The sequence below is a fragment of the Streptomyces sp. NBC_00078 genome (assembly GCF_026343335.1).
Lineage (GTDB): Bacteria > Actinomycetota > Actinomycetes > Streptomycetales > Streptomycetaceae > Streptomyces.
In genome coordinates, this window is record NZ_JAPELX010000001.1 from 5931944 (window position 1) to 5988717 (window position 56774).

Genomic DNA, 56774 nt, shown 5'->3' on the forward strand with positions numbered 1-56774 from the left:
CCCAGCGGCAGCAGCAGCCGCCACCACAGCCGGCGCCGCGGCGGCTTCGCCGTACGCACCACGCCCAGCGGCTCGATGACGACCCCGCGCAGCGCGAACAGCGTCACCAGGACGGCCGCGGCCGGTACGGCGACGCCGACGAGGGCGACGAGCGCGGGCGACGGGTTGAGGTCGCTCGGGAACACGCTGATGTCCCGTACCTCCAGCAGGGCCGCCAGCTGACGTCCGGTGAAGAAGAAGACGGTGCCGAGGACGAGCCCGAGCAGCGCCCCGGCGAGCGCCTCGCCGCCCGCGATCCGGCGGGCCATCCTGCCGTCCGCGCCGACCAGCCGCAGCGCCGCGAGCCGACGGTCGCGCTGTTCGCCGCCGAAACGGACGGCCGCGGCGATGAACACGCTGACGGGCAGGAGCAGCACTACGAAGATGATCGTGATGAGCAGGATCAGGATCGGGTCCAGCGCGTCCTCCTGGTTCCCGGAAGAGGGCCCGAAGTAGTTGATGCGCTCCACGCGGCCACCGGTCAGATGGTCCTCCAGGCCCGATGCGCCCGCGTAGTAGGTGAGTTCGGCGGGACCGATCAGCCCCGAGTCGTCGATGGTGCCGACGGCGCGGTAGGGGATGCGCTCGCGCAGCAGCCTGCCGTAGTCCGACGCGAGCAGCTTCTTCAGCGCGGGCGAGACGACCATCTCGCCCTTCGCCGGGAACTTTCCGATGCCCGGGGGCATCGGCGCCCGCGCCCCCTCCCGCTCCAGGAGCCGGCCGCGTACGTCCGCGCCGTGGAACGTCGTGTCGGTGGCGCCGACGATCAGCGTGTCGTCCGCCTTGGGCAGCACCTTCCCGCTGTACGTGAAGTCGCTGCGGGCGTTTGAGCGGTGGTTGCGCTCGGACAGTGCGCTCGGTATCGCCGTCGTCAGCAGCAGCAGTGCCACGCCGAGCCCGACGCCGACGGCCGTCAGCAGGGCCCGGGTCCAGCCCTCACGTCCGCCGGCGAAGGCGAACCGCAGTCCCATGGCCAGATCGTCGGCCCACTGCCGTGCCTTCATGCCGCCCGCTCCATGTCCCGGGACTTCCCGTCCCGGACGACGATCTCGCGGTCCGAGTACGCGGCCACCCGTGCCTCGTGCGTGACGAGGACGACGGCGGCGTTGGTGGACCGGGCGGCGTCGGTGAGCAGATCCATCACGCGCTCGCCGTTGAGCGAGTCGAGCGCGCCGGTCGGCTCGTCCGCGAACAGCATCCGGGGGCTGGTGACCAGGGCCCGGGCGACGGCGACGCGCTGCCCCTGGCCGCCGGATACCTCACCGGGCCGCTTCTTCCTCAGGCCGTCGACCTCAAGGCGCTCCATCCACGTCAGCGCGGTCCGCTCGGCCTCCTTGCGGGGGGTGCCGTTCAGCCTGAGCGGCAGTGCGACGTTCTCCACGCACGTCAGCTCCGGCACGAGCTGCCCGAACTGGAACACGAACCCGAACTCGGAGCGTCGCAGCGCACTGCGCTGGGCGTCGCTCATGGTCGCCATCTCGTGCCCGTTGTACGTGATCGAGCCCGAGTCGGGCGTCACGATCCCGGCGAGACAGTGCAGCAGGGTCGACTTGCCGGAACCCGAGGGGCCCATCACGGCGACGACCTCGCCGGGGTGGATGGAGAACTCGGCACCGTCGAGTGCGACGGTCGGCCCGTAGGCCTTGCGCAGCTCGTCAGCGACGAGCAGAGAACCTGCGGGAGTCATCGGGTCACCACTTCCGCGAGCTTGTCGAGGCGCGCGGCGGTCAGTTCCAGCCAGCGCAGATCGGCTTCGAGGTGGAACAGGGCGTGGTCGCAGATCAGCTGGTCGGCCAGGTCCCCCTTCCGCTTCCGGTCGGTCAGGATCCGCATCATGCGCAGGTGCTCGGAGCGCTGCGTGTCGAGGATGTCGGCCGCGTCTCGGTGGGTGAGCAGCGCGAGGACGACCTTGGTGTACAGCGTGGACTGCAGATAAGGCTCGGGCGTTTCCGGTGTCGCGAGCCAGCGCTCCACGTCGGTGATCCCCGCGCCGGTGATGGCGTACCGCTTGCGCTCGGGACCGCCCCCTGCCTCGATTCCGTCGACCTCGACGAGACCGTTCTTCAGCAGGCGGGACATGGTCGAGTAGACCTGGCCGTAGTGCAGCGGCCGGTCGTGACCGAACTTGTCGTCGAAGGCCCGCTTGAGGTCGTAGCCGTGGCGGGGCCCGGACTCCAGGAGCCCTAGGAGAGTGTGACCGATGGACATGCCGAGCACTCTACGCACGGTGTATACGCCTTGCGTATACGTGGAGTGTGTAGATGACGGCGGGGAGGGTGAACCCGCAGCTGGGGGGCGATTGTCACGGTTCTGCTACACGCCCTCAGGTCTCCGGATCCGCCGACGGACGCCCGCGGCGCGGAATCGGGCCGGCGCCTCCAGGCAGCCGCCCCGACTCGTTCAGTGCCCGCCGCAACAGGAACTCGATCTGCGCGTTGGCCGACCGCAGCTCGTCACCGGCCCACCGCGCCAGGGCGTCGTACACCAGGGGGTCGAGCCGCAGCAGCACCTGCTTGCGCTGCTGCGGCCGACGCCTCGCCGAGGAGCTCTCGGAGGGTTCCGTCACTGGTACAAGGCCCCGGTGTTGAGGACGGGCTGCGGTGCGCGGTCCCCGCACAGCACCACCATGAGATTGGACACCATCGCCGCCTTCCGCTCCTCGTCCAGCTCCACGATGTCCCTCCCCCACTGCCTAATGGGCGTGGGAGGTGCCCCCACGGAGATCCGCGCGAGCGCCGCCTCGACCATGCCCACCGCACCGTCCACGATCTGCCGCCGGGCCGCGACGATCGCCCCCGCCTGCTGCCGCTGGAGCATCGCCGAGGCGATCTCGGGAGCGTACGCGAGGTGTGTGAAGCGCGACTCGATGATCTGCACACCGGCGGCCTCCACGCGCGCGTGCAGCTCGATGGCCAGCTTCTCGGTGATCTCCTCCGCGTTGCCGCGCAGCGAGAGCCCGCCCTCGTCGTGGGAGTCGTAGGGGTACTCGATGGCGATGTGCCGTACCGCGGCCTCCGTCTGGGTGGCGACGAAATCCAGGTAGTTGTCCACCTCGAACGTGGCCTGCGCGGTGTCCCGCACCTTCCAGACCACGACCGCGGCGAGCTCGATCGGGTTGCCGTAGGCGTCGTTGACCTTGAGGACGGCGGTCTCGTGGTTGCGAACGCGAGTGGAGATCTTCGTGCGCGAGGTGAACGGGTTCACCCAGCGCAGCCCGTCCTGGCGGATCGTTCCGCGGTAGCGGCCGAAGAGCTGGACGACCCGGGCCTCGCCCGGTGCCACGGTGTTGAGTCCGCGCAGCGAGATCACCGCGGCGACGAGGACGACGACACCGCCGACGGCGAAGGCGGGGTTCACCGACGCGGCCACGAACAGGGCGACCGCGGCCAGCAGGCCGAGCAGCCCGAGCAGCAGCGCGAGCGCGCCGCCGATGCTGTGCGCGGCCGTCTCCCGCACGCGTGGCGTGGGCATCTCGGGTATGTCGGCGGCGGGTGTGGAGTCGTGTGCGGACATGGGTGGCCCCCGTTCTCGTGGTGCGCTCACGCGGTGTTTCCGCCTAGCACTAATCTAGCTAAGTGATATCATTTTACCCCGCTGGGCAACCTTGAACCGCCCTCGCCCGTCGGTTCCTTTGGGACGCGTGCTGATTCTCACGTCCGCAAAACGCCGGATCGACGGACCTTTGCCACATGTCCCGGTGTTAGCTTTCTGAGCTGACTTGAGCGGCGAACCTGTGTGACGTGTGAGCACACATGAACGAAGCGGAGCGGATCGGACCCATGGGACGAGCGGAAGACAGACGAGCGCGACAGCGCGGTGGCCGCCGCGCGGCGCCCACGCGCTCGTCCACGGCATCCATATCCACCGCGTCGGCGGAGGAGCCGGTCACGGTCGTCGGCGGCCGGGCCGCGGCGCGCCGGGCGGCCCAGGGCAAGGGCAGGGCCAAGGGCAAGGCCAAGGCGGGCAAGGACGGCAGGAGCTTCATACGCCGGCTGTTCACCTGGAAGAAGATCGTCGGAACCTTCTTCGGGGTGTGCCTGCTCAGCATGGGTGCGTTCATCGCGCTGTACATGATGATCGGCATACCCAAGGGCAACGCCGACGCCGAGCTGCAGAGCAACGTCTACAAGTACAGCGACGGCTCGCTGCTGACCCGTGACGGTCAGCGCAACCGCGAGATCGTGGACCTGGCCAATGTGCCCAAGCCCGTCCAGAAGACGTTCGTCGCCGCCGAGAACAAGACCTTCTACAAGGACAACGGCGTCGACCTCAAGGGCACCGCCCGCGGTCTGCTCAACACGCTGTCCGGCAAGGGCGCGCAGGGCGGTTCGACGATCACCCAGCAGTACGTCAAGAACTACTACCTGACGCAGAACCAGACCGTCACGCGCAAGCTGAAGGAACTGGTCATCTCGCTGAAGCTGGACCGCACGAAGTCCAAGGACTACATCCTCGCCGGCTACATCAACACCAGCTACTACGGCCGCGGCGCCTACGGCATCCAGGCCGCGGCGCAGGCCTACTACGGCAAAGACGCCCAGAAGCTCACGGTCGCGCAGGGCGCCTACCTCGCCGCGCTGCTGCAGGCACCGAACCAGTACGACCTGGCGATCGCGACCGACACCGGCAAGAAGCTGGTGCAGGCCCGCTGGAACTACGTCCTGGACAACATGGTCGGGCAGGGCTGGCTGGACAAGACGAAGCGCGAGGGCATGACGTTCCCGAAGCTCAAGGCGCCCAAGGCCGCGCCCGGCATGGGCGGCCAGACCGGCTATCTCGTGGACGCGGCCAACAACCAGCTGGCCAAGCAGCTGGTCGCCCAGGGCACCTCCGACAACATCAACGACGCCCTGAACCTGGTCAAGGCCGGCGGCTGGACCATCACGCTCAACATCGACAAGAAGAAGCAGGCGGAGCTGGAGAAGGCCGCCAAGTCGCAGCTGACCAGCAAGCTCGACCCGAAGAAGCGCTCGGTCGACGCGGACGTCCAGGCCGGTGCCGCGTCCGTGAACCCGAAGACGGGCGCCGTCGTCGCGATGTACGGCGGCAAGAGTTACTACCAGCACTTCCGCAACAACGCGACCCGCACGGACTACCAGCCCGCCTCGACGTTCAAGCCGGTGATCCTCGCCGCCGCCCTGGACGAGGACGCCAAGACACAGAGCGGCAAGCCGATCACGGCGAACACGGTCTACGACGGCACCAGCAAGCGCCAGGTCCTGGACAACGGCACCAAGGTCGGGTTCGCCCCGGAGAACGAGGACGACCAGAACTACGGCAACATCACCGTCCAGACGGCCATGAACAAGTCCGTCAACTCCGTCTTCGCACAGATGGGCGTCGACGTCGGCATGGACAAGGTGCTCAAGGTCGCGAGCCAGATGGGCATGGACACCGCCAACCTCAGGTCCGTACCCGCGCAGACCCTCGGCACCATGGGCGCGAGCCCGCTGCAGATGGCCGGCGTGTACGCGACCCTCGACAACCACGGCAGGCAGGTCACGCCGACCATCATCAAGTCGGTGGAGAACAGCAGGCGTTCGGTCACCCTGCCGAACCCGATCGGCGGCCAGGTCGTCAGCCCTGAGGCCGCCGACTCGGTCACCTCCGTGCTGACCGGCGTGGTCGACGACGGTACGGCCAAGGTGTCGGTGCGGGACAGTTCCCACCGCGACGGCCGCAAGGTCGCCGGCAAGACGGGTACGTCCGACGAGAACCGCTCGGCCTGGTTCACCGGCTACACACCCGACCTGGTCACCTCGGTCGGCCTGTTCGGCGAGTCCAAGAAGAACGGCGCGCAGGTCTCGATGTACAAGGCGGGCGGCTTCGACCGCGTCAACGGCGGTGGCTTCCCGGCGCAGATCTGGGCGACGTACACCTTCGGCGTCTCCGCCACGGGCCTCACGTTCGACCTGAACACCACGCAGGGTGCGGCGGTGCAGCCGACGTACACGCCGACGCCCAGCCCGACGCCCAGCCCGACGCCGTCGCAGACACCGACGAGCGCGTCACCGTCGCAGACTCCGTCCAAGTCGCCCTCGCAGACTCCGTCCCAGAGCCCGTCCCAGACGCCCACACAGAGTCCTACGGGGCCGACGCCGACGCCCACGGACGGACAGGGCCCGGTCGATCCGCTCAACCCGAACGACCGGCAGTAACCCGAACAACCAGCGGCAGAGCGACAAGAGGGGGCGCCCGGCAAGATGCCGGGCGCCCTTCGCGTCTTCGAAACGGCGGTTCAGCCCTGCGGAGCGCTCCTGCCGAGCTCGAACCAGACCACTTTCCCGGTGCTCAGCCGCGTCGCCCCCCACCGCCGGGCCAGCTTGTTCACCAGGTACAGGCCGCGTCCGCCCTCGTCGGTGGCCCGCGCCTGCCTCAGCCGCGGCAGCTGCGGCACGTCGTCGCCGACCTCGCACCGCAGCACGTCGGTGCGCAGCAGACGCAGCGTGACCGGCCGGGTCGCGTACCGCACCGCGTTGGTCACGACCTCGCTGACGAGCAGCTCCACGGAGTCGCTCATGTCCTCCATGCCCCACCGGGACAGCGCGCGCCGGGCGAGTCGGCGGGCCCGGCCGGGCGCCGCGTCCTCCGGCTCCAGGAACCAGTACGCCACGTCGCTCGGCGCGATCCCGTCGAAGCGGGCGGCGAGCAGCGCGATGTCGTCGTCCCGGTCGCCCGGACCGAGCATGTCGAGGACCTCGTCGCACAGGGCTTCGAGTGGCGGCGGATGGTCGGGGCCGGTCAGCTGCGCGGTCGCGGCGAGCTTCTCGCGCAGCTGCTCTATCCCGGTCCACACGTCCCGCAGACGGGACTCCACCAGCCCGTCGGTGTAGAGGAGCAGGGTCGCCCCGGCCGGCGCGTCGAGCTCGACGGCCTCGAAGTCGACGCCGCCCACACCGATCGGCGCCCCCGGCGGCACCCGCAGCACCTCGGCGCGGCCGCCCAGGTGCAGCAGGACCGGCGGCGGATGGCCGGCGTTGGCGATGGTGATGCGGTGCGAGACCGGGTCGTAGACGGCGTACAGGCAGGTCGCCATACGGTCGGTGCCCAGGCGCTGCGCCTGTTCGTCGAGGTGGTGCAGCACCTCCTGCGGGGGCAGGTCCAGGCCGGCCAGGGTCTGGGCGGTGGTGCGCAGCTGGCCCATGATGGCCGCCGACGTCATGGAGTGGCCCATCACGTCGCCGACGACGAGGGCCACGCGGCTGCCCGGCAGCGGGATGGCGTCGTACCAGTCGCCGCCCACCCGCGCGGTCTCGGCGGCGGGCAGATAACGGGACGCGAGGCGTACGCCCGTGGGGCGCGGCAGCGTCTCGGGCAGCATGGTGCGCTGCAGCTCGTCGGCGATGTACGCCTCGCGGCCATACAGCACCGCCTTGTCGATGCCGAGCGCGCTGTGTGTGGCGAGCTGGGCGGCGACCAGGAGGTCGTCGGCCTCGAAGGCGATGCGCTCGGGGCGGCGCAGGAAGAGCGCGGCGCCGATCACACGGCGCCGGCCGCGCAGCGGGGCGAGGATCGCGCGCTGACCGCCCGGTACGGCGAACTCTCCACCCTCGCCCAGAAGTTCGGGCAGGGCGGCGCGGGCGGCGGGCGCGTCGGTGAAGACCGGGCGTACCCCGCGCAGCACGTCGGCCAGGGCGCTGCCCGGCCGCACCTCGCACAGTTCGGCGCCGACCGTGTCCAGCTCCGAGACCTCGTGCGGCTCCGGCTGCAGGGCCGGCGAGAACCCGCCCTCGGTGTCCCGCTCCGGCGGAATCCGGTCGGTGCGCCTCAGGCGCAGCAGCAGCGGGCCGGTGGGGCGCTCGTCGCCGACGGGCAGCGGGTCGCGCAGATAGACGAGGATCGCGTCGGAGAACGTCGGCACGGTCGCCCGGCACAGCCCCATGACGATCTCGTCGAGGTCGATGCCGCGGGCGATCCGCCGCGTCGCGGCGCCCACGAAGCGCAACCGGTCGCCGTCCCGTCGCATGGGCGCGGGCCGCCCCGGAAGCAGTCCCTGCCCGGTACGCCGCTCCTGGCCGCCGGCGTCCTGCGTCCGGTCCTGCTGGGTCCCGGGCTGGTCCGGGATGGACTCGGGCACGGGCCGCGGGCGATGGGCGCCCGGTTCCACGGCGGCGGGCTGCGAGTGCTCGGGGCCGCTGATGTCGGAGGAGGGCGAGGCCGGATCCTTTCCCTTGCTGCACGGCGTGGCCGTACCCGGCGTCGACGGTGTCTCCCCGGTGCGACCCTGTGCCGGTAAGGCGGCTGCGGGGGCGGAGGGCGCCGGCGTCGGGGTGTGCAGGAGCGCCCCGCGGGGGTCCGCGGGGGCGGCGCCCGGCTGTGGGCGCTCGAAGGACATGGGGTGCTCCGTCACGCGTGTCGAATCCGTCCGTCCGGGGCTGCGCCTCGGGTGCGCAGTTCGTCCCGCAGGAATCCCGATACCCGGAATACGTGTCCCCGGAACGGAATTCCCGCGTGGTCAGAGGCTGCTTCTGTGCCGTCGGCGACCCGTCTGCGGCTCGCAGCGCTGCCGCACTCGTAACCCTCGCTCACGTCCTGCCGCCCCTCGGTGACGATCGGTCAAGCCCAGCGCGTGCTCCGGGAGTTGCTACTGCGCGCCCACCCGTCACCCGGCCACCGCCCCTCAACGACGGTGCTGCGCACCGGCCCCTGAACACTTGCGGAGGACGATCCTACGGTTGTGGACCGGGGGCGCATCAAGGGTCTCATGAGGACACGTGCGCGGGCGTACGGTCCCAGTCCTCCGGCAAAGACGGTACAGCCCAGGACGGATCCGGGCGCCAGTGCTGCCAGCCGTCCGAGAACGGCGGGCCCCAGGCGCGGATCACCTCCACCGCGGCCCGCCCCGCCTCCCGCACCCGTTCGGCGACCGTGGCGTCCACCAGTCCGTCCCGCTGGGCCTGCGCGAACTCGTCCTCGTCCCGCCAGTGCCAACTGCGGTCCGGGTGCACCGAGATGTCCAGGAAGTGATCCTCGGAGTCGACCCCGCCCTCCCACCGCACCAGCGGCGACTCAAGATTCACGTACCAGTTCTTGAACCGCCAGCCCGGCTCCCAGAACAGCCACACCGACCAGGGCTCGCCGGGCCGGGCAAGCTTCAGCACGCCCGTGCCGAACCAGCGGTCGAACTGGACCGTGCGGGGCTTGGTGTAGCGGGTTTCGAGCGGTTCCACGTGCACAGGCGTACCGTCGGCCAGCACCGGCTTCACACACTCGGTGCCCGGCGCCAGCCAGACGGCGAGCACTTCGGCGTCGTCGCGGACGACGGTGACGGGGCGGGCGATGTGGCAGCGTTTGCCGCCGTTCTCCCGGTACCGCCACAGGATCTGGGTCCCGGCGGCCCAGAAGCCCGTCGATCCGCCCGCTTCCACTTCCGCTCTCACCGCTCCACCGTCCGCCATGAAGAGATATTAGGTGCCACAGGCATACGACGCCGCAGTGCGCGTCACGGTTCACGGCGGGCGCGGCGAAAGGTTACGGATGCGTCATCCGCAGGACATCCAGCGCCTCGTCGAGCTGCTCCAGTGTGAGGTCGCCGCGCTCCACGTACCCGCCGTCCAGGACGACTTGGCGGATCGTCCTCCGTTCGGCGAGCGCCTTCTTGGCGACCTTGGCGGCCTCCTCGTACCCGATGTACTTGTTGAGCGGGGTGACCACGGAGGGCGAGGACTCGGCGTACTCGCGCGCCCGCTCCCGGTTCGCGGTGATCCCGTCCACGGTCCGGTCGGCGAGCAGCCGGGAGACGTTCGCCAGCAGCCGGACGGACTCCAGCACGTTCCTGGCGATGACCGGCAGCATCACGTTGAGCTCGAAGTTGCCGGCGGCGCCCGCGGTGGCCACCGTCGCGTCGTTCCCGACGACCTGGGCGGCGACCATGAGCACGGCCTCGGGGATGACGGGGTTGACCTTGCCGGGCATGATCGAGGACCCGGGCTGCAGGTCGGGGAGAGCGATCTCGGCGAGGCCGGTCCGCGGCCCGGAAGCCATCCAGCGCAGATCGTTGGCAATCTTGGTCAGCCCCACCGCGATGGTCCTGAGCTGCCCGCTCGTCTCGACGATCCCGTCCCGCGCGCCCTGCGCCTCGAAGTGGTCGCGGGCCTCGGTGAGCGGCAGCCCGGTGACCCGGGCGACCTCCTCGATGACCGCCGCGGAGAACCCGGGCGGCGTGTTGATGCCGGTGCCGACCGCCGTCCCCCCGAGGGGCAGCTCGGCGAGGCGGGGGAGGGAGGCGTACAGCCGCTCGACGCCGTACCGGATCTGGGCCGCGTACCCCCCGAACTCCTGCCCCAGCGTCACGGGCGTGGCATCCATCAGATGAGTCCGCCCGGACTTCACGACATCACCGAACTCCTCCGCCTTGCGCTGAAGCGAGCCGGCGAGATGCTCCAGAGCCGGGATGAGATCCCGCGTCACGGCGGCCGTGGCGGCGATGTGGATGGAGGAGGGGAAGACGTCGTTGGACGACTGGGACGCGTTCACATGGTCATTGGGGTGTACGTCCCTGCCGAGCCGCTCCGTGGCGAGGGTGGCGACGACCTCGTTGGTGTTCATGTTCGACGAGGTGCCGGAACCGGTCTGGAAGACGTCGATGGGGAACTGCTCGTCCCAGTCCCCCCGGGCGACCTCCCCGGCCGCCTCCTGGATCGCCTCGGCGATGTCCTTGTCGAGCACGCCGAGCCGTGCGTTCACCTTCGCGGCGGCGCCCTTGATGCGGGCGAGGGCCTCGATGTGGGCGCGCTCGATGCGCTGGCCGGAGACGGGGAAGTTCTCGACGGCACGCTGGGTCTGGGCCCGCCACTTGGCGTCGGCGGGGACACGGACCTCGCCCATGGAGTCGTGCTCGATGCGGTAGTCGGTCATGCCCGTATAGCGATCGGGAGGGTGGGGATGTTCCGGCCCGCACTCCGATCGGCCCCTGTGACGCACATCTCGCGTCCACTGCCCGGATCCGGCGCCCTCCGGGCCACCGGCCCTTCGAGGACCGGGCCGTCGAGGCCGAACGGGCGGCGGGGGCAGATCCGTCCCCCCGCCGCGCCGGGCGCCCTACGCCAGCCCGGGGCCCCGTACCGGAATCGACGTGAACGTCGGAGCCGGAGCAGGATTCTGGAAGAAGTCGTTGCCCTTGTCGTCGACCACGACGAACGCCGGGAAGTCCTCGACCTCGATCTTCCAGACGGCCTCCATGCCGAGCTCCTCGTACTCGACGACCTCGACCTTCTTGATGCAGTCCTGGGCGAGCCGGGCGGCCGGCCCGCCGATGGAGCCGAGGTAGAAGCCGCCGTGCGCGTCACACGCGTCCGTGACCTGCTTGCTCCGGTTGCCCTTGGCGAGCATCACCCTGGAGCCGCCGGCGGCCTGGAACTGCTCGACGTAGGAGTCCATGCGCCCGGCCGTGGTCGGCCCGAAGGAACCGGACGCGTAACCCTCGGGGGTCTTCGCCGGGCCGGCGTAGTACACCGGGTGGTCCTTCAGGTACTGCGGCATCTCCTCGCCCGCGTCCAGCCGCTCCTTGATCTTGGCGTGCGCGATGTCGCGGGCCACGACCAGCGGGCCGGTGAGCGAAAGCCGGGTCTTCACCGGGTACTTGGTCAGCTCGGCGAGGATGTCGTCCATCGGCTGGTTGAGGTCGATCCTGACGACGTCACCCGCCTCGTCGAGGTGCTCGTCCGTGGTCTCCGGCAGGAAGCGCGCAGGGTCCGTCTCCAGCTGCTCCAGGAAGACGCCTTCCGCGGTGATCTTCGCGACGGCCTGGCGGTCGGCGGAGCAGGACACCGCGATGGCGACCGGGCAGGACGCGCCGTGCCGCGGAAGGCGCACGACGCGCACGTCGTGGCAGAAGTACTTGCCGCCGAACTGCGCGCCGATCCCGATCTTCTGCGTCAGCTCGAAGACCTTCTCCTCCAGCTCCTTGTCCCGGAAGCCGTGACCGAGTTCGGAGCCCTCGGCGGGAATCTCGTCCAGGTAGTGCGCGGAGGCGTACTTGGCGGTCTTCAGCGCGTACTCGGCGGACGTACCGCCGACGACGATCGCCAGGTGGTACGGCGGGCAGGCGGCCGTACCCAGCGAACGGATCTTCTCCTCCAGGAACTTCATCATGGAGGCCTCGTTCAGGACGGCCTTCGTCTCCTGGTACAGGAACGACTTGTTGGCGGAGCCGCCGCCCTTCGCCATGAACAGGAACTTGTAGGCGCCGCCGTCGGTGGCGTACAGCTCGATCTGGGCCGGCAGGTTGGAGCCGGTGTTCTTCTCGTCCCACATGGTCAGCGGGGCCATCTGCGAGTAGCGCAGGTTGAGGTTCAGGTACGCGTCGTAGATCCCGCGGCTCAGTGCCGCCTCGTCGCCGCCGTCCGTGAGCACGTTCTGTCCGCGCTTGCCCATGACGATCGCCGTGCCGGTGTCCTGGCACATGGGGAGCACGCCGGCGGCCGCGATGTTGGCGTTCTTCAGCAGGTCCAGGGCCACGAACTTGTCGTTGCCCGACGCCTCGGGGTCGTCGATGATGCGCCGCAGCTGGGCGAGGTGGGCCGGGCGCAGGTAGTGCTGGATGTCGTGGATGGCCTCCTCGGCGAGCTTGCGCAGCGCCTCCGGCTCCACCTTGAGGAACGTCCGCCCGTCGGCCTCGAAGGTGGAGACACCCTCGGAGGTCACCAGCCGGTAGGGGGTGGTGTCCTCTCCCATGGGGAGCAGATCGGTGTACGCGAACTCAGGCATCGCAGCCCATTCCTCACTCGACAGACGACGGCCCGCCGACGTTGGCGGGCGCTCACCAGCGTAGAACCTGCCACCGGCAGGGAGCTTGTGAGGTAAGGCTCAGTTCGAGATCAGTATGGGTTTTCCACAGGTCCGGAATAGGGCTAGTCGCGATCTATCGCGTTTCGGTACGCTGCTGCCGTGGACCTTCACAAGCACACCGAACCCGCGCCCGCGGTGGCCGACCTGCGCGCCTCGGACGCCGACCGCGACCGCATCGCCGACCTCCTGCGCGACGCCCTCGCCGAGGGGCGCCTGACAGCCGACGAGCACGCCGAGCGTGTGGAGGGTGTGCTCGCCGCCAAGACGGTCGGCGAGCTGGAGGTCTTCATACGGGACCTGCCCGCCGCCCACCGGCACCGCGCGGCCCCCGGCTTCGCCGCGGCCCCGAACCGGCCCACGGTGGGGGCGATCCCGGCGGACCCCGACGACAATGTGGTGGCGGTGTTCAGCAGCGCCGCCCGCAAGGGCCGCTGGCGCGCGGGCCGCCGTATCCACGCGTACGCGGTCTTCGGCACCGTGGAGATAGACCTCAGCGAGGCGCTCTTCGAGTACCAGCAGGTCGTGATCAAGGCCATCTCCGTGTTCGGCAACGTCGAGGTCCGAGTCCCGGAGAACGTGTCGCTGCGCGGCACCGGCGGCGGCGTACTGGGCAACTTCGAGGTGGACACCCTCGACTCGACGGATCCGGACGCCCCGGTCGTCTACGTCGACGGATGGGCCGTCCTCGGCAATGTCGAGGCGCGGCCGAAGCGCGGCAAGCTCGTCGCCGACATCCTCGATCGTGTCCAGCACAAGGTCGACAGGAGTTTGCGCAAGCATCTGGATCGTTGACGGTTGTGAATCCGGCCGTGTTTCCGGGGAACCGGTCCACCCCGGCCGGGGTGGGAGGCGTGCCTGAGCACCCGAAACCCAGCGGTTGGGAACTCAGTGCATAGGCACGCGCACAGCGGGTAGGCCTTGCTGCATCGTCGCTCGCTCGCGAAGCCGTCGTCAGGAGTAGACCGTGCTGCAACCGCCGCATTCGTCCCTGCAGGTAGCTGCCGTTTTGGCCCAGCGGGTGCCAGTGCGGGACAGGGACCAAGACGCTCCATGGCACACCGAGGCGGTGTGCCGGCGCGACGAGGCCGGCCTGTTCTTCGCCCCCTCCAAGGAACCCACTGCCGCCCGGCTCTCCCGCGAGGAGGCCGCCAAGCGAGTCTGTGCCCGCTGCCCGGTCATGGTCGAGTGCCGAGAGCACGCGCTGCTGCAACCCGAGCCCTACGGCGTCTGGGGCGGCCTCACCGCCGCCGAGCGCCGCGTCGTCCTGGCCCGGCGCCGCCGCCGCGAGATGGAACTGAAGAAGACGGCGCGGGCGGATCAGATAGCGGCCGCCGGCTGACCGGCCCACCGCACGCGAAAGGGGCGCCCCCTAGAAACCGCCCGCACCAGGGGGCGCCCCTTTTCCGCACGCTCAGTGGCTCTGCCGCACGCCGGAGCCGGAGCTATTTGGCGCGATCGAAATCAATCGCGCTGTAGGCGCGCAGCTTGCTGAGCCGGTGCTCGGAGTCGATCCTGCGCACCGTCCCCGACTTCGACCGCATCACGATCGAGTCGGTCGTCGCGGTCTCCGAGCGGTACCGCACACCCCGCAGCAGCTCGCCGTCGGTGATCCCGGTCGCCACGAAGAACACGTTCTCCCCGGACACGAGGTCGTCGGTCGTCAGCACCCGGCCGAGGTCGTGCCCGGCGTCGATGGCCCGCGCCCGCTCCTCGTCGTCCTTCGGCCACAGCTTGCCCTGGATCGTCCCGCCCAGGCACTTCACCGCACAGGCGGAGATGATTCCCTCGGGCGTACCGCCGATGCCGAGCAGCATGTCGACGCCGGTGCCCTCGCGGAGCGCGTAGATCGAACCGGCGACATCGCCGTCGGAGATCAGCTTGATGCGTGCGCCGGCCTCCCGGATCTCCTTGATGATCCCCTCGTGCCGAGGCCGGTCCAGGATCACCACGGTGACGTCCTCCGGCGTGGAGCGCTTCGCCTTGGCGACCCGGCGGATGTTCACGGACACCGGCGCGTCGATGTCGACGAAGTCGGCGGCCTCGGGGCCGGTGACCAGCTTGTCCATGTAGAAGACGGCGGACGGGTCGAACATCGACCCGCGGTCGGCGGCGGCCAGCACCGCGATGGCGTTCGGCATGCCCTTGGCGGTCAGCGTCGTGCCGTCGATCGGATCGACGGCGATGTCGCACTCAGGGCCGGTCCCGTCACCGACGCGCTCGCCGTTGAAGAGCATCGGGGCCTCGTCCTTCTCGCCCTCGCCGATGACGACCACGCCGTTCATCGACACGGTGGAGACGAGGGAGCGCATGGCGCGCACCGCGGCACCGTCGGCGCCGTTCTTGTCGCCCCGCCCGACCCAGCGGCCCGCGGCCATCGCGGCTGCTTCGGTCACCCGGACGAGCTCCAGGGCAAGGTTGCGGTCAGGGGCTTCGCGGGGAACTTCGAGTTCGGACGGCAACTGATGATGCTCGGTCATCGAGGCGCACCTTTCTGATACGACGACGGCCGGATGAGGGTTCGACCAACGACTCTATCGTCAGTCCGACAAAATGAGCAGGGGACCCCACGGATGAGCGGACCGGGCACCTGCGACGATAGGGGGCGTGGCAGGTTCGAACGGCAAGCAGAAGACGGTCCGGGACATGATCCTCTCCCTGGGCCTCATCGGGATCGCGGCGGCGCTCATCTACGTCTTCATTCCGCACGGGGACTCGGCTCCGGATATCAAGCCGGTCGACTACCGCGTCGAGCTGCTCACGGCACGCCGCGCCGCGGCCTACCCGGTGGCCGCCCCCGAGGGCCTGTCCAAGGACTGGAAGGCGACCTCGGTCCGCTTCCAGGGCGACAACTTCGACGCCTGGCACCTGGGCTTCCACACTCCCGACGCCCAGTACGTGCAGATCGAGCAGTCGACTCAGCGGCCGTCGGAGTTCATCGACGACGCCAGCCAGGGCGCATCGGCGACCAAGGCCACCCAGCGGATCGACGGCAGGACGTGGACGCGTTACACCGGCGGCCGATACGACGCCCTCGTGCTCACGGGGAAGGGCTCGACGACCGTGGTCGCGGGCACGGGCTCGTTCCGGCAGCTGACGGAGATGGCGCAGGCGCTGAAGGCGTCGTAGGCGTATGTGCGTGACGAAGGCCCCCGGCGCGGTCGCCGGGGGCCTTCGTCGTGCGCGGTGGCCGCTCAGACCGTGGTGACGACCTCGTCGTACGCCAGGCGCGGGGAGCGCGGGAACCAGGCGTCCTCGCCCGGCTTGCCGATGTTGACGACCATCAGCGGGGTGTGGTCGTCGTCCAGGAACTCCTTCTGGACGCCCGCGAAGTCGAGACCGGTCATCGGGCCGGCGGCGAGGCCCGCGGCACGGACGCCGATGATGAAGTAGGCGGCCTGCAGCGCGGCGTTCAGGCCGGCGGCACCCTCACGGGCCGGGCGCTCGGAGAAGAAGACGTCCTTGGCGGCCGGGAAGTGCGGGAAGAGGGTCGGCAGCTCCTCGTGGAACTCGTTGTCCGCGGAGAGGATCGCGACCAGCGGGGCGGTGGCTGTCTTGGGCTGGTTGCCCTCGGCCATGTGCTGCACCAGGCGCTCGCGGGCCTCGGCGGAGCGGACCAGGGTGACGCGCAGCGGCGACTGGTTGAAGGCGGTCGGGCCGTACTTGACGAGGTCGTAGATCGCCTGGATCTGCTCGTCCGTCACCGGCTCGTCGGTGAAGGTGTTGGCGGTACGGGCCTCGCGGAACAGCAGGTCCTGGGCGGCGGGGTCGAGAACGAGAGACATGCGTGAACTTCCTCGGGGTGGCATCCGGGCTACAACCGGACCGCGGTCCGGAAAGGCTGACGACACCGAATGTACGCGAAGAAAGGTGAAAGTTAAAGCTTCAACGAAATTCAGGGTGTGGTGATCCGCCTCACAACAGATCACCTTCGGTAGGGCTACTCGCCGGGCTCTTCCCCGGCCGCTTCCTCCCCGGCCGCTTCCTCCCCGGCCAGCGCCGCGTCCAGCCGTGCCCGCGCCCCGTCCAGCCAGCGCCGGCACACCTTGGCCAGCTCCTCGCCCCGCTCCCAGAGCGCGAGGGACTCCTCAAGCGTCGTGCCGCCCGCCTCCAGCCGGCGTACGACCTCGATCAGCTCGTCCCGGGCCTGCTCGTAGCCGAGCGTCTCTTCCGCCACCTTGCTGGTCATCCGCCCACCCTATGCGTCGACTCGTACGGAGAACTCGCCCTCGGAGACCCGCGCCCGCAGCGTCTCGTCCGCATCGACCTCGGCCGGGTCGCGGACGACATGCCCGTCGGTCTTCTGCAGCACGGCGTACCCGCGCTTCAGGGTGGCGGCGGGGGAGAGAGCCACCACGCGCGCGTGCGTGTGCGTCAGCTCGGAGTCGGCGCGGTCGAGGAGGTGCCGGAGCGTGCGCCGGGAGCGGTCGAGCAGCGAGGCGACGTGATCGGCCCGCTCGTCGATCATCCGGTGCGGATCCTCCATCGAGGGCCGCGCGAGGGCATGCGCGAGCCCGCGCTCCTCGCGCTCGACGACGGCCTCGACGCACCGCCGGGCCCGGTCGCGCAGCAACCGCACCCGCTCGTACTCCTCACCCACGTCCGGTACGACCTTCTTGGCGGCGTCGGTGGGGGTGGAGGCGCGCAGGTCGGCCACGTAGTCCAGGAGAGGGGTGTCGGGCTCGTGCCCGATGGCGGAGACGACCGGCGTACGGCACTCGGCGACGGCGCGGACGAGCTGCTCGTCGGAGAACGGCAGCAGATCCTCCACGCTGCCGCCGCCGCGCGCGACGATGATCACGTCCACGTCCCCGAGCCCGTCGAGTTCCTTCACCGCCTGCACCACCTGAGGGACGGCGTGCACGCCCTGCACGGCGACGTTGCGCACCTCGAAGCGGACGGCGGGCCAGCGGTGCCGGGCGTTTTCGAGGACGTCCCGCTCGGCGGCGGAGGCGCGGCCGCAGACGAGCCCGATGAGCTGCGGAAGAAAGGGCAATGCCTTCTTCCGCTCCGCTGCGAACAATCCCTCGGCGGCCAGTGTCTTCTTCAACTGCTCCAGCCGGGCGAGGAGTTCACCGACGCCCACGGGCCTTATCTCGGCCGCCCGCAGCGACAACTGCCCACGCGGCGCATACCACTCGGGCTTGGCGAGCACGACGACCCGCGCGCCCTCGCTGACGACATCGGCGACCGCGTCGAACACCTGCCGGTAGCAGGTGACGCTGATGGAGATGTCGTACGAGGGATCACGCAACGTCAGAAACACCACGCCGGCACCGGGCCGCCGCGAGAGCTGAGTGATCTGCCCCTCGACCCAGACGGCACCGAGCCGGTCGATCCATCCCCCGATGAGCCGCGACACCTCACCGACGGGCAGCGGAGCTTCCGCGGACGTGTTGAGAGCCATGCCGCGAGCGTATAGGCCGGCACCGACACTTCGGCCCGTCAGGCGTTCGAAGCGGGGCCGTCCCGGACAGGGGCGGCGGTGGCGCGCTCCGCCGTGCAGGTCCCGGACATCATGCCTCCGTCAGCGCCTCGCCCGTCGTGTCCCGCCCCACTCCTCCCGCTCCATGACCAGTCTCCCCATGGGCGCGATCTTCGACGCGCCGGACGCGGCCTTACGATGGTTCGCATGACTGCTTCGCCTGGCCGCCGTGTCCTGCTCGCCGCTCCCCGTGGCTACTGCGCGGGTGTGGACCGCGCCGTGATCGCCGTCGAGCAAGCCCTGGAGCAGTACGGGGCTCCGATCTACGTCCGGCACGAGATCGTGCACAACAAGTACGTCGTGCAGACCCTGGAGAAGAAGGGCGCCATTTTCGTCGAGCGGACGGAGGAGGTTCCCGAGGGGAACATCGTCATGTTCTCCGCGCACGGAGTCGCTCCCGTCGTCCACGAGGAGGCCGCACGGGGCAAGCTCGCCACGATCGACGCGACCTGCCCGCTCGTCACCAAGGTCCACAAGGAAGCCGTCCGCTTCGCGGGCGAGGACTACGACATCCTCCTGATCGGGCACGAGGGCCACGAGGAGGTCATCGGCACCTCCGGCGAGGCCCCCGAGCACATCCAGCTCGTCGACGGACCCGAGGACGTCGCCAAGGTGGAGGTCCGCGACCCCTCCAAGGTCGTGTGGCTGTCCCAGACCACCCTCTCCGTCGACGAGACGATGGAGACCGTCGACGCGCTGCAGGAGAAGTTCCCGCAGCTGATCTCGCCGCCCAGCGACGACATCTGCTATGCCACGCAGAACCGCCAGCTCGCGGTGAAGCAGATGGGCGCCGAGGCGGAACTCGTGATCGTGGTCGGCTCCCGCAACTCCTCGAACTCCAAGCGCCTGGTCGAGGTCGCCAAGCTCGCCGGTTCCCGCGAGGCCTACCTCGTGGACTTCGCCGACGAGATCGACGAGGCCTGGCTGGAGGGCGTGTCCACGGTCGGCGTCACCTCCGGTGCCTCCGTCCCCGAGGTCCTGGTCGAGCAGGTCCTGGAGTGGCTCGGGCAGCGCGGCTTCGAGGACGTGGAGATCGTCAAGGCGGCCGAGGAGTCCATCACCTTCTCGCTGCCCAAGGAGCTGCGCCGCGATCTGCGCGACGAGGCGGCGTCCCTGATCGCGGAGCGAACGGGCACCTCACAGGAGTGACTGTCAGTCGTACGCCGTAACGTAGGGCCATGCAGATCTTCGGCATTGACATCGGTGGATCCGGGATCAAGGGCGCCCCTGTGGACCTGGACAAGGGGGACCTGGCCCAGGAGCGCTGCAAGGTGCTCACTCCGCACCCCGCGACGCCCGACGGCGTGGCCGACGGCGTGAAGCAGGTCGTCGACCACTTCGGCTGGACCGGTCCGGTCGGCCTCACCTTCCCCGGAGTGGTCACCGGCGGGTCCACCATCCGTACGGCGGCGAACGTCGACAAGAGCTGGATCGACACGGACGCGCGCGCGTTGTTCAGCGAGCGGCTCGGCGGCCTCCCGGTGACCGTGGTGAACGACGCGGACGCGGCGGGCGTCGCCGAGGTGCACTTCGGCGCGGGCAGGGACCGCAAGGGCACGGTCATCCTGCTGACCTTCGGCACCGGCATCGGCAGCGCCGTGTTCATCGACGGCGTCCTCGTGCCCAACACCGAGCTGGGCCACCTGGAGCTGCACGGCCACGACGCGGAGAAGCGCGCCTCCAGCAAGGCCAAGGACGACGGTGAGCTGACGTGGGAGCACTGGGCCCACCGCGTGCAGAAGTACCTCACCCACGTCGAGATGCTGTTCTCGCCCGAGCTGTTCGTCATCGGCGGCGGCGTCAGCCGCAAGTCCGAGAAGTTCCTGCACTTCATCAAGGGCATCAAGGCGGAGATCGTCCCGGCCCAGCTGCAGAACAACGCGGGAATCGTGGGAGCGGCGATGCACGCGGCGGACAGCCCGGGGAAGTAGGACCCGCGTCAGTGCGCGGGGGGACGGTGCAGGTCGGTCCGGCGGCGCAGCAGGACCACCTTCCTTACGGTGGCGATCACACCCGCGACCAGTGTCCCCCCGTACAGCCACACGGCCTGGGTGGCCAGCGCCGTCACCAGGCCCATCAGCCGGCCGGGCAGCCCGCCGCCGCTGTCGGCCACGGGGAGCAGGCCCACCGCGAAGGCGATCGGTACGACGACGGGGGCGGTCAGCAGGTCGCCCTTGCGCGTCCAGATCGCGGTCAGCAGGCACACCGGCAGGAACAGCACGCCGTACAAGGTCGGTGACGCCCCGAACAGCAGCTGGTCGAGGCACCCGAACACGAACATCAGCGCCGCGCAGAAAAGACCGCTGCCCAGCCCGGTCAGCCGCGGATTGGGCATCCGCCGCACCGTCTCGAACAGCGGCGGACCCGGCCTGCGTACCCCCGGCGACCGATCCGCAGGACGGGCGGTCGCGGGACGCTGTGCGGCGGGCCGCCTGCCGCCGTCCGCGCCGCCGCCCCTTCCCTCGCGCCTCGCCTGTGGCGGCAGCGGGTGCGTGCCGCGGTGCGTTCCGTTGTGCGGGGGTCGCGACCTGTGTTGCTCCACCTGACCAACTTAGGTCGGCTTATGTGCCCAATCGCCCTTCAGACACGCCGATGGGACGAGCTTGGCCAAGCGTTCGACGGGGAGCCGGGGCGGCGACCGGTACGCCGTAGACTGGTGGATCGGCCCGCCCGCGCACCGAAGAAGGACCGGGCCCACAGCCCCAGTCCCCTGATGTCTCTCACGTACGGGAAGTCGCAACGTGTCGCTCACGATCGGAATCGTCGGCCTGCCGAATGTCGGCAAATCGACCCTGTTCAACGCCCTGACCAAGAACGACGTGCTCGCGGCCAACTACCCGTTCGCCACGATCGAGCCCAATGTGGGCGTGGTCGGCGTCCCCGACGCCCGGCTGACGAAACTGGCCGAGATCTTCTCCTCTCAGCGGGTCCTCCCGGCGACGGTCGACTTCGTCGACATCGCGGGCATCGTGAAGGGCGCGTCCGAGGGCGAGGGCCTGGGCAACAAGTTCCTCGCGAACATCCGTGAGTCCGACGCGATCTGCCAGGTCATCCGCGCCTTCAAGGACGAGAACGTCGTGCACGTCGACGGCAAGGTCTCGCCGAAGGACGACATCGAGACGATCAACACCGAGCTGATCCTCGCCGACCTCCAGACCATCGAGAAGGTCCTGCCCCGGCTCCAGAAGGAGTCGCGGATCAAGAAGGACATCGGGCCCAAGGTCAAGGCCGTCGAGGAGGCCAAGGAGATCCTGGAGCGCGGTGACACCCTCTTCTCGCAGGGCATCGTCCAGGGCTCCGGCAACGAGGAACTCCTCCACGACCTGCACCTCCTGACGACCAAGCCTTTCCTCTACGTCTTCAACGTCGACGAGGACGAACTGGTCGACGAGGACTTCAAGAACGAGCAGCGCGCCCTGGTCGCCCCCGCCGAGGCGATCTTCCTCAACGCCAAGCTCGAGGCGGACCTCGCCGAACTCGACGAGGAGGACGCCCTGGAGCTGCTGGAGTCCGTCGGCGCCGAGGAGCCCGGCCTCGCCACCCTCGCGCACGTGGGCTTCAACACCCTCGGCCTGCAGACCTACCTCACGGCCGGCCCCAAGGAATCCCGCGCCTGGACCATCAAGAAGGGCGCCACCGCCCCCGAGGCCGCCGGCGTCATCCACACCGACTTCCAGAAGGGCTTCATCAAGGCGGAGGTCATCTCCTTCCACGACCTGGTGGAGACGGGTTCGGTCGCCGAGGCCCGCGCCAAGGGCAAGGCGCGGATGGAAGGCAAGGACTATGTGATGCAGGACGGGGATGTGGTGGAGTTCCGCTTCAACGTGTAGCGGGTGACTTATCACCACGTCGCTGATCTTGCAAACATGCAGATCAGAGAGGGTCCGACTCTTCGGGGTCGGGCCCTGAGTTTTTCCCGTGCTGGGATGGTGCTGGGATAGCTGACCCCTCGTCACCTGTCGTCATCCCTGGTCATCTGTACCGTGCTGGGATCGTGCTGGGATGGGGTGAGGGGCCCGTGCTGGGATTTGTGGGAGCAGGTCGCTGACCGAGCTGTGAAGGCAGTGCGGGCGTGGCACTTTTCCTACTCGTTTGACACAATCAGAGTATGGCTGAGACGACGTACAGCATCGGGGAAGGGCCTGCGACGCGGGTGAGTCTGTCGCTTCCTGAGGGGACCGCGGAGGCGATTCGGGCTCGGGTGGGGAAGCGGGAGTTCTCCGCATTCATCGCCGAGGCGGTCGAGCGTGAGCTGCGCGGCCAGGTCCTTGACGAGTACCTGGCGGACTACGAGAGCCGCAAGGGGCCGGTCTCCGAGCCGGCCCGCCAGCGGGCGCGGCAGGTCTTCGACGAGGTGTTCGCCGAGGAGGCCGAGTGGCCCGCCGCAGGCTGAGTCACGAGGGGACGCTGGTCCTCGACAGTGAGGGACTCTCGAAGCTGCTCGCCGACGACGAGCAGGTGGTGGCTCTGATCGCTGAGGCACGCTCGCGCGGCATGGAGGTCGTGATCAGTGCGCTCACCATCATCGAAGCCGTCCACGCCCGTACGAACAAGTCCCGCCTGAACTGGGTGCTTTCGGGGCTGCGGGTCGTCCCGGTCGGTGACGAGGAGGCGAGGGCTGCCTCGAAGTTGCTGATGGATGCCGGGTTGCACGGGCACAAGTACGCGATCGATGCGGCCGTGGCCGAGGCCGCGCTGCGACAGCACCGCCCCGTGGTCATGCTGACTTCCGACATCGACGACATGGCCAAGCTCTGCGGTGACCGGGTGCGGCTAGTGGGGATCTGAATGCCTCTGACTCCGGTGCTGCCTTCCGGCCGAGACCCGCAAGGATGGGATTTGAACGCCGTACCTTGGCGGGATTGCCAGTGGTGAACGCGAGTCCGGACTGGTACCGCTGATCAAGGTCCGGGCAGCGCGGTTGTAGCGGGGGAACGTGGGCTGGCAGGAAGAAGTCGTCTCGGCGCTGGACGCCTGGGTGGCACACGAGGGCGTAGCTGCTCGCGAGCCACGGTGGCGCCCCTGGGGCGAGCGGTGCGGGGCCGACGCTAGCTGGTCCAACCTCAACGAGCGCACTGGGGTCATCGATGGCCAGCCTTGCCCTCATGGTGTGGGAAGTTGGAGACAAACAGGCGGGTATCCGTGCACCGGCGCCCGCAGATGTCGGATAGTGGTCTCGGTGTCGAAGCCTCTTGTACTTTGTCGAAATTCCCGTGCTGGGATGCGCCCGCAAACCCGCAGGTCAGACCGGTTGTGGTGGAGTTCCGCTTCAACGTCTAGAAGGACCGGCGCAGCACGGCTGATCCACAGGCGGACCCCGGAGCGCTGAGCCGACGCCTTCTTCTCCCCGCGGCGCGGCCGGCATGGTCCCCGAGCCGACGGACCCATCCCGTTGAGGCAGGCCGCCAGGGGCCGCGGCCACTAACTCGCCCTGCAGGCGCCATCTTCGGGCACCGAATCCGGACTTTCATACCCTGGACGTGCCCGTCTCGGTGCTGGAGGCGGGGCGTGCATCCTTGTGGCCGTGCTGGCCGTGCTGGCCGTGCTGGCCGTGCTGGCCGTGATCGCGGTCGGCATGGTCCGCGCACGGGGCTCTCGATTCGCCATTGGGCCGCGGCAGCGTGCCTCAGCGTGTTGCGGCATGAAGGTGCTGATCATCGGAGGCAGTGGGTTCCTGGGGACCGAGCTGTTGCGCAAGGCGTGCGCGAAGCGCTGGGACACGGCTGCGACGTTCCACTCTTGTCTCGGCGACCCCACAGCCGCCGCCTGGCACCAGCTGGACATCCGCGATCCCGTACGCGTGGAGGCGGTGCTGACGGCGGTCGCACCGCGTGCGGTGATCGACGTGACCAGCGGCGGGGCCGACTGGAAGGTCACCGCCGACGGCTCCATCCACATCGCCATGGCCACCGCGAAGCTCGGGATCCGTCTGGTGCACGTCTCCAGCGACGCCGTCTTCTCCGGCAGCCGGGTGTACTACGACGAGACCTGCGCCCCGGACCCGGTCACCCCGTACGGGGCTGCGAAGGCCGCCGCCGAGACGGCTGTGCGGCTCCTGTGTCCGGACGTGGCCGTCGCCCGCACCTCGCTGATCATCGGGAACGGCCAGTCCGGACACGAACGCCTGGCGCACGCGCTGATCGCCGGAACGCGGGAAGGCGTCCTCTTCACCGACGACGTGCGCTGTCCCGTGCACGTCGAGGACCTGGCCGCCGCCTTGTGGGAACTCACACGGTCCGACGCGGCCGGCCTCTTCCACCTCGCCGGCCCCGACGCTCTCAGCCGCTACGACCTCGGTCGCCGCTACCGGGTGACAGATCCCTACCGGCGGTTTTGGCTGCATCTGCTCGGCCCGCCCACTTGAGGAGCCCGGCAATGAGCCCGGAAATGAGCATGGAAACGAGCATGGAAATGACGCGCACGACTCGTGGCACCCAGCCCCTCACGATGATCCCGCCCGGCGCCCCGCACACCTTCGCCAAACTCGGCGACTGCCCGATGGCCGGCTGCCCGCTGCCCCCGCCCTGGGCGGCTACTGGACCCGTACCAACGACGTCGAGATCGATATCGTAGGAGCGGACCGCGCTCCCATTGCCAAGGAGCTGCTCTTCGTCGGCTCCATCAAGTGGCTGGAGCAGGCACCCTTCGACCGGCACGACCTGGCGGCTCTCCATCGACACAGGGCCGCCCCGCGGCTGTCGAGCCGCACGTCGAGTGGCCCCGGCAGGCGCGTGTCCGCCCGGCGCCCAGATGGCAGACGGGATGTGTCGAGACCGTCGTGCCCCAGACCGAGACGCCCGGGCAACTCCTCCCCGTGCTCTGGGACTTCGCCGACGCCCACGGCGCCGACCGGCCTCAGCCCTGACTCCGGACGGGCGACGCGCGCGCCCCACCCCGACCGCGGCGTCCTGGTCTCCAGGCCGCAGGCCGTACGGGGCATGCGGAGGCGGTCGGCGATCACCTCCCGGATCACGCCTCGCGCCCCAGCTCCGTCACCCGTCGGCACGCCTCCACGTAGCCCCGTACCAGTGGTCTGCGATCTTCCCTCCGCCAGGCCAGGACGTACTGGCTGGGTGTCACGCCCCGCACCGGACGGGTCACCACACCGCCGAGCGTGATCAGGGGTACGTTGCCCGCGGCCACCAGGCACACGCCGAGGCCTGCGACCAGGGCCTCGTACGTCTCCTCCGTGCTCGCGATCTCCGCGCCGACGCGGGGTGGGCGGCCGGCGCGTTCGTCCAGGGCGAGCCAGTAGTCCCGTAGCGGGCCCGCGCTCCTGGGGAGGGCGAGGAAGGGCTCGTCGGCCAGGTCCGTGAAGTCGATCTCCGTGCGGGGCGCGAGGGGGTGGGCCTCGGGGAGGGCGACCAGGCGGGGTTCCTCGGCGACGACCGTCCAGGCGTAGCGGTCCTGGTCGGGCAGAGGCAGCCAGACGAACGCCAGGTCCGTGTCGCCTTCGGCCAGGCCCGCGGTCGGATCGGCCCAACTCGCCTGGCGCAGCCGTACCGTGGTCTCGGGGTGCGCGGCGGTGAAGCGGGAGCGGATCGCGGGCAGCAGGCCGCCGCGACCGGGGCTGGTGCTCATGCCCACCAACAGCGTGCCGCGCTGCGCGGCCCGGGTCTCCTCCACCACGGCCGCGCCCCGCGCCCACGCGTCCAGCACTCGCCGGGCGTGCGGCAGCAGCGCCGCGCCGGCCTCGGACAGCTCCACGCCCTGCCGGTCCCGGCGCAACAGCTCGACGCCCAACTGACGCTCCAGCGCCCGGATCTGCTTGCTCAGCGCGGGCTGCGAGACGTACAGCCGCTCGGCCGCGCGCGTGAAGTGCAGTTCCTCGGCGACCGTGACGAAGTACCGCAGGTCCCGCACATGAACGTCCATCGTCATAGCCATTGGTTATCAGCGTAGGTCTTGGACGGGCAACGCGGACGGGCGGCAGCCTGGTGATCAGACGAAGAGATCCAGGAGGAGTCATGAACAAGGTCTGGCTGGTCACCGGTGCGAGCAGTGGCTTCGGGCGGGCCATCACCGAGGCGGCCCTCGCTGCCGGTGACGTGGTCGTCGGCGCCGCCCGCCGCACCGAGGCGCTGGACGACCTGGTGGCGGCACACGCCGACCAGTTGGAGGCACTGCCCCTTGACGTCACCGACACCGCCGCCGCCGAGGCGGCCGTACAGGATGTGGTGGCGCGGTACGGCCGGATCGACGTCCTGGTCAACAACGCAGGCCGCACGCATGTCGGCGCCTTCGAGGAGACCACCGACGCCGAACTGCGCGAACTGTTCGACCTGCACGTCTTCGGGCCCGCGACCCTCACCCGCGCGGTGCTGCCGCACATGCGTGGGCGGCGCTCGGGAGCGATCGTGCAGATGAGCAGCATGGGCGGACAGATGTCCTTCGCGGGCTTCGCCGCGTACAGCGGGACCAAGTTCGCGCTGGAGGGCCTGTCGGAGGGGCTCGCCGACGAGGTGCGGGAGTTCGGCATCAAGGTGCTGGTCGTGGAGCCGGGAAGCTTCCGTACATCCCTTTTCGGCACGGGCCGCGCCGGTGTCAGCGCGGACAGCGGCGTGTACGGGAGCGTGAGCCGGACCCGCGGCTTCGTCTCCGGCGGAGACGGCACCCAGCCCGGTGACCCCGCCAAGGCCGCGGCCCTCATCCTCGCCGCCCTCGACGCCGAGCAGACCCCGCTGCACCTGCCGCTCGGCGAGGACGCCGTCGACGCCGTTCTCGGCAAGCTCGGCCAGGTGCGCTCGGAGATCGCCGCCTGGGAGAAGCGCACCCGCGCCACGGCCTTCGACGACTGAGCGGGCCAGAGCGGGTTGTCCACAGTCGCCCGCCACTGTCAGACCCCGGTGCAAGGATGTGTGTACCGGAGCGGACGGCAGGTGGGGGCGGCATGGTGGAGGCGGGGGAGGTGCGGATGCCGCCCGTGGGGCGGCGGGCCCGGGAGCTGTGCACGGAGGGCGTGCGGTTGTACGAGGCCGCCCGCACCGTGCTCGCCGATCATGCCCGCGCCCTGGAGGCGGTCCGCTCGGCGCTGGCCCCGATCCGGGACGAACTCGTCGCCGGGGAGCTGGAGCGCATCCCGGTCGCCCGGCTCAAGGACGCCACCGAGGGCCGGCTGCGCCTGGCGGCCGTCGAGGCGGCCGGGCTCTCCTCGGTACGCGCGGTGTACGAGGCGAGCCGGTACGAGCTGCGGCAGATCCCCGGCGTCGGCGCCCAGACCGCCGACCAGGCCCTCGCCGCCGCACGCCAGATCGCCCGGGCGGTCGAGGAGACGGTCACGGTACGGATCGACGTCGACCGGCCCGAACCCCGGACCACCGCACTGGTCGTCGCGCTGCACCGGCTGGTCGAGGCCGGGCCCGAACTGCGCCGGGCCGTGGACACCGCCGAGCAACTCGACCGGAAACTCCGCACCTTGCTGCCCACGGCCCGCCCCGCGACCAGCCGGCTGCGGCTGGCGCTCACCGGGCGGCGCGGCAAGGAGGCGGCCCTCGCGGCCACGGCGGAGCTGCGCACGCTGACAGCCGAGGCGGCCACCAAGGGCAACCGGCTCCAGCTGGCCCAGGCCGCCACCGACCTGCTGCGCGAGCCCGCCTCCGACATCGAGGCCTGGGTCGACTTCGAGCTGCGCTCCGCCGAGTTCTACAGCCAGCTCGCCGAGGTCTCCGCGCACCGCACGGACGAGGCGGCCGCGGAAGGCTTCCTGCCCTCGGAGGTGGCCGAGCGGGTCCACGCCCAGCCGCTCGACGACACCCACCGCCGTGTCTCGCTGCGCGGCTACCAGTCCTTCGGCGCCCGCTTCGCACTCGCCCAGCGCCGGGTCGTCCTCGGCGACGAGATGGGCCTCGGCAAGACCATCCAGGCCATCGCCGCGCTCGCCCACCTCGCAGCCGAGGGGCACAGCCACTTCCTGGTGGTGTGCCCGGCCGGCGTACTGATCAACTGGACGCGGGAGATCCGCTCCCGCAGCACACTGCGGGCGGTGCCGGTGCACGGCCCGGACCGGCAGGACGCGTACGCCGAGTGGCGCGAGCGCGGCGGCGTCGCCCTGACCACCTTCGACCTGCTGCACACCCTGCCCGCACCGGACGCCGCCGGGCCGGGGATGCTCGTCGTCGACGAGGCGCACTACGTGAAGAACCCCGGCACCCGCCGCGCCAGATCCATCGCGGCCTGGACGCAGAGCTGCGACCGCGTCCTGTTCCTCACCGGCACTCCGATGGAGAACCGCGTCGAGGAGTTCCGCACCCTGGTCCGCTACCTCCAGCCGGACCTGGTCCCCGAGATACGCGACAGCCGCGCGGTCGCCGGCCCGTACGTCTTCCGCAGATCGGTCGCGCCCGCCTATCTGCGCCGCAACCAGCAGGACGTGCTCACCGAACTGCCCGCGCTGCTGCAGGTCGACGAATGGGCGGAGTTCGGCGCGGCCGACGAGGACGCGTACCGCACGGCGGTCGCCGAGGGGAACTTCATGGCGATGCGCCGGGCCGCCTACTCCGACCCGGAGAAGTCCGCGAAGCTGCAGCGGCTGCGCGAACTGGTCACGGAGGCGGCGGACAACGGCCTGAAGGTGGTCGTGTTCTCGTACTTCCGCGATGTACTCGCCACGGTCCAGGCAGCCCTGGGGGAGCGCGTCTTCGGCCCGGTGTCCGGCTCCGTGGCCGCCGCCCGACGCCAGCGGCTGGTCGACGACTTCACGGCCGTCGACGGCCACGCGGTGCTGCTGTCGCAGATCGAGGCGGGCGGCGTCGGTCTGAACCTCCAGGCCGCGTCCGTGGTGATCCTGTGCGAGCCGCAGGTCAAGCCCACGCTGGAACACCAGGCCGTGGCCCGTGCCCACCGCATGGGCCAGGTCCGCCCGGTCCAGGTGCACCGCCTGCTCGCGACGGACAGCGTGGACGAACGCCTGCTGCGCATCCTGGAGAACAAGGACCGCCTCTTCGACGCCTATGCCCGCCGCAGCGACACCGCCGACGCCACACCGGACGCGGTCGACGTCTCGGACACGGGGATCGCCCGCCGGATCGTCGAGGAGGAGCAGCGCAGACTGGCCGGCGAACCGGCCGGCTGACCGTCGGCTGCCGCCCGACCGTGCCACCGTGAGCGGCTCCCCGGCACGCCCGGCTCCATCGGCCTGCCCTTGTCGAACTGCGGGCGTAGGACGAGCAGCCGGCAGTGAGTGGCCGTCATCGTGGCGCCCGGACGGCATGCGGCTTCGGGTCCGTGACCCACCCCGCGGCCAGCACGAGGCGGGTCTCCCGGTGCACGGCGAGGAAGGCGAAGGGGCGGTCGAACTCCGCTCGGACGACCGTGGCCCCGTCCGCCAGGAACGCCAGCTGTGGCCACACTCCCGCCGCGGAGAACACCGTGCCGCGGTCCGCCCCTGCGGCCCACCGTGCGGTCAGCGCGTTCACCGCCCGCACTGCCGACACCGCCCGATCGGTGATCGCCATTCCGCCCCCGCCGCCCTCACGCTTACCATGCGCCCAGTCGTACGCCAGTTCTGCGCGTCAGCCCCTGAAGCAGGAGCACGCTACCCGTGTCCACACCCTCGCCCCCTGGGCCCCACCAGCCCCAGGAACCCCAAGGACCGCATCCGCAGGGCCAACCCCCGTACTCGCAGGGGCCGTACGCCGCTCCCGGACCCTATCCGTACCAGCCCTGGAGCCAGGGCTACAGCCCGTACAACCACCCCGCGCCCGTCAACGGCGTCGCCATCGCCTCCCTCGTCCTCGGCATCCTCTGTTTCGTTCCGGCCGCCGGGCTGCTGCTGGGCCTGATCGCGCTCGCCCGGATCAGAAGGAAGGGCGAGCGGGGCAGGGCCATGGCCGTCACCGGTGCGATCCTGTCCTCCGTCGGGCTTGCGCTGTGGGTGGTGGGGCTCACCGGCGGCATCAACCTCGACGTCTGGACCGGCCTCAAGGATGCCGCGCACGAGAACGGCAGCGCCTACTCCCTCAAGAAGGGCGAGTGCTTCGACGCCCCGAGCGGATCCCTGGACGGCCTGGCCTACGACGTCGACAGGGTGCCCTGCGAAAGCCGGCACGACGCCGAGGTCTTCGCCGCCTTCAAGATGAAGGGCAGCGCCGACTACCCCGGGGACGGCAAGGTCACGGACGTCGCCGACGCCAAGTGCTACGCGCTCCGGTACGGCTACGCCATGGATGCCTGGGCCGTGCCCGACGACGTGGACGTGTACTACCTGACGCCGACCCGGCAGAGCTGGCGGCTGGGCGACCGCGACATCACCTGCCTGTTCGGCAACACCGACGAGAAGGCCGGTCTGACGGGCTCGCTGCGCAACGACGCGCGGACCCTGGACACCGACCAGGTCGCCTATCTCAAGGCCGTCAACCTCGAGAACGCCGCCCTGGACGCGCAGCCCGAGGACAGCCCCGACGACGACCTCAGGGGCAGCCGAGCATGGGCCGGACGGATGTCGGCCGCGCTCACCGAGGAGACCGGGACACTGCGTGACCACGCCTGGCCCGCGGGTGCGAAGAAGCCGGTCGCGAAGGTCGCCATGGCGGTGGAGGCCACTCGTGAGGAGTGGGCCCGGGCAGCGAAGGCGACCGACGCGGACAGTTTCTACGAGCACTACGACCGCGCCATGGTGCTCTCCACTCCCGACACCTCCATCACCGCTCGCAAGGCTCTGGGCCTGACCATGACCCCGCCCACGTCCCCGGGCGGGGACGACGGCGGGGGCGGCGGCGGGGGCGGCTCCGTGTTCGAGGTGTGAGCACGGCTATAGCGGGGAGAAAGTGCCTGCGTAAAGCCTTCCGTAGGCACTTGTCATCACATCGAGTGATTCTCTGGCCTTTGCTTGCACAGTACAACCCACGGTTGCCAGGCTGTCGCTGTCTGTACAACCTGATGGGAGTGGCCAGTGACTTTCGGTGAGCAGCCGGCGTATCTGCGCGTCGCGGGTGATCTCCGCAAGAAGATCGTCAATGGCTCGCTGCCGCCACACACCCGTCTCCCCTCCCAGGCCAGAATCCGCCAGGAGTACGGCGTCTCGGACACGGTCGCGCTGGAGGCGCGCAAGGTGCTGATGGCGGAAGGCCTGGTGGAGGGCCGCTCGGGGTCGGGGACGTACGTCCGCGAGCGTGCGGTGCCCCGCAGCGTCGCCCGTTCCGGCTTCCGCCCGGCCGGCGGGGCCACGCCCTTCCGCCAGGAGCAGGCCGACGGCGAGGGGCGCGGCACCTGGGAGTCGAGCAGCGCACAGGCCGAGGCGAGCAGTTGTGTCGCCGAGCGGCTCGGCGTCAAGCCCGGTGACCGCGTGATGTGCACCAGGTACGTGTTCCGGGAGGCCGGCGAGGCGATGATGCTCTCCACTTCCTGGGAGCCCCTTGAGGTCACCGGACGCACACCCGTGATGCTCCCCGAGGAGGGCCCGCTCGGCGGCATGGGCGTCGTCGAGCGCATGGCGGCGATCGACGTGATCGTGGACAACGTCACCGAGGAGGTCGGCGCCCGCCCCGGCCTCGCCGAGGAACTGCTGGCCCTGGGGGGCGTCCCCGGCCATGTCGTCCTCGTCATCCAGCGCACCTTCTTCGCCTCGGGCCGTCCCGTGGAGACGGCCGACGTCGTGATCCCTGCCGACCGTTACCGGGTCGCGTACCACCTCCCAGTGAAGTAGCGCACACCCTTACGGCGCCGGGCCCCGGTATCCCCGCGCCGCAACCCCCTCAGGGCACCGCGGAGCCTCTTCCTCCGCCGGTGGAATCTGGCCGTTCTCGCAGGTCGCCCCATGCGTGACCGCCGCTGCTCGGTATGCCCCTGACCGGATGCGTCGACGCCTTGCGGGCGGCGCGTTCGAGGTCGCGCGCCCCCTCGCTCTGGCCGGTTGCGTACCTCTTTGTGAAATTCCGTATTCGCTGCGTGAAGGTTAGGCGTAGGCTCGGGCATATGCGGATTGCGGTTTCCTTAGTGGGCGGGGCACGGCACGAACCGCGGGTGGGACGCGTTCGGGCCGGGGTGGGAAGGAGCGCTGGGGCGCGATGAACGACGGCACGATCACTCTTCCCTGGCTCGTCATACGGCAGGACGACAACGGCAACACCTACCGCGTGGGCAGGTACGCGACGAGGGTGGAGGCCCAGAAGATCGCGGACAGCCTCGACGACCGCGGGCACAAGCAGCTCTACTGGGTCGAGCGGATCGGTCAGAACGGAGACCCCGTCCACAACTGAGGCCCAGGCCAACGGGCCTCAGGTACGGCGTCAGTCACGGATGGGGCGGTCCCGTAGGCTCCCGCGCATGACGGAACGGATCGTGGTGGTCGGCGCCGCCCTGCTGGATGACGGCCGCCTGCTCGCCGCCCGCCGGAGCGCACCCCCTGAACTTGCCGACCGCTGGGAACTGCCCGGCGGCAAGGTGGAGCCCGGCGAGACGCCCGAGGTGGCCCTCGTGCGCGAACTGCGCGAGGAACTCGGGGTGGACGCCGAGACCGTCGCACGCGTACCGGGGGAGTGGCCCCTGAAGTCGCCCTACGTGCTCCAGGTGTGGACCGCCCGTCTGCGCCCCGGCTCGGCCGGCCCCGAGCCGCTCCAGGACCATGACGCGCTGCGCTGGCTCGGCCCCGGAGAACTGTGGGAAGTGGCCTGGCTGGACCAGGACGTTCCGGCGGTCAGAGTGGTGGCCGCCCGCTCCTGGTCTGGGCACGCGCCGGCGAGAGACGCAGATCCGTGTTGACTCGGCGGGCACCGTCGCGTGGGCGCGACAGACCGTAGCGGACGTAGCCGCCCTGCCGTGCCTCCCTAGCCCTAGCCGACCCGCCGTGCCTCCCTGGCCGGCCTGCCGTCGCACGGCGAGCGCACGCCGGGCTCCTTGGTGGCCGGCTCCACGCTCGGTGCGCCTTTGTGCACCGTTCGTGCCACAGTGCGCCGTCGGAGACGGTACTCGGCTCTGGATATCGGGTATGTGCCCATTAACCCCACGAAACCGGACATGGGTGGGCTTCTGGCCTGGGATGTGATCGGCGTGATCGACACCGAAGGCGACTGCGCCGAGTGGAGCTTTCCCGCGGAGCCGGGCGCTGTCCGCAACGCCCGTGCCGCCGTCCGTGGCCAGCTGCACCACTGGGAGCTGGACGCCCTCGGTGATCTCGCGACGCTGCTGGTCAGCGAGCTGGTGACCAACTCCCTGCGCCATGCCACCGGCCCGATCGGCGTGCGTCTCGTGCGGCCCGTCGGCCTTCGGGACGTACTGCTGGTCGAGGTGTCCGATCCGCTCCCCGATCCACCACGCGAGCGCGTCGCCCACCCCGAGGACGAGAGCGGCCGCGGACTGCAGCTGGTCGCCCATTCCTCGCGCCGCTGGGGTACCCGGCCCGGTGACGCGGGTAAGACGGTGTGGTTCGAGCTCGCCGTACCGGCCTGAAGGCGGGCCGGTTCCGGTGCGTCGGACGCCGGATGCCCGGCCCGGGCCTGTCCGGCGGACGCTGTACGGGGACCGCCGCCCTGTCGAGCGACTGGTTCAGGCCACTGGCAGTGTTCGGCGGCCGTGATTCGACGAGGTGTTGGCTGGTTAGAAGACTGGAAGTGTTGTGGCAGCCGGGACCGAAAACCATCGGGACCGTGCTGTGATCGTGAACACCGTGTTGTGCGGCGCCGTAGTGCTGGATACTGCGGGCAGCCGCCCCCGGTGACCGGTACCGGACGCGGTGAGCTGGAGGGGACGGTTCGCGTGAGCGAGATACCAGCGAAGGCCACGGAGTCCAAGGACCCGTCGGACGGCGCGAGGGCGGAGGCCGCGGGTGATGCCGAGGCCGACGTGACGAGCGGGACGACGGGCGGGACGGGTCTGCCTGCCACCGGTGGCAGGCATTCCTCATCCAGTGGCGAAGGGCTCTCCGCAACCGGTGGCGGAGGGCTCGCCCCGTCCCGTGCGGGGCTCCGTGACACCGGCCTCGGTGAGGTGCCTCCCGGTGACGCGCCTCCTGGTGACGCCATGTGGCAGAGCAGCCCGCCCGGCTCCATCTACGACTACATCAAGGTCGCGTCCTTCTCCATCGGCCCCGACGGGCTCGTCGACCAGTGGAGCCTGCGCGCCGAGCAGCTCTTCGGGATCGCCGCAGAGCGCGCGGTCGGTATGGACCCCATCGAGGCTTTCATCGACTCCGACCTGCGCGAACAGGGTCAGCGCAAGATGGCCGAGATCCTCGACGGGCGGGAGTGGACCGGTGTGGTCCCCTTCCGGACGCCCGAGACGGCGCCGGGGGAGGGCGGCCAGGAGGGCCTTGCCGAGGTCTATGTCATGCCGACGCGGACCGAGGAGGGCGAGAAGGCCGCCGTCTGTATCGTCGTCGACGTACGCACCCTGCGCAGCATCGAGACCGACCTTGCCGCGTCGCAGTCGATTTTCGGTCAATCTCCGTTCGGCTTCCTGCTGATCGACACCGATCTGCGGATCCGCCGCGTCAACCAGCAGTTCGCCGGCACCTTCGGGGGTACGCCCGACGACCACCGCGGCCGAGGCGTCCACGACTATCTGCAGCGGCCCGAGGCCGAGCGGGTCGCGGCCACGCTGCGCCGGGTCCTGGAGACCGGCGACTCGATCACCGACATGCACGTCACGGGCTTCGTGCCGGGTTCGGAGGGCCGCCGCCACTGGTCCATCAACCTCTACCGCGTGCACAGCGGCTCCGGTCGCCCCATCGGCGTCGCATGGCTCGGAACCGACAGCACCTCGCGGCGCGCCGCAGCCCGTGAGGCCGCCGCGGCGCGGCGCAATCTCGCCCTTCTCAACGAGGCCGGCGCCCGCATCGGCAACTCCCTCGACCTGGAGACCACGGCTCGCGAACTCCTCGACGTCGTCGTCCCAACCTTCTGCGACCTCGCGACGGTCGACCTCTACCAGGGCCTGCTGGCGGGTGACGAGGCCCCGCCGGGCCTCGCCGACGGCAGTGCGGAACTGCGCCGGGTCGCCTTCGCCAGCGCGGTGTCCGACGCGCCGTTCGTCGGGGGCGGCGCGCCCGTCGCCGTGGGCGCCGTCCATCACTACCCCTTCAACTCCCCCTGCGCCGACGCCCTGCGCACCGCCCGCACCCAGTTCGTGCCCGCCGAGGAGGGCGGCCTCGTCCAGTCCACGCTGGCCGTGCCGATGGTCGCCCACGACACCGTCGTAGGACTCGCGCAGTTCGCCCGTACGAAGGGGAGCGAGCCGTTCGGGGACCGGGACCGGGATCTCGCGGTGGAACTCGCGGCGCGTGCCGCCGTCTGTATCGACAACGCACGCCTGTACCGCCGTGAGCACGAACGCGCCCTGATACTGCAGCGGTCGCTGCTCCCGCCGGGCGACCCGGTGGCCTCCGGCCTGGACATCGCCTGCCGCTATCTGCCGGGCGACTCCTCCGCCGACCGCCCCAGCGAGGTCGGAGGTGACTGGTTCGACGTCATCGAACTGCCGGGACACCGTACGGCGTTGGTCGTGGGCGACGTCATGGGCCGCGGTCTACGCGCGGCGGTGGCGATGGGCGAACTCCGCTCGGCGGTCAGAACACTTGCCCTTCTGGACCTCGAACCGGCCGAAGTGCTGAGTGCGTTGGACGAGATCGCGCGCGGCCTCGGGGCGCCGGGAGGCGTCCAGCAGGCCACCCGCTCGGCCCGCCGCCCCCGTGAGGCGGACCTCTCCGAGGTGTACCTCGCGACCTGTGTGTACGCGGTCTACGACTCCGTCACCCGCCGCTGCACCTTCGCCAACGCGGGCCATCTGCCCCCCGTCCTGGTCGAACCCGGCGAGGACGCGCTGATGCTCGACGTGCCGCCCGGCATGCCGCTCGGTGTCGGTGGGGAGCCGTTCGAGGAGGTCGAGGTCGAACTTCCCGAAGGCGCACTGCTCGCGCTCTACACGGATGGACTGGTCGAATCCCGCGACCATCCCCTGGACGAGGGCCTCCAGGCCTTCGTGGGAGCGCTGACGGACCCGACCCTCCCCCTGGAGGACGTCTGCGACCACGTCCTCAACACCCTCGACACCCACCACGGCGAGGACGACATCGCCCTGCTGATGGCCCGTGTCCAGGGCCTGCCGACCGATTCGGTCGGCGACTGGACGCTGCCGCGCGAGCCGCGCAGCGTGGGCAGGGCCCGTGAGTACGCCCGCGAGCAGCTGCAGGCCTGGGACCTCGAACCCCTGGTCGACACAACGGAGTTGCTGGTCAGCGAGCTGGTGACGAACGCCCTGCGCTACGGCGAGGGGGACATCAGGCTGAGGCTCCTGCTTGACCGCACCCTGGTCTGCGAGGTCTGGGACTCCGGCCTCGTCCAGCCCCGCCGCCGCCGCGCCCGCGACACGGACGAGGGCGGCCGGGGCCTGCAACTCGTCGGCCTCCTGAGCGCGGCCTGGGGCTCCCGCCGCACACCGCGCGGCAAGACGGTGTGGTTCGAACTCCCGCTGCCGGACGGGGAGACGGGGCTAGCGGATCCGGCGGAGGCACTGCTGAGCCTCTTCTGACGCCGGCCGAACTCCCTCCGGGGCCGGGGCCGGGGCCGAGGGCCGAGCCGACGGCGGGCGGCCGCTCGATCGGCTGCTCGCCCGGGCCCAGAGGATGCCACCGAGGATGGCTCCGACTGAGGACGGCTCCGTCGTCCTAGCTAGTGCCCCGACAGACGACGTTCGCCCCGTCGCGACGCCCGGCACCCGCTCTCGGCGTGCCGGGTGCGGGCCCTCGTACTGGACGTACTTGGGCCTGTGCCCGGTGCGGCGAGAGCAGGCACCGGACGCCGCTCCTTAGGTGTCCTTACGGGTCCTTACGGGTCCTTACGGGCGAACGTTGCCTGCCGGGTCCTAGCCGGGCTGCTTCGCACGGCGGGCGCGGGTGTGGGGGCCGCCGTAGCTGACGGGTGAACCGCCGTCCGGGGCTGTGCCCCGGAGGATTCCGCCGAGGACGGCGCCGGCGGCGCCGGTGGCGTGTCCGGCAGCGTCGGCGATCGGGTTGCCGCGCACCCGTACGTCCTGCTCCGCGACGTCGTGGGCCTGCCGGGCCCGAGCGTCCGCGGCCAGTGCGTCGGGTGGCTCCATGGTGAGCAGCCGCTCGGCCTCCGCCAGCCGCGTGCGGGCCTTGCTGCCCACGGCACCCCGGTGCGTCGTGACGAAGCCGTCCGCGGCGGCGAGGGCACTGCGCGCGGCGAGCAGCGCCGCGGCCGACAGCACACCGGCCCGCCCCACGGCGACCGGCGCGATCGCCCGCGTGATCCTCCGCAAGGCGTCGAGAGGGTCGTACGGCCCGGCGGTCAGCTCTTCCCGTACGGCGGCCAGGACGACGTCGGCGTGCGCGGCACGGGCGTGCAGCTCGCCGACCGGAAGGCCGCGCGCGCTCGTCGCCCTCGCCGCCGCCGCCAGCTCCGCCTCCGCCCCGGTCAGCGCGGCCGGAACCAGTGCCGCGGCCGCCGTCAGGTCGGCGGCGAGCCGTTCGACGCAGGTCACGAACACGGCGGCCTGGGCCGTCGCACCCTCGGCGGCCCGCAGATGACGGGCCGCACCCTCCCCGTCCCCCATGTCGGCCCTCTGGCGGGCCTGATTGAAACGGGTCGTGGCGAACACCAGACGGTCCTTGGCCTGCTCGACGTAGCCGGTGACGGTACCGGCCGCCGAGCGGCCGTACCGCTCGCCGAGGCCGGCCGGTATCGCATCCACGGCCCCGGTGCGCCCGGCCAGCTCCCGGAACCGGGCCTCCGCCGGTTCCAGCGCCCCGTCCAGACCGTCCCCCTCCAGCGCGCGCAGCCGGTCGAACCCCGTGGCCTCCGCGTCCAGCCGCCGCCCCGCCTCCTGACACCGCCCGACGATCCCCGCGAGCGCGTGCCGCCGCGACGCCTCGTCCTCGGGCACGCCGTCGTCGTACTGCTGCCGCATCCGGAAGGCCGCCGCCAGCTCGGACTCGGCGTCCCGCACGGCCCGGGCGAACGGTTCCACGGCCGCGGCTTCGAACCGCGCCTCGGCGAAGCCGAGTTCCTCCCGGCTGGTTCGTACGCAGTCGTCGGCCTCGACCAGCGACGCCCGCGCCCGCTCGTCGGCCTCGGAGAGCGGTGGCACCGCAGGCCCGGCGAGGACGGCGGTACCACCCGGCGTGGTACGCGTCCGGGCCCGCCGTGTGCGCCGCACATACCCGTACCCGGCGAACACAACTGCCGCACCCACCGCCACCAACGGCAGCACCAGGTCGGCGGCCGACGTCCCGCCCTGCTCCGCCCCGGCGGCACTCGCGGCGCCCGGATTCGCACACGTGACCGGAACCGGCGCGCCGCTGTTGATCGTCATCCACGGCAACACCAGCCATGCCACCCCGGCCAGGAGCCCCAGCAGGGTGTGCACCAACCGCACGGATATGTGAGAGGTGGCGCGCCGCGGCCGGCCCCGGATCAAGGATGACGTCACATTTCGGAGCGTATGAGCAGGAATGCAGCGGCGCGACCGGGATGTGTCAGGGGTGGGGGAGGTGGGGTGCGCGGATGCGTGTGGGGCCGGACGGAATCGCGGCAGGGGGAGCGGGGATGGAACACACGGAGCACACCGAGCGGACGGGGACGGAAGGGGAGGCGGCGGCCGGGGCGGGGACGGACAGTGACGATCACGGCAACAGCAACGGCAACGGCAACGGCAACGGCCACGGCCACGACAACGGCGAGAAGACCGAGCCGACGGAGCCGATCGATCCGCCGCCGTCGCCTCGCCGTCGCCGGCCGAGACGTCTCGCCCTCGCGGTCGTCCTCGCCCTCCTCCTCCCCGTCCTCGCCGCCGAGTCCGCTCTCCGCCTGAACTACACGGGCGACCCGAAGACGGGCACGTACAGCAGAGACCGCGACGCCATCTGGCTGGGGCACGCCTGGGTCGACGGGCGCAAGACCGACGCCGACGTCACCGCGCTCGCCCGCCGCCTCAGAAGCACCGGCATCCGCGACCTGTACGTCCACGCGGGCCCGCTCGAGCACAACGGCACGCTTCCCAAGTCGGCGTATCCCAAGGCGCGTTGGCTCATCGCGGCCGTGCACCGCGAAGCCCCCGGCACACGCGTCCAGGCCTGGCTCGGCGACGTACTCGCGACCGAGGGTCCGACCGGGATGCGCCTGGCGCGCCCGGCGACCCGCGCGGCCGTCGTCACCTCCACCCGGCAGATCCTGGCCGCCGGTTTCGAGGGAGCCCACTTCGACCTGGAACCGCTGCACTCAGGCGACCGTGACTACCTCACCCTCCTGGATTCCCTCCGCTCCGTCACCCGCGCGCATCACGCCCTGCTGTCCGTCGCCGCCCATCAGATCGACCCGCTCCCCGGGTTCCACTCCTTCTGGGGCACGGTCGCCGGGCACCCGAAGTGGTGGTCGCAGAGGTTCTTCGGGCAGGTCGCGCGCCGGGTCGACCAGATCGCCGTGATGTCGTACGACACCATGCAGCCGCTGCAGAGCCTGTACGGCGGCTATGTGGCCCAGCAGACCTCGCTCGCCCTGGAGGTCACCCCGAATTCGACGGACTTGCTGATGGGCCTGCCCTTCTACCACGAGAACCGGTTCGGTCACTGGAACCATGCGGAGACCGTCCCCGCGGCCGTCCGCGGCGTCCGCCTCGGCCTGTCCCGCACGGATGCCGGCCGCACCCGGTTCGGCGTCGCGCTCTACGTCGACTTCGCGGCGACGGAGGCGGACTGGACGGCGTACCGGCAGGACTGGGTGCACTAGGGACGTCGGGCGGGTGGGATGCTGACCGCCATGGACATGTACCTGATGGTGGCGGGCGCACTGGCGACGACGGTGATGGCCGCCGCCGGCGTCGCGGCCCTGGCGACCGGCTGGGTGGTCCCGTGGGGCCGGACCAGGACCCTGCGGCCCCGGCTGTGGGGGTACGGGTCGCTGGTCTGCGCGGTCGGCGCGGCGCTGTTCATGTTCCTGGGCCCGTTCACGGGGCCCCCGCCCCCGCAGGGCGTGCGCGGTGTCGTCGCGTGGTGCGGCTGGGTCGGGTTCATGGCGGGACTCGGAATCCAGGTCCTCGCCCGGCGCCCCGGCCGCACCCCGCGCGCTACGAAGGGCGCCGCCTGATCTTCGACCCCAGCCACACCAACGGGTCGTACTTCCGGTCGACCGCGCGTTCCTTGAGGGGAATCAGCGCGTTGTCCGTGATCTTGATGCCCTCGGGGCAGACCTCCGTGCAGCACTTGGTGATGTTGCAGTAGCCGAGGCCGTGTTCGTCCTGGGCGGTCTTCTTGCGGTCGAGACCGCTGTCGGCGGCCGCGTCCAGCGGATGCATGTCCAGCTCGGCGACGCGCATCAGGAAGCGCGGGCCGGCGAACGCCGTCTTGTTCTCCTCGTGGTCGCGGACGACATGGCAGGTGTCCTGGCACAGGAAGCACTCGATGCACTTGCGGAACTCCTGCGAGCGGTCCACGTCCTCCTGCATCATCCGGTACTCGCCGGGGCCGAGGTCCGCCGGCGGCACGAAGGCCGGGATCTCGCGCGCCTTGGTGTAGTTGAAGCCGACGTCCGTCACCAGGTCGCGTACGACGGGGAAGGCGCGCAGCGGTGTGACGGTGATCGTCTCCTCCCGCGTGAACACCGACATGCGCGTCATGCACATCAGGCGCGGCCGCCCGTTGATCTCGGCCGAGCACGAACCGCACTTGCCCGCCTTGCAGTTCCAGCGCACGGCGAGGTCGGGGGCCTGGGTGGACTGGAGGCGGTGGATGATGTCCAGGACCACCTCCCCGTCGTTGACCTCGACCGCGAAGTCCTCAAGGTCACCGCCCTTGATGTCGCCCCGCCACACCTTGAAGCGGGCCTCGTAGCTGCTCACTCGTACAGCTCCTCTTCGGCGAGGTACTTGACCAGCTCCTCCTTCTCGAAGAGGGCGAGCAGGTCGGCGCGGATGGATTCGGTGGTCTCGCGGGTGAGGTCGATCTGGCCGCGCACGGGGTCCGTGGCCGCCAACCCGCCCGTGGGGTCGGTCAGTTGGCACAGCAGGTTGATCCGGCGCCAGGTGCGCTCCATCGTCGGATGGTCCTCGCGGGTGTGGCCGCCGCGCGACTCGGTGCGCTCCAGCGCCGCCCGGGCCACGCACTCGCTGACCAGCAGCATGTTCCTGAGGTCCAGGGCGAGATGCCAGCCGGGGTTGAACTGGCGGTGCCCCTCGACACCGGCCCGGCGGGCCCGTACCCGCAGATCCGCCAGCTTCTCCAGCGCCTGCTCCATCTCGGCCTCGCGGCGGATGATGCCGACGAGGTCGTTCATGGTCTGCTGGAGTTCCTGGTGGAGGGTGTACGGGTTCTCCGGCGGTCGTCCGTCCGCCCTGGCCGGCTCTCCCGGTGCGAGGCCCTCGGGGCCCTCGGCGGAGAAGGGGCGCAGCGCCTCCGCGGCCGCCGTGTCGACCTGGACCTCGTCGACGGCGGGCCGTTCGAAGGCCATGGCCGCCGCGTGCTCGGCCGCGTGCCAGCCCGCCCGGCGCCCGAACACCAGAAGGTCGGACAGGGAGTTCCCGCCCAGGCGGTTCGAGCCGTGCATGCCGCCCGCCACCTCGCCGGCCGCGAACAGCCCCGGTACGCCGCGTGCGGCGGCCGTGTCGGACTCGACCGCGATGCCGCCCATCACGTAGTGACAGGTCGGCCCGACCTCCATCGCCTCGGCCGTGATGTCCACGTCCGCCAGCTCCTTGAACTGGTGGTACATGGACGGCAGCCGGCGCTTGATGACCTCGGCGGGCATACGGGTCGACACGTCGAGGAAGACGCCGCCGTGCGGGGAGCCGCGGCCCGCCTTGACCTCGGAGTTGATCGCGCGGGCGACCTCGTCGCGGGGGAGCAGCTCGGGCGGACGCCGGTTGTTGTCCGGGTCCACGTACCAGCGGTCGCCCTCCTCCTCCGACTCCGCGTACTTCTCCTTGAAGACGTCGGGGACGTAGTCGAACATGAAGCGGTTCCCGTCGGAGTTCCTGAGCACCCCGCCGTCGCCACGGACGGACTCGGTGACGAGGATGCCCTTGACCGACGGCGGCCAGACCATGCCGGTCGGGTGGAACTGCACGAACTCCATGTTCAGCAGCGGCGCCCCGGCCAGCAGGGCGAGCGCGTGCCCGTCGCCCGTGTACTCCCATGAGTTCGACGTCACCTTGAAGGACTTGCCGATGCCGCCGGTCGCGATCACCACGGACGGGGCTTCCAGGACGAAGAAACGGCCGGTCTCGCGCTCGTAGCCGAAGACGCCTGAGACGCGGCCGCCCGCGGCGGAACCGCTGTCGGGCACGGTTTTGAGGATCCTGGTGACCGTGCACTCCTGGAAGACCTTCAGACGGGACTCGTAGTCGCCGGTCTCCCGCTTGTCCTCCTGCTGCAGCGAGACGATCTTCTGCTGCAGTGTGCGGATCAGCTCCAGGCCCGTGCGGTCGCCGACGTGCGCGAGGCGCGGGTACTCGTGGCCGCCGAAGTTGCGCTGGGAGATCTTGCCTTCCTTCGTGCGGTCGAAGAGGGCGCCCCAGGTCTCCAGCTCCCACACCCGGTCCGGGGCCTCCTGGGCGTGCAGCTCGGCCATCCGCCACTGGTTGAGGAACTTGCCGCCGCGCATGGTGTCGCGGAAGTGGACCTGCCAGTTGTCGTGCTCGTTGGCATTGGCCATCGCGGCGGCGATGCCGCCCTCGGCCATCACCGTGTGTGCCTTGCCGAACAGTGACTTGCAGATCACGGCCGTACGGGCACCCCGTTCGCGCGCCTCGATGGCGGCGCGGAGGCCCGCGCCTCCGGCACCGACCACGACGACGTCCCACTCCTGCCGGTCGACCACGGACATCAGAAAGCCCCACCCAATCTAGAAGAAGCGCGGATCGTCGAAGGCGCCCGAGGCGACCAGATAGACGTAGAAGTCGGCGACCGCCACGCTCACCAACGACGCCCAGGCGAGCTGCATGTGACGGGCATTCAGTTTCCCGACGAACTGCCAGGCCCGGTAGCGCACGGGATGCTTGGAGAAGTGTTTGAGCTTGCCGCCGACGATGTGCCGGCAGGAGTGGCAGGAGATCGTGTACGCCCAGATCAGCGCGATGTTGATCAGGAACACGACGGTGCCGAGGCCCATGTGGCCCCAGTTCTCGTCCGTGTCGCGGAAGGACAGCACCGTGTCGTACGTCAGCACGCACGCGACCAGGATCGCCGCGTAGAAGAAGTACCGGTGGATGTTCTGCAGGATCAGCGGGAAACGGGTCTCGCCGGTGTACCTCTTGTGCGGCTCGGCCACCGCGCAGGCCGGCGGGGAGGCCCAGAAACCCCGGTAGTAGGCCTTGCGGTAGTAGTAGCAGGTCAGGCGGAAGCCAAGCGGGAAGATCAGGATGATGATCGCCGGGGAGATCCCCCACCAGCTGCCGAAGAGGTCGGCGTTGGGGCCCGAGGGCATGTTCTTGCAGTTCTCCGCCAGACACGGCGAGTAGAACGGCGAGACATACGGCGCCGAGTAGTAGTCCGCGTTCGCGAAGGCCCGCCATGTCGAGTACACGATGAAGGCCAGCAGACCGGCCGCGGTGACGGCCGGGGCCAGCCACCAGCGGTCGGTCCGCAGATGCGGGGCGTCGATCGCGGCGCGCGTACCGGTGCGTACGCCGCCGCTGTTCAGATGTGGTTCCGTACCAGTGGCCAACTCATGACTCCGGTCGGGTTCAGGGGGCGTGGCGGTCGCGGGCGCCGAGTCCTTCGTCGTCCGTGTCGATCCACAGGGAGGGGTCGTACGGGGTGTCGGGGATGGTGACGAGTTCGGGCTTGCGGGGCGCGCTCGGACTCGACGCCGTCTCGCGCAGGAGCGCGACGCTCTCCCGCAGGTGATCCGCGTCGGCGCGCACGCGGCGCATGTCGAGCCCGCCGCCGCCCAGCTGCTTCTCCAGGCGGCCCACGGACCGCGCCAGGTCGTCCAGGCAACGCTGTACTGCTGTCAGGTCGTCTTGCACGGACATGACGTGACCTCACTTCCACGGGCCGTCCGGCCCCAGGTGGCAACGTTCATGCGCCTGCGAGTGTTGCGCGTCACACCTGCCGGTGGGAAGGGATGTGCAGCGATTGGCGGATTGCATGCCTCCACTGCGCGCCCGCAAGCGCTCTGTGTGCGCCGGGGGCGCACGTTAGGCCGCACGAGTGGGCTTCCCCGCGCCTGCCGCCGTGTCGCCGCCGGTCGGCGAACCCTTTCCTCTTCAGTGGGGCCGTAGATCTGATCAACTCCAAAATACCGCCAAATGTGATCAGACCCCACCTGTGTCATCGGCGGGAGCGGCCCCCGGAGGTAGGAAGAGATGTCCCAGGACGGCGTCGGACCCACGGCCGGGCCATGTCAGCCGCGGCGCGGCAGCGCCCCGAAGGGGCGCGGGGAACTGCGCGAGCAGCCACGACGTGCCCGCAGGCGATCCACGGCCGATCCCGGGTCTTCCCGCGGAGCGCTGCGCTCGGTCGCCTTCCTCACCGCAGGCGCGCTGGCCGTCTCCGCGCTCGCCGGCTGCAGCTCCGAGGACAAGGCGGGCAAGCCGCTCGCGGGGCCGGACTACGCGCCCGCCGCCCGTGACCTGGTCGCCGACGGGGGCACGCTGCGCTGGGCCGTGGACGACGTGCCCGAGACCCTGAACACCTTCCAGTCGGACGCCGACGCTGCCACGAGCCGTGTCGCGCAGGCGGTTCTGCCGTCCATGTACCGGCTCGACCAGAAGGGGCGGCCGGTACGCAACGCCGACTATCTGGAGTCTGCCAAGGTCGTGGACACCGAGCCCAAGCAGGTCGTGCTCTACAAGCTGAACCAGCAGGCCGTCTGGAGCGACGGCCGCGAGATCGGCGCCGCCGACTTCGCCGCCCAGTGGCGCGCCCTGTCCGGCAAGGACAGCGCGTACTGGACGGCCCGCAACGCCGGATACGACCGCATCGAGAAGATCGAGCGTGGCGCCAACGACCTGCAGGTCAAGGTCACCTTCGCCCGGCCGTACGCCGACTGGCGGTCGCTGTTCTCGCCGCTGTACCCGAAGGACGTCATGGGTACGCCAGACGCCTTCAACGACGGGGCGCGAAGGAAGCTCAAGGTCACCGCCGGGCCCTTCTCCCTGAAGCAGGTCGACACCAAGAACGCGCAGGTCACCCTGATCCGCAACCCGCGCTGGTGGGGCCGGCCCGCCAAGCTCGACGAGATCGACCTGAAGGCCGTACCGCTCGACAAGCGGGCCGCGGTGCTGGCCGAGGGCAAGATCGACCTGGCCGAGATCGACCCGTCCGACGCCGGGAACTTCGCCGTGGCCGGCCGGGACAAGGGCACCGGCACACCCCTGATGGGGCCGGGCGTGCGCCACGCCGCCAAGAAGGGCCTGGAAGGCTTCGTGGTCCGCAAGTCGCTGGAGCCCGCCTACACCCAGCTCGCCCTCAACGGTTCCACGGGACCCCTCGCGGACGAGCGCGTCCGGCGCGCCGTGGCCCGTGCCCTAGACCGCGCGGCCCTCGCCCAGGCCGTCCTCAAGCCGCTCGGCCTGCCCGCGGTGCCCGTCGGCAGCCACCTCGCGCTGTCCGGGCAGGCCGCCTACGCCGACGGCAGTGGTGCGCTCGGGGGCCAGGACACCGCCGAGGCGCAGGCGCTGCTCGCGGACGCCGGATGGGTGCGCGGCGGTCCGGTCAAGGAGCAGAAGGAGAAGGCCGAGAAGGCCGCCGGCGCCAAGGGCAGGAAGGCCGAGGACGATTCCGAGGGCGGCGACGACGGGACGTACATCGTCGGCGAGGACGACAAGAGCGGGGACTCCGGGGACTCCGGGGACACCGGGGACACCGGGGACACCAAGAACGGGGACAGCCGGGACGGGGACGACAAGGACCCCAAGGACCACACGAAGAAGCACGAGAACGCGAAGGCGGGCGAGGGGAGCGGCAAGCACCTCGCGGACGGCGGCCAGTACGCCGAACAGCGGCTGATGCAGGGCGGCGCGCCCGGTGCCTACGCCCCCAAGGGCACCGCGGCCCCCGCGGGCGCCGCGGCCGGGACGCTGGCCAAGGACGGCAAGCCGCTCAGCCTCCGCTTCGTGCTGCCGTCGGGCGCCGGCTCGGAGGTCCTGCGGACCGTGGCCGACCGGATCAGCCGCATGCTGCAGCGGGTCGGCATCACCACGCAGATCACGAAGGTCTCCGACGAGAGCTACTTCAAGGACCACATCGCGTCCGGGCAGTTCGACCTCGCCCTGTACTCCTGGCCCGCCTCCGCCTTCCCGGCCACCGACGCCCGGCCCGTCTACGCCAAGCCGGTCCCGGCCGCCGACGGCTCCCTCGACGTCGAACAGAACTACACCCGCGTCGGCACCGACCAGGTCGACCAGCTCTTCGACCGGGCTCTCGCCACCCTGAACGGCGACGACAACCGCGCCCTGATCCGCAAGGCCGACTCCCGCATCTGGGCCGCCGCCGGCTCCATCCCCCTCTACCAGCGCCCCCAGCTGACGGCCGCGAGGAAGAACGTGGTGAACGCGGGCTCCTTCGGCTTCCAGACCCCGGTCTACGAGGACATGGGCTTCCTGGCGAAGGGTGCGAAGCCTTCGGCGAGCGCTGCGTCGAAGGGCTGATCGGGCGCTGTAGCTCAGGGATCGCTCAAATCGCTTGCCCGTGTTCGCCCGGCGCCCGCAACATGAGCCCAATAAATCATGTTGCGGGCGCCGGGCGTCCGTGCGCGGGGGAACGGGGACGGCGGATGCGCAGCACACGGGGGACCTGGGCGGCGGGACTGGCTGGGGTGGCTCTGGCGGCGGGGCTCACGGGTTGCAGCGGGGGCGGCGACGGCAGGGCGGCCGCGGCCGCCAAGAGCAGTGCCCCGGCCGTGGCGAAGGCCTGTACGGACGGCACGTACACCTGGTCCGCCGTCAAGAAGACGGAGAAGCTGACCGGTGTCTCCGGGGTGCAGTCGTTGGGCAAGGGCGGCGGCACGCTGTCGGGTCCGCTTGAGCGGGTGTACACCCCGCGGGCGTCGGTGAAGGCCTCCGGGCCGGCCCTCTCCCCGGCGGAGGTCCTCTTCTCGCTGGGCAAGAAGAGCGGCGAGATCCAGTCGGACGCCCGCACCCTGGCGGAGGCGGGCGGCGACGCATGGCAGTTCACCGACGTGAACGTCAAGGCTCCGCCCCTCGACGGGGGCCGCATCACGGTCGAGGGGCCCGGGGAGATCGTGGAGTACGCCGGGGTGCGCGAGGTGGCGGGTGACTTCAGCTACACCTGCCCGGGAGGCGCGACGACGAACGGGCGTGCACGGTCCTGGCAGGAGGACCTCTCCGGCGTCGTCGACTGCCAGGAGGGCTTCGACGGTTCGGGCACCGCCCGCCAGGCTGCCCGGCTCTCCTGCGAACCCGGCTCCCCGGCCACCCGGAACGCCTGACCCCAGCGGCCTGGCGAGCCGCCGCCGCAGCGGCCCCGTACCATGGGGTGAGGCCGTGGCGTGTTCAGCCCGGCAGGGTCCGCGTAACACAGACGTACGCGTCGGCCTTCCTCACACTCCAGGAGTACGCCTTCATGGCCACGCGCCACGACATCCGCAACGTCGCCATCGTCGCCCACGTCGACCACGGCAAGACGACCCTCGTCGACGCAATGCTGAAGCAGGCCGGTGCCTTCGCGGCGCACGCCGCCGAGTCGCTCGACGACCGAATGATGGACTCGAACGACCTGGAGCGTGAGAAGGGCATCACGATCCTGGCCAAGAACACGGCGGTGAAGTACCACCCGAAGGATGGCGGCGACGTCATCACCATCAACATCATCGACACCCCTGGCCACGCCGACTTCGGTGGCGAGGTCGAGCGCGGTCTGTCGATGGTGGACGCGGTGGTCCTCCTGGTCGACGCCTCCGAGGGCCCGCTGCCCCAGACCCGCTTCGTGCTGCGCAAGGCGCTGCAGGCCCGCCTGCCCGTCATCCTGTGCATCAACAAGACGGACCGCCCCGACTCGCGCATCGACGAGGTCGTCAACGAGGCCTACGACCTCTTCCTCGACCTCGACGCCGACGAGGACCAGATCGAGTTCCCGATCGTCTACGCCTGTGCGCGTGACGGTGTGGCCTCGCTGACCAAGCCCGAGGACGGCACGGTCCCGCAGGACAGCGACAGCCTGGAGCCGTTCTTCTCCACGATCCTGTCCCACGTCCCGGCTCCGGAGTACGACGAGCAGGCTCCGCTCCAGGCGCACGTCACCAACCTGGACGCCGACAACTTCCTCGGCCGTATCGCGCTGCTCCGCGTCGAGCAGGGCGAGCTGCGCAAGGGCCAGACCGTCACCTGGATCAAGCGTGACGGCACGATGTCCAACGTGCGCATCACCGAGCTGCTGATGACCGAGGCGCTCACCCGCAAGCCCGCCGAGAAGGCGGGCCCCGGTGACATCTGCGCGGTCGCCGGTATCTCCGACATCATGATTGGCGAGACCCTGGCCGACCCGGAGAACCCGATCCCGCTGCCGCTGATCACGGTCGACGAGCCGGCGATCTCGATGACCATCGGTACGAACACCTCGCCGCTGGTCGGCCGTGGCGGTACCGGCAAGGGCGCCGACAACAAGGCCGCGATCAAGGACCGCAAGGTCACGGCCCGTCAGGTCAAGGACCGTCTCGACCGCGAGCTGGTCGGTAACGTCAGCCTCCGGGTCCTCGACACCGAGCGTCCCGACGCCTGGGAGGTGCAGGGCCGTGGTGAGCTGGCGCTGGCCATCCTGGTCGAGCAGATGCGCCGCGAGGGCTTCGAGCTGACCATCGGCAAGCCGCAGGTCGTCACCAAGGACGTCGAGGGCAAGGTCTACGAGCCGGTCGAGCGCATGACGATCGACGTGCCCGAGGAGCACATGGGCGCGGTCACGCAGCTCATGGGTGTCCGCAAGGGCCGGATGGACAACATGTCCAACCACGGCTCGGGTTGGGTCCGCATGGAGTTCGTGGTTCCCTCCCGCGGTCTGATCGGCTTCCGTACCGAGTTCCTCACCCAGACCCGCGGCACGGGAATCGGCCACTCCATCCACGAGGGCCACGAACCGTGGTTCGGCACGCTGACGACCCGTAACAACGGCTCGCTGGTCGCCGACCGCGCCGGTGCCGTCACCGCTTTCGCGATGACGAACCTCCAGGAGCGCGGCGTGCTGTTCACCGATCCCGGCACCGAGGTGTACGAGGGCATGATCGTCGGCGAGAACTCGCGCTCCGACGACATGGACGTGAACATCACCAAGGAGAAGAAGCTCACGAACATGCGGTCCTCCTCGGCCGACTCGTTCGAGGCGATCGTCCCGCCGCGCAAGCTCTCGCTGGAGCAGTCGCTGGAGTTCTGCCGCGACGACGAGTGCGTCGAGGTCACCCCTGAGGCGGTGCGCATCCGCAAGGTGAACCTGGACGCCCGCGAGCGCGCCCGCGCGGCGAGCAGGGCCAAGAACGGCTGACACGCACCGTTCCACGAAGCTGCCGGGCATTCCGCAACGCGGGGTGCCCGGTCTTCTGTTGAGGCAGGGGTAGGGAAAACCCTAGTTCTTGCCGTGGATCCGTAGATGCGGATCACATGGCACTAGTCTTCTGCCGACGTGGTGCTGTCCGTCTCCTGTGAGCCCCGGCGAACATCCCCGGGGCGCAGGTCCGTTGGCTGGAAGTGGTGGGCCGTGCACCCCCTGCACAGCCACCGCGAATCCGCAACTGATTTTTCATGCCCCCAGCGTTCGGTATACGGACATGCGGGACCGATTGATGTGTAACAAGTCCGTTTCGCAGGGATCTTTCAGCAAACCCTTTGTCCGGATTTTGGAAGATGTACGCGTCAGGTGTGATCGAACCGAGACCTTTTGAGTGTGGTTCGGTCATGGCGCATGGCAGATAGTTAGGCGCGTAGAGCTCGGGTCAACGGGTCAGGCGCTGAGGCAGCGCCGACCACGCGAGCGTGGGAAAGCGCACCTCACTGTTTCAGGCGCCGGTGACGGCGGAGTGTCGTGTGCTTCCCTCTGCGGTGAATCAATGGACTCATGAGGAGGAGCCCCATGCGTGGTGCCAAGAGCGCCAAGTGGGTTGCGATAGCCGCCGTAGTGGCGCTGGGTGCGACGGCCTGTGGCGGCGGCGGGGACGACGGCAGCTCGGGCAAGGGCAAGGGCAACGGCGTTGTGTCGGTGGAGATCGGTGAGCCGCAGAACGGCCTGGTCCCCAGCAACACGTACGAGACCGAGGGCGGCCAGGTCATCAACGCCCTCTTCACGGGTCTGACCAAGCTTGACGCCGACAACAAGGTCGTCAACGCCATGGCGCAGTCTGTCGAGACCAAGGACAACAAGGTCTGGACGATCAAGCTGAAGTCGGGCTACACGTTCCACAACGGCGAGAAGGTCACCGCTCAGTCCTTCATCGACGCCTGGAACTACGGCGCCAACCAGACCAACGCCCAGCAGACCAACCCGCTGTTCAGCCACATCCAGGGCTACAGCGACCTGAACCCGGGCGAGGGCAAGAAGCCCAAGACGGACAAGATGTCCGGTCTGAAGGCCGTAGGCGACGACACCCTCCAGATCACGCTGAACGGCGCGTTCTCGGCGTTCCCGTCGCAGCTGTCCTTCACCGCCTTCGTGCCGCTGCCCAAGGCGTTCTTCAAGGACCCGAAGGGCTTCGGCGAAGCCCCCATCGGCAACGGCCCCTTCAAGATGAAGGGCACGTTCAAGCACAACGAAGAGATCGACGTCACGAAGTACGACAAGTACCCGGACGCCTCGAAGATCGAGGCCAAGGGTGTCAACTTCAAGATCTACTCGAACCTCGACACGGCCTACAAGGACCTCGTCGCGGGCAACCTGGACGTCCAGCTCGTCATCCCGAACTCGGGTCTGCCGACGTACCACAAGGACCTGCCGGGCCGTTACATCGATGAGGCCGACTCGGGCGTCGGTTACATCGGCTTCCCGATCAAGTACAACAAGGCCTTCCAGAACGCGGACCTCCGCAAGGCCATCTCCATGTCGATCGACCGCAAGACGATCGCCTCGAAGATCTTCCTCGGCGCCCGTACGCCCGCGGACGACTTCATCAGCCCCATCATCGACGGCTACCGCAAGGGAGCCTGCGGTGACGCCTGCACGCTGAACCCGGCCAAGGCCAAGGAGCTCTACAAGGCGAGCGGCGGCCTGCCGGGCAACACGCTGGAGATCGGCTACAACGCCGACGGTGACCACAAGGCGTGGATCGAGGCGGTCGCCAACCAGATCCAGCAGAACCTGGGCATCAAGGTGACGGCCAAGCCGTTCGAGCAGTTCCAGACGATCCTCAACGACCTGGACGCCAAGAAGTACCAGGGCGCGTTCCGTATGGCCTGGAACATGGACTACCCGGACATGGAGAACTACCTCCGTCCGATCTTCTCGAAGGAAGCCATCACCAACGGCTCCAACTACTCGGGTTACGTCAACGAGGACTTCGAGAAGCTGCTCGTCAAGGGCGACCAGGCCGCCACGCACGAGGACGCCGTCAAGCAGTACCAGCAGGCCGACGACGTGCTCCTGAAGGACCTGCCGTACATCCCGGTGTACTTCTACACCCTGAACACCGGCTTCAGCGACAAGATCAAGTCGATGAAGATCGCCGGCCACAACATCCTGTGGGACTCGGTCAAGCTCAGCTGACCAGTTTCTGAGCAGTCCTGACACAGCGTTACGGGGTGAGCAGGGGGAGGAACGGCCTTCCCCTGCTCACTCCTGCTGCCGTCTCCCGTCCGACCGTGCCATCCCCCCGGCCACGGTCGGGTCGAGCACCCCTCTGGAGTACCCATGGGCCGATACGTCGTGCGCCGCATGCTGCAGGTGATCCCTGTGGTGATAGGCGTCACGTTCATCATCTTCTGCCTGGTCTTCGCTCTGCCCGGCGACCCGATCCAGGCACTGGCCGGCGACAAACGCGCCGACCCCAACATCGCGGCGGTTCTGCGTGCGCATTACCACCTCAACGAGCCGCTGTACCAGCAGTACTGGCACTACATCAGCGGCGTCTTCACGGGTGACCTCGGTGAGACGTACAACGGACGTGCCATCTCCGAGATCGTCTCCGAGCGGTTCCCCATCACGCTCAAGCTGGGGCTGACCTCCTTCGGCATCGAGGCCGTGATCGGTATCGTCGCCGGCATCTTCTCCGCCCTGAAGAAGGGCAAGTTCATCGACAACGTCGTGCTCATCTCGACGCTTGTCCTGATCTCGATCCCCGTGTTCGTGCTCGGTAGCGTGCTCCAGCTGGAGTTCGGCGTGAAGCTGAAGATCACGCCGGTCGCGGGCATCGAGAAGGGCTGGCCGCAGAGTTACATCCTCCCGGCCGTCGTGCTCGCCTCGACTTCCATGGCCTATGTCGCGCGTCTGGTGCGGGCAAGCATGACGGAGTCGGTCCGCGCCGACTATGTGCGTACAGCGATAGCCAAGGGCCTGCCGACCCGGCGGGTCATCGGTGTGCACGCGCTGCGCAATTCTCTGATCCCGGTGGTCACCTTCCTCGGCTTCGACCTCGGTGCTCTCATGGGTGGAGCCATCATCACCGAGCGGGTTTTCAACATGCCCGGTATCGGCGGGCAATTGGCCCAGTCCGTCTATCTGCGCGAGCGGCCCATCGTCGTTGGTCTGGTGACCCTGCTGGTGCTGATCTACCTGGTCGCCAACCTCCTCGTAGACCTGATGTACGCCGTGCTCGACCCGAGGATCCGCTATGAGTGAGAAGACAATAGAAAGGCCCACCACCGACGAGGCCGCGATCGCCAAGGAGATCGAGGCCGAGGAGAAGGCGGCAGCCCGGCAGGCGAGCCTGCTCAAGGACGGCTGGGCGGACCTGCGCAAGCGGCCCATGTTCCTCGTGTCGGCCTTCATCATCGTGTGCCTGCTCGCCTTGGCTATCGCGCCCAGCCTGTTCACGGCGCGCTCACCGTTCTCGGACGGTTTCTGCCAGTTGCAGAATTCCATGAACGGGCCGTCGTCCGGGCACCTGTTCGGCTACGACCAGCAGGGCTGCGATATCTACACGCGGACCGTGTATGGCACGCGCAACTCGATCGTCGTCGGCGTGGTGACGACTGTGGTCACCACGCTCATCGGCGGTCTGCTGGGCATGCTGTCCGGTCTCCTCGGCGGTTGGCTGGACGCGCTTCTGTCCCGGATCACCGAGGTGTTCTCGGCCCTGCCGCTCATCATCGGCGGTCTGCTGATCATGTCGATCTGGGGCGGCGGTGATGTGTGGACCGTGTCGTTCATCATGGCGATGCTCGGCTGGCCACAGGTCTTCCGGATCATGCGCGGCGAGGTCATCGCCAACAAGTACAACGACTACGTGACGGCCGCCCGGGCACTGGGCGCGGACTCGTGGCGGATCGCCTTCCGACACATCTTGCCGAACACGCTCGCCCCCGTCATCGTCATCACCACGATGAACCTCGGTGTCTACATCGCCGCCGAGGCCTCTCTGTCCTACCTGGGCATCGGCATCCAGCCCCCGAGCATCTCCTGGGGCGTGATGATCAGTGACGCCCAACAACTGTTCCTGACCAACCCGCACGCGCTGCTGTTCCCGGCCGGCGCCCTGAGCGTCACCGTGCTGGCGTTTATCGTGCTCGGCGACGTGGTCCGCGACGCCTTCGACCCCAAGATGCGCTGAGGGAGGCATACGTGACCATCATCGACCCGACGGACGCCGTCCCGGCCCCGCGCCCGGGCGACCCGGAGCGCACCGGCCCGCTACTCGAAGTGCGTGATCTACACGTCGAGTTCCAGACCCGTGAGGGAGTGGTCCGCGCCGTCAACGGCGTCAACTACTCCGTGAACTCCGGAGAGACCCTCGCCGTGCTCGGCGAGTCAGGCTCCGGCAAGTCCGTGACCGCGCAGGCGATCATGGGCATTCTCGACATGCCGCCGGCCCGCATCCCCCAGGGGGAGATCCGCTTCTACGGCCAGGACATGCTCAAGATGTCCGACGAGGAGCGGCGCAAGCTGCGTGGCGCCCGGATCGCGATGATCTTCCAGGACGCGCTGTCCTCGCTCAACCCCGTGCTCAGCGTGGGATACCAGCTGGGCGAGATGTTCCGCGTCCACCAGGGCCTGTCCAAGAAGCAGGCCAAGGCCAAGGCCATCGAGCTGATGGACCGGGTGAAGATCCCGGCAGCCGCGGCCCGGGTGAACGACTACCCGCACCAGTTCTCGGGCGGTATGCGCCAGCGCATCATGATCGCGATGGCGCTCGCCCTGGAGCCCGACCTGATCATCGCCGACGAGCCCACGACGGCGCTCGACGTGACGGTGCAGGCCCAGGTGATGGACCTGCTCGCGGAGTTGCAGCGCGAGTACCAGATGGGGCTCATCCTGATCACCCACGACCTCGGTGTCGTGGCGGACGTCGCCGACAAGATCGCGGTGATGTACGCGGGGCGCATCGTGGAGACGGCGCCGGTGCACGAGCTGTACAAGCGCCCCGCGCACCCCTACACCCGCGGCCTGCTCGACTCGATCCCGCGTCTGGACCAGAAGGGCCAGGACCTCTACGCGATCAAGGGTCTGCCGCCCAACCTGCTGAAGGTGCCGAGCGGTTGTGCCTTCAACCCGCGGTGCGAGAAGGCGCAGGACATCTGCCGTGTCGACCGTCCGTTGCTGGTCCCGGTGAGTGAGCGGGACGGAACGGAACTGCCGGGCCGCGCCAGCGCGTGCCACTTCTGGAAGGAGACGATCCATGGCTGAGTCGACCAAGACCGACGAGCCGACGGACGCGACGCCGAACGTCTCCGAGGTGGACGCCGTCGACGCGCGCTCGGAGGAGGAGGCGGTCGCCGCCCTCGACGCGCACGTGGAGCGCGGCGAGCCGATTCTTCAGGTCCGCAACCTGGTGAAGCACTTCCCGCTGACGATGGGCATCGTCATCAAGCGGCAGGTCGGCGCCGTGAAGGCCGTCGACGGCATCTCCTTCGACCTGTACCAGGGCGAGACGCTGGGCATCGTCGGCGAGTCCGGCTGCGGCAAGTCGACCGTGGCCAAGCTGCTGATGAGCCTGGAGCGGGCGACGTCCGGCGAGGTCTTCTACAAGGGCCAGGACATCACCAAGCTGTCCGGCAAGGCGCTCAAGGCCGTCCGCCGGAACATCCAGATGATCTTCCAGGACCCGTATACCTCGCTCAACCCCCGTATGACGGTGGGCGACATCATCGGGGAGCCCTTCGACATCCACCCCGAGGTGGCACCGAAGGGCGACCGGCGCCGCAAGGTGAAGGAGCTGCTGGACGTCGTCGGGCTCAACCCCGAGTACATCAACCGCTATCCGCACCAGTTCTCCGGCGGTCAGCGCCAGCGCATCGGCATCGCCCGCGGACTTGCCCTCAACCCCGAGGTCATCATCTGCGACGAGCCGGTGTCGGCGCTGGACGTGTCGGTGCAGGCGCAGGTCATCAACCTGATGGAGGGGCTGCAGGACGAGTTCAACCTGTCGTACATCTTCATCGCGCACGACCTGTCGATCGTCCGCCACATCTCGGACCGTGTCGGTGTGATGTACCTCGGCAAGATGGCCGAGATCGGCACCGACGAGCAGATCTACGAGCACCCGACGCACCCCTACACCCAGGCGTTGCTGTCGGCTGTCCCGGTGCCCGACCCGGAGGCCCGCGAGCACCGCGAGCGGATCATCCTCACCGGCGATGTGCCGTCCCCGGCCAACCCGCCCTCGGGCTGCCGCTTCCGCACCCGTTGCTGGAAGGCACAGGACAAGTGCGCCGAGGAGATCCCGCTGCTGGCGATCCCGGAGCGCTTCAAGGGCGCCGACTCGCCGGCGGCCCACGAATCGGCGTGCCACTTCGCCGAGGAGAAGGACGTCGTGGGCGCGGTGTGACCTCCATGACGGAACTGGGTCCCGGCACCGCCAGGCGGTGCCGGGACCCGACTGTTTGGAGTCACTCGAGTTGGATCAGGCCCTGGACTTCAGGATGAAGGCGAATTCGGCGGTTCCACCGCACCATTGAGCCTCGGTCCCGACTGTATTCACCTCGAAGTAGCGGCGAAATTGGATCTGCTTGTTGTTGAAGGTCACCGTCTTCTTGATGGGGTAAGTCTGGGTCGTGGACGTGCCACCCTTGACTTGGACGACGTACCGGCCGTCTGTTCCGTAGACGACCTTGTTGTTGCCGTTCACAAGGTTTATGCGACCGACGTTGACGCTCTTACCTGCGATAGGTGCCGTGTACTTCACGCTGAGCTGCTTGATGTAAGCACTGGACTTTGTCACCTTGCCGAGGCTCCACGTGGCCGTCGCGGTGAACTGATTCCCCTTCTTGCAAGTCGCCTGCCCTGCAGCGTCGATGCTCAGTTGCCCGCTCTTGTAGCTATGAGCTGTAGAAGTGCGCTTGGCGGTGGTGGTCGTTGCAAGTTTGGTCGTGGCCGACGCCTGTCCGACGAAGACCAACAGCGTCGTCGCAGTGGCTGCAGAAGTGACGATCAGACCCCGTGAGTGCGTCTTCAAGTTTTTCCCCTCGTTTTTTGGTCGATTGTCAGCTTCAT

The 56774-nt window shown here is 69.6% G+C and carries 50 protein-coding genes and 1 pseudogene (1 of these 51 cut by a window edge); 29 read left to right on the forward strand and 22 right to left on the reverse strand.

Going from position 1 to position 56774, the window contains the following annotated elements:
- The 5 genes from OOK07_RS27975 to OOK07_RS27995 all read right to left on the reverse strand — a co-directional run.
- On the reverse strand, window positions 1–1043 hold the 5' portion of the coding sequence (locus OOK07_RS27975) for an ABC transporter permease (protein ID WP_266799197.1). 1291 nt of this gene lie to the left of the window's left edge; the window shows 1043 of its 2334 coding nt (coding positions 1–1043); the start codon lies at window positions 1041–1043; the stop codon falls past the left edge of the window.
- Window positions 1040–1726, reverse strand: coding sequence for an ABC transporter ATP-binding protein (locus tag OOK07_RS27980; protein WP_266684390.1), 687 nt, complete (start codon window positions 1724–1726; stop codon window positions 1040–1042). Before OOK07_RS27980 ends, OOK07_RS27975 begins: the two co-directional genes overlap by 4 nt.
- Complete coding sequence (locus OOK07_RS27985) at window positions 1723–2247, reverse strand: PadR family transcriptional regulator (protein WP_266684392.1); 525 nt, start codon at window positions 2245–2247, stop codon at window positions 1723–1725. Before OOK07_RS27985 ends, OOK07_RS27980 begins: the two co-directional genes overlap by 4 nt.
- A gap of 115 nt (window positions 2248–2362) precedes the next feature.
- Window positions 2363–2605 (reverse strand): type II toxin-antitoxin system antitoxin, encoded by a 243-nt coding sequence (locus OOK07_RS27990; protein ID WP_266684394.1) that lies wholly within the window; start codon window positions 2603–2605, stop codon window positions 2363–2365.
- The gene (locus OOK07_RS27995; protein WP_266799200.1) at window positions 2602–3552 is read right to left on the reverse strand and encodes an SPFH domain-containing protein; all 951 of its coding nucleotides are present in this window, start codon (window positions 3550–3552) and stop codon (window positions 2602–2604) included. Before OOK07_RS27995 ends, OOK07_RS27990 begins: the two co-directional genes overlap by 4 nt.
- A 266-nt stretch (window positions 3553–3818) precedes the next feature.
- On the opposite strand from OOK07_RS27995, the gene OOK07_RS28000 reads away from it, so the two are divergent.
- Window positions 3819–6197, forward strand: coding sequence for a transglycosylase domain-containing protein (locus OOK07_RS28000; protein ID WP_266799201.1), 2379 nt, complete (start codon window positions 3819–3821; stop codon window positions 6195–6197).
- A gap of 80 nt (window positions 6198–6277) precedes the next feature.
- Here the strand turns inward: OOK07_RS28000 and OOK07_RS28005 are convergent, their stop codons facing one another.
- The 4 genes from OOK07_RS28005 to OOK07_RS28020 all read right to left on the reverse strand — a co-directional run bounded on the left by OOK07_RS28005 (window position 6278) and on the right by OOK07_RS28020 (window position 12747).
- Complete coding sequence (locus OOK07_RS28005) at window positions 6278–8374, reverse strand: SpoIIE family protein phosphatase (RefSeq protein WP_266799202.1); 2097 nt, start codon at window positions 8372–8374, stop codon at window positions 6278–6280.
- 367 nt (window positions 8375–8741) lie between these two features.
- Window positions 8742–9437 carry a cytidylyl-2-hydroxypropylphosphonate hydrolase gene (fomD, locus tag OOK07_RS28010; RefSeq protein ID WP_266799204.1) on the reverse strand — a complete coding sequence of 232 codons (696 nt, stop codon included), beginning with the start codon at window positions 9435–9437 and terminating at the stop codon, window positions 8742–8744.
- Between the two features lie 73 nt (window positions 9438–9510).
- Window positions 9511–10896 carry a class II fumarate hydratase gene (locus OOK07_RS28015; protein ID WP_266799205.1) on the reverse strand — a complete coding sequence of 462 codons (1386 nt, stop codon included), beginning with the start codon at window positions 10894–10896 and terminating at the stop codon, window positions 9511–9513.
- Window positions 10897–11079: 183 nt separating this feature from the next.
- Entirely contained in the window at window positions 11080–12747 is a 1668-nt protein-coding gene (locus tag OOK07_RS28020) for a fumarate hydratase (protein WP_266799207.1), read from the reverse strand.
- 180 nt (window positions 12748–12927) lie between these two features.
- Between OOK07_RS28020 and OOK07_RS28025 the strand changes: the two genes are divergently transcribed.
- Together OOK07_RS28025 and OOK07_RS28030 are read left to right on the forward strand one after the other, a co-directional pair.
- The gene (locus OOK07_RS28025; protein WP_266799209.1) at window positions 12928–13620 is read left to right on the forward strand and encodes a DUF1707 SHOCT-like domain-containing protein; all 693 of its coding nucleotides are present in this window, start codon (window positions 12928–12930) and stop codon (window positions 13618–13620) included.
- Between the two features lie 172 nt (window positions 13621–13792).
- On the forward strand, window positions 13793–14167 hold the full coding sequence (locus OOK07_RS28030; RefSeq protein WP_266684410.1) for a WhiB family transcriptional regulator: 375 nt from the start codon (window positions 13793–13795) through the stop codon (window positions 14165–14167).
- Between the two features lie 103 nt (window positions 14168–14270).
- Here the strand turns inward: OOK07_RS28030 and glpX are convergent, their stop codons facing one another.
- On the reverse strand, window positions 14271–15305 hold the full coding sequence (gene glpX / locus OOK07_RS28035) for a class II fructose-bisphosphatase (RefSeq protein ID WP_266684411.1): 1035 nt from the start codon (window positions 15303–15305) through the stop codon (window positions 14271–14273).
- 127 nt (window positions 15306–15432) lie between these two features.
- On the opposite strand from glpX, the gene OOK07_RS28040 reads away from it, so the two are divergent.
- On the forward strand, window positions 15433–15954 hold the full coding sequence (locus OOK07_RS28040; RefSeq protein ID WP_266799210.1) for a DUF4245 domain-containing protein: 522 nt from the start codon (window positions 15433–15435) through the stop codon (window positions 15952–15954).
- 65 nt (window positions 15955–16019) lie between these two features.
- On the opposite strand, the gene OOK07_RS28045 is transcribed toward OOK07_RS28040, so the two are convergent.
- The 3 genes from OOK07_RS28045 to xseA all read right to left on the reverse strand — a co-directional run bounded on the left by OOK07_RS28045 (window position 16020) and on the right by xseA (window position 18232).
- Window positions 16020–16610, reverse strand: a complete 591-nt coding sequence (locus tag OOK07_RS28045; protein WP_266684414.1) for a malonic semialdehyde reductase — start codon at window positions 16608–16610, stop codon at window positions 16020–16022.
- 155 nt (window positions 16611–16765) lie between these two features.
- Window positions 16766–17014 (reverse strand): exodeoxyribonuclease VII small subunit, encoded by a 249-nt coding sequence (locus OOK07_RS28050; RefSeq protein ID WP_266684415.1) that lies wholly within the window; start codon window positions 17012–17014, stop codon window positions 16766–16768.
- A 9-nt stretch (window positions 17015–17023) separates the two neighbouring features.
- The gene (gene xseA, locus OOK07_RS28055; protein WP_266684417.1) at window positions 17024–18232 is read right to left on the reverse strand and encodes an exodeoxyribonuclease VII large subunit; all 1209 of its coding nucleotides are present in this window, start codon (window positions 18230–18232) and stop codon (window positions 17024–17026) included.
- A gap of 216 nt (window positions 18233–18448) precedes the next feature.
- On the opposite strand from xseA, the gene OOK07_RS28060 reads away from it, so the two are divergent.
- A complete protein-coding gene (locus tag OOK07_RS28060; protein ID WP_266684419.1) occupies window positions 18449–19459 on the forward strand; it encodes a 4-hydroxy-3-methylbut-2-enyl diphosphate reductase in 1011 nt (336 codons plus the stop codon).
- A gap of 29 nt (window positions 19460–19488) precedes the next feature.
- Window positions 19489–20241: a polyphosphate--glucose phosphotransferase gene (gene ppgK / locus OOK07_RS28065; RefSeq protein ID WP_266799213.1), complete on the forward strand. Its 753-nt coding sequence runs from the start codon at window positions 19489–19491 to the stop codon at window positions 20239–20241.
- Between the two features lie 8 nt (window positions 20242–20249).
- Here ppgK and OOK07_RS28070 read toward each other — a convergent pair whose 3' ends face one another.
- Window positions 20250–20645, reverse strand: coding sequence for a DUF6542 domain-containing protein (locus tag OOK07_RS28070; protein WP_405670768.1), 396 nt, complete (start codon window positions 20643–20645; stop codon window positions 20250–20252).
- Between the two features lie 406 nt (window positions 20646–21051).
- On the opposite strand from OOK07_RS28070, the gene ychF reads away from it, so the two are divergent.
- The 5 genes and pseudogenes from ychF to OOK07_RS28095 form a co-directional block, all read left to right on the forward strand.
- Complete coding sequence (gene ychF, locus OOK07_RS28075) at window positions 21052–22140, forward strand: redox-regulated ATPase YchF (RefSeq protein ID WP_266684423.1); 1089 nt, start codon at window positions 21052–21054, stop codon at window positions 22138–22140.
- Window positions 22141–22418: 278 nt separating this feature from the next.
- On the forward strand, window positions 22419–22703 hold the full coding sequence (locus tag OOK07_RS28080) for a hypothetical protein (RefSeq protein WP_006138089.1): 285 nt from the start codon (window positions 22419–22421) through the stop codon (window positions 22701–22703).
- The gene (locus OOK07_RS28085; protein ID WP_266799216.1) at window positions 22685–23098 is read left to right on the forward strand and encodes a DNA-binding protein; all 414 of its coding nucleotides are present in this window, start codon (window positions 22685–22687) and stop codon (window positions 23096–23098) included. The genes OOK07_RS28080 and OOK07_RS28085 overlap by 19 nt, the downstream gene beginning before the upstream one ends.
- Before the next feature lie 853 nt (window positions 23099–23951).
- Window positions 23952–24674 carry an SDR family oxidoreductase gene (locus OOK07_RS28090; RefSeq protein WP_266802045.1) on the forward strand — a complete coding sequence of 241 codons (723 nt, stop codon included), beginning with the start codon at window positions 23952–23954 and terminating at the stop codon, window positions 24672–24674.
- A 121-nt stretch (window positions 24675–24795) separates the two neighbouring features.
- A pseudogene (locus OOK07_RS28095) lies at window positions 24796–24999 on the forward strand (ATP-binding protein); the annotation flags it as partial.
- Window positions 25000–25279: 280 nt separating this feature from the next.
- Here the strand turns inward: OOK07_RS28095 and OOK07_RS28100 are convergent.
- Window positions 25280–26197 (reverse strand): LysR family transcriptional regulator, encoded by a 918-nt coding sequence (locus OOK07_RS28100; protein ID WP_266799218.1) that lies wholly within the window; start codon window positions 26195–26197, stop codon window positions 25280–25282.
- An 80-nt stretch (window positions 26198–26277) separates the two neighbouring features.
- Between OOK07_RS28100 and OOK07_RS28105 the strand changes: the two genes are divergently transcribed.
- Window positions 26278–27108, forward strand: coding sequence for an oxidoreductase (locus OOK07_RS28105; RefSeq protein WP_266799220.1), 831 nt, complete (start codon window positions 26278–26280; stop codon window positions 27106–27108).
- A 92-nt stretch (window positions 27109–27200) separates the two neighbouring features.
- Complete coding sequence (locus tag OOK07_RS28110; protein ID WP_406312469.1) at window positions 27201–29381, forward strand: DEAD/DEAH box helicase; 2181 nt, start codon at window positions 27201–27203, stop codon at window positions 29379–29381.
- A 115-nt stretch (window positions 29382–29496) separates the two neighbouring features.
- Here the strand turns inward: OOK07_RS28110 and OOK07_RS28115 are convergent, their stop codons facing one another.
- Window positions 29497–29763 (reverse strand): hypothetical protein, encoded by a 267-nt coding sequence (locus tag OOK07_RS28115; RefSeq protein WP_266799222.1) that lies wholly within the window; start codon window positions 29761–29763, stop codon window positions 29497–29499.
- A gap of 86 nt (window positions 29764–29849) precedes the next feature.
- Here OOK07_RS28115 and OOK07_RS28120 point away from each other — a divergent pair, with 86 nt between their 5' ends.
- The 6 genes from OOK07_RS28120 (at window position 29850) to OOK07_RS28145 (ending at window position 36769) form a co-directional block, all read left to right on the forward strand.
- Complete coding sequence (locus OOK07_RS28120) at window positions 29850–31052, forward strand: DUF4190 domain-containing protein (RefSeq protein WP_266799224.1); 1203 nt, start codon at window positions 29850–29852, stop codon at window positions 31050–31052.
- Window positions 31053–31199: 147 nt separating this feature from the next.
- Window positions 31200–31952, forward strand: a complete 753-nt coding sequence (locus tag OOK07_RS28125; RefSeq protein WP_266684433.1) for a GntR family transcriptional regulator — start codon at window positions 31200–31202, stop codon at window positions 31950–31952.
- 361 nt (window positions 31953–32313) lie between these two features.
- The gene (locus OOK07_RS28130; protein WP_266799226.1) at window positions 32314–32505 is read left to right on the forward strand and encodes an SPOR domain-containing protein; all 192 of its coding nucleotides are present in this window, start codon (window positions 32314–32316) and stop codon (window positions 32503–32505) included.
- 67 nt (window positions 32506–32572) lie between these two features.
- The gene (locus tag OOK07_RS28135; RefSeq protein ID WP_266799228.1) at window positions 32573–33007 is read left to right on the forward strand and encodes a (deoxy)nucleoside triphosphate pyrophosphohydrolase; all 435 of its coding nucleotides are present in this window, start codon (window positions 32573–32575) and stop codon (window positions 33005–33007) included.
- Between the two features lie 255 nt (window positions 33008–33262).
- Window positions 33263–33694, forward strand: coding sequence for an ATP-binding protein (locus tag OOK07_RS28140; protein ID WP_266684439.1), 432 nt, complete (start codon window positions 33263–33265; stop codon window positions 33692–33694).
- A gap of 306 nt (window positions 33695–34000) precedes the next feature.
- Window positions 34001–36769 carry a SpoIIE family protein phosphatase gene (locus OOK07_RS28145; RefSeq protein ID WP_266799230.1) on the forward strand — a complete coding sequence of 923 codons (2769 nt, stop codon included), beginning with the start codon at window positions 34001–34003 and terminating at the stop codon, window positions 36767–36769.
- Between the two features lie 333 nt (window positions 36770–37102).
- Here OOK07_RS28145 and OOK07_RS28150 read toward each other — a convergent pair whose 3' ends face one another.
- Window positions 37103–38572, reverse strand: a complete 1470-nt coding sequence (locus OOK07_RS28150; protein WP_406313369.1) for a hypothetical protein — start codon at window positions 38570–38572, stop codon at window positions 37103–37105.
- Between the two features lie 233 nt (window positions 38573–38805).
- Between OOK07_RS28150 and OOK07_RS28155 the strand changes: the two genes are divergently transcribed.
- Both OOK07_RS28155 and OOK07_RS28160 read left to right on the forward strand, forming a co-directional pair.
- Window positions 38806–39984 carry a glycoside hydrolase family 18 protein gene (locus OOK07_RS28155; protein WP_266799234.1) on the forward strand — a complete coding sequence of 393 codons (1179 nt, stop codon included), beginning with the start codon at window positions 38806–38808 and terminating at the stop codon, window positions 39982–39984.
- Window positions 39985–40014: 30 nt separating this feature from the next.
- Window positions 40015–40341 (forward strand): hypothetical protein, encoded by a 327-nt coding sequence (locus OOK07_RS28160; RefSeq protein ID WP_266799236.1) that lies wholly within the window; start codon window positions 40015–40017, stop codon window positions 40339–40341.
- On the opposite strand, the gene OOK07_RS28165 is transcribed toward OOK07_RS28160, so the two are convergent.
- From OOK07_RS28165 to OOK07_RS28180, 4 genes are read right to left on the reverse strand one after another with little or no spacing between them, the layout of a single operon-like run.
- On the reverse strand, window positions 40322–41092 hold the full coding sequence (locus OOK07_RS28165; RefSeq protein WP_266684450.1) for a succinate dehydrogenase/fumarate reductase iron-sulfur subunit: 771 nt from the start codon (window positions 41090–41092) through the stop codon (window positions 40322–40324). The genes OOK07_RS28160 and OOK07_RS28165 overlap by 20 nt on opposite strands.
- Complete coding sequence (locus OOK07_RS28170; protein ID WP_266799238.1) at window positions 41089–43074, reverse strand: fumarate reductase/succinate dehydrogenase flavoprotein subunit; 1986 nt, start codon at window positions 43072–43074, stop codon at window positions 41089–41091. Before OOK07_RS28170 ends, OOK07_RS28165 begins: the two co-directional genes overlap by 4 nt.
- An 18-nt stretch (window positions 43075–43092) precedes the next feature.
- The gene (gene sdhC, locus OOK07_RS28175) at window positions 43093–43914 is read right to left on the reverse strand and encodes a succinate dehydrogenase subunit SdhC (protein WP_266684454.1); all 822 of its coding nucleotides are present in this window, start codon (window positions 43912–43914) and stop codon (window positions 43093–43095) included.
- Between the two features lie 19 nt (window positions 43915–43933).
- Window positions 43934–44224, reverse strand: a complete 291-nt coding sequence (locus tag OOK07_RS28180; RefSeq protein ID WP_266684456.1) for an Rv0250c family protein — start codon at window positions 44222–44224, stop codon at window positions 43934–43936.
- 333 nt (window positions 44225–44557) lie between these two features.
- On the opposite strand from OOK07_RS28180, the gene OOK07_RS28185 reads away from it, so the two are divergent.
- The 8 genes from OOK07_RS28185 (at window position 44558) to OOK07_RS28220 (ending at window position 56109) form a co-directional block, all read left to right on the forward strand.
- On the forward strand, window positions 44558–46843 hold the full coding sequence (locus OOK07_RS28185; RefSeq protein WP_266799240.1) for an ABC transporter family substrate-binding protein: 2286 nt from the start codon (window positions 44558–44560) through the stop codon (window positions 46841–46843).
- Window positions 46844–46968: 125 nt separating this feature from the next.
- Window positions 46969–47643: a hypothetical protein gene (locus OOK07_RS28190; protein ID WP_266799243.1), complete on the forward strand. Its 675-nt coding sequence runs from the start codon at window positions 46969–46971 to the stop codon at window positions 47641–47643.
- Between the two features lie 134 nt (window positions 47644–47777).
- Window positions 47778–49685 (forward strand): translational GTPase TypA, encoded by a 1908-nt coding sequence (gene typA, locus OOK07_RS28195; RefSeq protein WP_266684461.1) that lies wholly within the window; start codon window positions 47778–47780, stop codon window positions 49683–49685.
- Between the two features lie 585 nt (window positions 49686–50270).
- Window positions 50271–51893: a peptide ABC transporter substrate-binding protein gene (locus OOK07_RS28200; protein WP_266684464.1), complete on the forward strand. Its 1623-nt coding sequence runs from the start codon at window positions 50271–50273 to the stop codon at window positions 51891–51893.
- Between the two features lie 144 nt (window positions 51894–52037).
- The gene (locus tag OOK07_RS28205) at window positions 52038–52964 is read left to right on the forward strand and encodes an ABC transporter permease (protein WP_266684468.1); all 927 of its coding nucleotides are present in this window, start codon (window positions 52038–52040) and stop codon (window positions 52962–52964) included.
- Complete coding sequence (locus tag OOK07_RS28210; protein WP_266799245.1) at window positions 52957–53895, forward strand: ABC transporter permease; 939 nt, start codon at window positions 52957–52959, stop codon at window positions 53893–53895. The genes OOK07_RS28205 and OOK07_RS28210 overlap by 8 nt, the downstream gene beginning before the upstream one ends.
- An 11-nt stretch (window positions 53896–53906) precedes the next feature.
- On the forward strand, window positions 53907–54968 hold the full coding sequence (locus OOK07_RS28215) for an ABC transporter ATP-binding protein (protein ID WP_266799247.1): 1062 nt from the start codon (window positions 53907–53909) through the stop codon (window positions 54966–54968).
- Window positions 54961–56109, forward strand: coding sequence for an ABC transporter ATP-binding protein (locus OOK07_RS28220; RefSeq protein WP_323182993.1), 1149 nt, complete (start codon window positions 54961–54963; stop codon window positions 56107–56109). The genes OOK07_RS28215 and OOK07_RS28220 overlap by 8 nt, the downstream gene beginning before the upstream one ends.
- A gap of 75 nt (window positions 56110–56184) precedes the next feature.
- Here OOK07_RS28220 and OOK07_RS28225 read toward each other — a convergent pair whose 3' ends face one another.
- Complete coding sequence (locus OOK07_RS28225; protein ID WP_266799248.1) at window positions 56185–56736, reverse strand: hypothetical protein; 552 nt, start codon at window positions 56734–56736, stop codon at window positions 56185–56187.
- Window positions 56737–56774: the final 38 nt, after the last annotated feature.

Excerpts from the sequence above, each read along its gene's own strand:
- OOK07_RS28220 (WP_323182993.1), top strand. The coding sequence starts at position 54,961 with ATGGCTGAGTCGACCAAGACCGACGAGCCGACGGACGCGACGCCGAAC.
- OOK07_RS28050 (WP_266684415.1), bottom strand. The coding sequence starts at position 17,014 with ATGACCAGCAAGGTGGCGGAAGAGACGCTCGGCTACGAGCAGGCCCGG.
- OOK07_RS28170 (WP_266799238.1), bottom strand. The coding sequence starts at position 43,074 with ATGTCCGTGGTCGACCGGCAGGAGTGGGACGTCGTCGTGGTCGGTGCC.
- OOK07_RS27985 (WP_266684392.1), bottom strand. The coding sequence starts at position 2,247 with ATGTCCATCGGTCACACTCTCCTAGGGCTCCTGGAGTCCGGGCCCCGC.
- OOK07_RS28155 (WP_266799234.1), top strand. The coding sequence starts at position 38,806 with ATGGAACACACGGAGCACACCGAGCGGACGGGGACGGAAGGGGAGGCG.
- OOK07_RS28180 (WP_266684456.1), bottom strand. The coding sequence starts at position 44,224 with ATGTCCGTGCAAGACGACCTGACAGCAGTACAGCGTTGCCTGGACGAC.
- OOK07_RS28105 (WP_266799220.1), top strand. The coding sequence starts at position 26,278 with ATGAACAAGGTCTGGCTGGTCACCGGTGCGAGCAGTGGCTTCGGGCGG.
- ppgK (WP_266799213.1), top strand. The coding sequence starts at position 19,489 with ATGCAGATCTTCGGCATTGACATCGGTGGATCCGGGATCAAGGGCGCC.
- OOK07_RS28190 (WP_266799243.1), top strand. The coding sequence starts at position 46,969 with ATGCGCAGCACACGGGGGACCTGGGCGGCGGGACTGGCTGGGGTGGCT.
- OOK07_RS28200 (WP_266684464.1), top strand. The coding sequence starts at position 50,271 with ATGCGTGGTGCCAAGAGCGCCAAGTGGGTTGCGATAGCCGCCGTAGTG.
- OOK07_RS28015 (WP_266799205.1), bottom strand. The coding sequence starts at position 10,896 with ATGACCGACTACCGCATCGAGCACGACTCCATGGGCGAGGTCCGTGTC.
- OOK07_RS28185 (WP_266799240.1), top strand. The coding sequence starts at position 44,558 with ATGTCCCAGGACGGCGTCGGACCCACGGCCGGGCCATGTCAGCCGCGG.
- xseA (WP_266684417.1), bottom strand. The coding sequence starts at position 18,232 with ATGGCTCTCAACACGTCCGCGGAAGCTCCGCTGCCCGTCGGTGAGGTG.
- OOK07_RS28000 (WP_266799201.1), top strand. The coding sequence starts at position 3,819 with ATGGGACGAGCGGAAGACAGACGAGCGCGACAGCGCGGTGGCCGCCGC.
- OOK07_RS28090 (WP_266802045.1), top strand. The coding sequence starts at position 23,952 with ATGAAGGTGCTGATCATCGGAGGCAGTGGGTTCCTGGGGACCGAGCTG.
- OOK07_RS28135 (WP_266799228.1), top strand. The coding sequence starts at position 32,573 with ATGACGGAACGGATCGTGGTGGTCGGCGCCGCCCTGCTGGATGACGGC.
- OOK07_RS28160 (WP_266799236.1), top strand. The coding sequence starts at position 40,015 with ATGGACATGTACCTGATGGTGGCGGGCGCACTGGCGACGACGGTGATG.
- OOK07_RS28060 (WP_266684419.1), top strand. The coding sequence starts at position 18,449 with ATGGTTCGCATGACTGCTTCGCCTGGCCGCCGTGTCCTGCTCGCCGCT.
- typA (WP_266684461.1), top strand. The coding sequence starts at position 47,778 with ATGGCCACGCGCCACGACATCCGCAACGTCGCCATCGTCGCCCACGTC.
- OOK07_RS28205 (WP_266684468.1), top strand. The coding sequence starts at position 52,038 with ATGGGCCGATACGTCGTGCGCCGCATGCTGCAGGTGATCCCTGTGGTG.
- OOK07_RS28140 (WP_266684439.1), top strand. The coding sequence starts at position 33,263 with ATGGGTGGGCTTCTGGCCTGGGATGTGATCGGCGTGATCGACACCGAA.
- OOK07_RS27995 (WP_266799200.1), bottom strand. The coding sequence starts at position 3,552 with ATGTCCGCACACGACTCCACACCCGCCGCCGACATACCCGAGATGCCC.
- fomD (WP_266799204.1), bottom strand. The coding sequence starts at position 9,437 with ATGGCGGACGGTGGAGCGGTGAGAGCGGAAGTGGAAGCGGGCGGATCG.
- OOK07_RS28130 (WP_266799226.1), top strand. The coding sequence starts at position 32,314 with ATGAACGACGGCACGATCACTCTTCCCTGGCTCGTCATACGGCAGGAC.
- OOK07_RS28210 (WP_266799245.1), top strand. The coding sequence starts at position 52,957 with ATGAGTGAGAAGACAATAGAAAGGCCCACCACCGACGAGGCCGCGATC.
- glpX (WP_266684411.1), bottom strand. The coding sequence starts at position 15,305 with ATGACCGAGCATCATCAGTTGCCGTCCGAACTCGAAGTTCCCCGCGAA.
- OOK07_RS28080 (WP_006138089.1), top strand. The coding sequence starts at position 22,419 with ATGGCTGAGACGACGTACAGCATCGGGGAAGGGCCTGCGACGCGGGTG.
- OOK07_RS28005 (WP_266799202.1), bottom strand. The coding sequence starts at position 8,374 with ATGTCCTTCGAGCGCCCACAGCCGGGCGCCGCCCCCGCGGACCCCCGC.
- OOK07_RS28020 (WP_266799207.1), bottom strand. The coding sequence starts at position 12,747 with ATGCCTGAGTTCGCGTACACCGATCTGCTCCCCATGGGAGAGGACACC.
- OOK07_RS28100 (WP_266799218.1), bottom strand. The coding sequence starts at position 26,197 with ATGGCTATGACGATGGACGTTCATGTGCGGGACCTGCGGTACTTCGTC.
- OOK07_RS28115 (WP_266799222.1), bottom strand. The coding sequence starts at position 29,763 with ATGGCGATCACCGATCGGGCGGTGTCGGCAGTGCGGGCGGTGAACGCG.
- OOK07_RS28110 (WP_406312469.1), top strand. The coding sequence starts at position 27,201 with ATGGTGGAGGCGGGGGAGGTGCGGATGCCGCCCGTGGGGCGGCGGGCC.
- OOK07_RS28150 (WP_406313369.1), bottom strand. The coding sequence starts at position 38,572 with ATGACGATCAACAGCGGCGCGCCGGTTCCGGTCACGTGTGCGAATCCG.
- OOK07_RS27980 (WP_266684390.1), bottom strand. The coding sequence starts at position 1,726 with ATGACTCCCGCAGGTTCTCTGCTCGTCGCTGACGAGCTGCGCAAGGCC.
- OOK07_RS28070 (WP_405670768.1), bottom strand. The coding sequence starts at position 20,645 with ATGCCCAATCCGCGGCTGACCGGGCTGGGCAGCGGTCTTTTCTGCGCG.
- OOK07_RS28045 (WP_266684414.1), bottom strand. The coding sequence starts at position 16,610 with ATGTCTCTCGTTCTCGACCCCGCCGCCCAGGACCTGCTGTTCCGCGAG.